Source organism: Bacteroidales bacterium (assembly GCA_014860585.1).
Lineage (GTDB): Bacteria > Bacteroidota > Bacteroidia > Bacteroidales > 4484-276 > RZYY01.
Genome location: JACZJL010000053.1, coordinates 1 through 57,671, shown reverse-complemented (window position 1 = coordinate 57,671; position 57,671 = coordinate 1). Strand labels below are relative to the sequence as shown.

At 43.1% G+C, this 57,671-nt stretch carries 44 protein-coding genes and 2 tRNA genes (1 of these 46 running past the window's edge); 25 read left to right on the top strand and 21 right to left on the bottom strand.

The window, feature by feature from the left end; translation table 11 throughout:
• The 4 genes from IH598_06255 to IH598_06240 all read left to right on the top strand — a co-directional run.
• A protein-coding gene (locus IH598_06255) for a sodium-translocating pyrophosphatase (protein ID MBE0638099.1) crosses the window boundary here: on the top strand, nt 1-480 show its end. 1,719 nt of this gene lie to the left of the window's left edge; only the last 480 of its 2,199 coding nucleotides appear in the window; its start codon lies beyond the left edge, outside the window; its stop codon occupies nt 478-480.
• A gap of 231 nt (nt 481-711) precedes the next feature.
• Entirely contained in the window at nt 712-2,637 is a 1,926-nt protein-coding gene (locus IH598_06250; protein ID MBE0638098.1) for a hypothetical protein, read from the top strand.
• Nucleotides 2,638-2,650: 13 nt separating this feature from the next.
• Nucleotides 2,651-4,192 (top strand): T9SS type A sorting domain-containing protein, encoded by a 1,542-nt coding sequence (locus IH598_06245; protein MBE0638097.1) that lies wholly within the window; start codon nt 2,651-2,653, stop codon nt 4,190-4,192.
• A 238-nt stretch (nt 4,193-4,430) separates the two neighbouring features.
• Complete coding sequence (locus IH598_06240; GenBank protein MBE0638096.1) at nt 4,431-7,631, top strand: DUF2723 domain-containing protein; 3,201 nt, start codon at nt 4,431-4,433, stop codon at nt 7,629-7,631.
• A 131-nt stretch (nt 7,632-7,762) separates the two neighbouring features.
• On the opposite strand, the gene IH598_06235 is transcribed toward IH598_06240, so the two are convergent.
• The 4 genes from IH598_06235 to IH598_06220 form a co-directional block, all read right to left on the bottom strand.
• Nucleotides 7,763-8,671, bottom strand: coding sequence for an Omp28-related outer membrane protein (locus tag IH598_06235; protein ID MBE0638095.1), 909 nt, complete (start codon nt 8,669-8,671; stop codon nt 7,763-7,765).
• A 19-nt stretch (nt 8,672-8,690) separates the two neighbouring features.
• Nucleotides 8,691-10,445, bottom strand: coding sequence for a hypothetical protein (locus IH598_06230; GenBank protein ID MBE0638094.1), 1,755 nt, complete (start codon nt 10,443-10,445; stop codon nt 8,691-8,693).
• Between the two features lie 31 nt (nt 10,446-10,476).
• Nucleotides 10,477-10,998: a TlpA family protein disulfide reductase gene (locus IH598_06225; protein MBE0638093.1), complete on the bottom strand. Its 522-nt coding sequence runs from the start codon at nt 10,996-10,998 to the stop codon at nt 10,477-10,479.
• Between the two features lie 66 nt (nt 10,999-11,064).
• Entirely contained in the window at nt 11,065-12,045 is a 981-nt protein-coding gene (locus tag IH598_06220) for a class I mannose-6-phosphate isomerase (protein MBE0638092.1), read from the bottom strand.
• Nucleotides 12,046-12,071: 26 nt separating this feature from the next.
• On the opposite strand from IH598_06220, the gene IH598_06215 reads away from it, so the two are divergent.
• Nucleotides 12,072-13,226: an amidohydrolase gene (locus tag IH598_06215; GenBank protein ID MBE0638091.1), complete on the top strand. Its 1,155-nt coding sequence runs from the start codon at nt 12,072-12,074 to the stop codon at nt 13,224-13,226.
• A 12-nt stretch (nt 13,227-13,238) separates the two neighbouring features.
• On the opposite strand, the gene IH598_06210 is transcribed toward IH598_06215, so the two are convergent.
• Together IH598_06210 and IH598_06205 are read right to left on the bottom strand one after the other, a co-directional pair.
• Nucleotides 13,239-15,698 carry a polysaccharide biosynthesis tyrosine autokinase gene (locus tag IH598_06210; protein ID MBE0638090.1) on the bottom strand — a complete coding sequence of 820 codons (2,460 nt, stop codon included), beginning with the start codon at nt 15,696-15,698 and terminating at the stop codon, nt 13,239-13,241.
• Between the two features lie 12 nt (nt 15,699-15,710).
• Nucleotides 15,711-16,508, bottom strand: coding sequence for a polysaccharide biosynthesis/export family protein (locus IH598_06205; GenBank protein ID MBE0638089.1), 798 nt, complete (start codon nt 16,506-16,508; stop codon nt 15,711-15,713).
• Nucleotides 16,509-16,652: 144 nt separating this feature from the next.
• Here IH598_06205 and IH598_06200 point away from each other — a divergent pair, with 144 nt between their 5' ends.
• Nucleotides 16,653-17,588 (top strand): J domain-containing protein, encoded by a 936-nt coding sequence (locus IH598_06200; protein MBE0638088.1) that lies wholly within the window; start codon nt 16,653-16,655, stop codon nt 17,586-17,588.
• Between the two features lie 106 nt (nt 17,589-17,694).
• On the top strand, nt 17,695-20,010 hold the full coding sequence (locus IH598_06195) for a carboxypeptidase-like regulatory domain-containing protein (GenBank protein MBE0638087.1): 2,316 nt from the start codon (nt 17,695-17,697) through the stop codon (nt 20,008-20,010).
• Between the two features lie 17 nt (nt 20,011-20,027).
• Here IH598_06195 and IH598_06190 read toward each other — a convergent pair whose 3' ends face one another.
• Nucleotides 20,028-20,432 (bottom strand): rhodanese-like domain-containing protein, encoded by a 405-nt coding sequence (locus IH598_06190; GenBank protein ID MBE0638086.1) that lies wholly within the window; start codon nt 20,430-20,432, stop codon nt 20,028-20,030.
• A gap of 267 nt (nt 20,433-20,699) precedes the next feature.
• Between IH598_06190 and IH598_06185 the strand changes: the two genes are divergently transcribed.
• Nucleotides 20,700-23,933: an FAD-dependent oxidoreductase gene (locus IH598_06185; protein MBE0638085.1), complete on the top strand. Its 3,234-nt coding sequence runs from the start codon at nt 20,700-20,702 to the stop codon at nt 23,931-23,933.
• A 105-nt stretch (nt 23,934-24,038) separates the two neighbouring features.
• Nucleotides 24,039-26,762 carry a T9SS type A sorting domain-containing protein gene (locus IH598_06180; GenBank protein ID MBE0638084.1) on the top strand — a complete coding sequence of 908 codons (2,724 nt, stop codon included), beginning with the start codon at nt 24,039-24,041 and terminating at the stop codon, nt 26,760-26,762.
• Nucleotides 26,763-26,850: 88 nt separating this feature from the next.
• Here IH598_06180 and IH598_06175 read toward each other — a convergent pair whose 3' ends face one another.
• Complete coding sequence (locus IH598_06175) at nt 26,851-27,885, bottom strand: flippase-like domain-containing protein (protein MBE0638083.1); 1,035 nt, start codon at nt 27,883-27,885, stop codon at nt 26,851-26,853.
• A 339-nt stretch (nt 27,886-28,224) separates the two neighbouring features.
• On the opposite strand from IH598_06175, the gene IH598_06170 reads away from it, so the two are divergent.
• From IH598_06170 to IH598_06155, 4 genes are all read left to right on the top strand, one after another.
• Entirely contained in the window at nt 28,225-28,647 is a 423-nt protein-coding gene (locus IH598_06170) for an Hsp20/alpha crystallin family protein (protein ID MBE0638082.1), read from the top strand.
• Nucleotides 28,648-28,812: 165 nt separating this feature from the next.
• Nucleotides 28,813-31,176 (top strand): BamA/TamA family outer membrane protein, encoded by a 2,364-nt coding sequence (locus IH598_06165; GenBank protein ID MBE0638081.1) that lies wholly within the window; start codon nt 28,813-28,815, stop codon nt 31,174-31,176.
• A gap of 110 nt (nt 31,177-31,286) precedes the next feature.
• A complete protein-coding gene (gene lgt, locus IH598_06160) occupies nt 31,287-32,096 on the top strand; it encodes a prolipoprotein diacylglyceryl transferase (protein MBE0638080.1) in 810 nt (269 codons plus the stop codon).
• A 41-nt stretch (nt 32,097-32,137) separates the two neighbouring features.
• A tRNA-Ala gene (locus IH598_06155) sits at nt 32,138-32,211 on the top strand.
• Nucleotides 32,212-32,436: 225 nt separating this feature from the next.
• On the opposite strand, the gene IH598_06150 is transcribed toward IH598_06155, so the two are convergent.
• On the bottom strand, nt 32,437-33,912 hold the full coding sequence (locus tag IH598_06150) for a cysteine--tRNA ligase (GenBank protein ID MBE0638079.1): 1,476 nt from the start codon (nt 33,910-33,912) through the stop codon (nt 32,437-32,439).
• A gap of 186 nt (nt 33,913-34,098) precedes the next feature.
• Here IH598_06150 and IH598_06145 point away from each other — a divergent pair, with 186 nt between their 5' ends.
• The 5 genes from IH598_06145 to IH598_06125 all read left to right on the top strand — a co-directional run bounded on the left by IH598_06145 (nt 34,099) and on the right by IH598_06125 (nt 37,546).
• Complete coding sequence (locus IH598_06145) at nt 34,099-35,079, top strand: hypothetical protein (protein MBE0638078.1); 981 nt, start codon at nt 34,099-34,101, stop codon at nt 35,077-35,079.
• The gene (locus IH598_06140; GenBank protein ID MBE0638077.1) at nt 35,060-35,455 is read left to right on the top strand and encodes a hypothetical protein; all 396 of its coding nucleotides are present in this window, start codon (nt 35,060-35,062) and stop codon (nt 35,453-35,455) included. Before IH598_06145 ends, IH598_06140 begins: the two co-directional genes overlap by 20 nt.
• A gap of 56 nt (nt 35,456-35,511) precedes the next feature.
• The gene (locus IH598_06135; GenBank protein ID MBE0638076.1) at nt 35,512-36,396 is read left to right on the top strand and encodes a hypothetical protein; all 885 of its coding nucleotides are present in this window, start codon (nt 35,512-35,514) and stop codon (nt 36,394-36,396) included.
• A gap of 135 nt (nt 36,397-36,531) precedes the next feature.
• The gene (locus IH598_06130) at nt 36,532-36,966 is read left to right on the top strand and encodes a hypothetical protein (GenBank protein MBE0638075.1); all 435 of its coding nucleotides are present in this window, start codon (nt 36,532-36,534) and stop codon (nt 36,964-36,966) included.
• Between the two features lie 31 nt (nt 36,967-36,997).
• Nucleotides 36,998-37,546: a YceI family protein gene (locus IH598_06125; GenBank protein MBE0638074.1), complete on the top strand. Its 549-nt coding sequence runs from the start codon at nt 36,998-37,000 to the stop codon at nt 37,544-37,546.
• A gap of 83 nt (nt 37,547-37,629) precedes the next feature.
• On the opposite strand, the gene IH598_06120 is transcribed toward IH598_06125, so the two are convergent.
• Nucleotides 37,630-37,701: transfer RNA gene (locus IH598_06120), tRNA-Arg, on the bottom strand.
• A gap of 116 nt (nt 37,702-37,817) precedes the next feature.
• Between IH598_06120 and IH598_06115 the strand changes: the two genes are divergently transcribed.
• The 4 genes from IH598_06115 to recJ all read left to right on the top strand — a co-directional run bounded on the left by IH598_06115 (nt 37,818) and on the right by recJ (nt 42,154).
• On the top strand, nt 37,818-39,344 hold the full coding sequence (locus IH598_06115) for a glutamate--tRNA ligase (protein ID MBE0638073.1): 1,527 nt from the start codon (nt 37,818-37,820) through the stop codon (nt 39,342-39,344).
• A gap of 4 nt (nt 39,345-39,348) precedes the next feature.
• A complete protein-coding gene (gene folB / locus IH598_06110) occupies nt 39,349-39,699 on the top strand; it encodes a dihydroneopterin aldolase (GenBank protein MBE0638072.1) in 351 nt (116 codons plus the stop codon).
• Between the two features lie 4 nt (nt 39,700-39,703).
• On the top strand, nt 39,704-39,904 hold the full coding sequence (locus IH598_06105) for a cysteine-rich CWC family protein (GenBank protein ID MBE0638071.1): 201 nt from the start codon (nt 39,704-39,706) through the stop codon (nt 39,902-39,904).
• Nucleotides 39,905-40,378: 474 nt separating this feature from the next.
• A complete protein-coding gene (recJ, locus tag IH598_06100) occupies nt 40,379-42,154 on the top strand; it encodes a single-stranded-DNA-specific exonuclease RecJ (protein ID MBE0638070.1) in 1,776 nt (591 codons plus the stop codon).
• Between the two features lie 3 nt (nt 42,155-42,157).
• Here the strand turns inward: recJ and IH598_06095 are convergent, their stop codons facing one another.
• Both IH598_06095 and IH598_06090 read right to left on the bottom strand, forming a co-directional pair.
• Nucleotides 42,158-42,793 carry a LysE family transporter gene (locus tag IH598_06095; protein ID MBE0638069.1) on the bottom strand — a complete coding sequence of 212 codons (636 nt, stop codon included), beginning with the start codon at nt 42,791-42,793 and terminating at the stop codon, nt 42,158-42,160.
• A gap of 33 nt (nt 42,794-42,826) precedes the next feature.
• Nucleotides 42,827-44,371, bottom strand: coding sequence for a GH3 auxin-responsive promoter family protein (locus tag IH598_06090; protein ID MBE0638068.1), 1,545 nt, complete (start codon nt 44,369-44,371; stop codon nt 42,827-42,829).
• A gap of 142 nt (nt 44,372-44,513) precedes the next feature.
• Between IH598_06090 and IH598_06085 the strand changes: the two genes are divergently transcribed.
• The 3 genes from IH598_06085 to IH598_06075 all read left to right on the top strand — a co-directional run bounded on the left by IH598_06085 (nt 44,514) and on the right by IH598_06075 (nt 47,044).
• Nucleotides 44,514-45,329, top strand: coding sequence for a hypothetical protein (locus IH598_06085; GenBank protein MBE0638067.1), 816 nt, complete (start codon nt 44,514-44,516; stop codon nt 45,327-45,329).
• A 130-nt stretch (nt 45,330-45,459) separates the two neighbouring features.
• Nucleotides 45,460-46,005 (top strand): dTDP-4-dehydrorhamnose 3,5-epimerase, encoded by a 546-nt coding sequence (rfbC, locus tag IH598_06080; GenBank protein ID MBE0638066.1) that lies wholly within the window; start codon nt 45,460-45,462, stop codon nt 46,003-46,005.
• Between the two features lie 79 nt (nt 46,006-46,084).
• Complete coding sequence (locus IH598_06075) at nt 46,085-47,044, top strand: lytic transglycosylase domain-containing protein (GenBank protein MBE0638065.1); 960 nt, start codon at nt 46,085-46,087, stop codon at nt 47,042-47,044.
• A 12-nt stretch (nt 47,045-47,056) separates the two neighbouring features.
• Here the strand turns inward: IH598_06075 and IH598_06070 are convergent, their stop codons facing one another.
• From IH598_06070 to IH598_06030, 9 genes are all read right to left on the bottom strand, one after another.
• Nucleotides 47,057-49,597: a glycoside hydrolase family 2 protein gene (locus IH598_06070; GenBank protein MBE0638064.1), complete on the bottom strand. Its 2,541-nt coding sequence runs from the start codon at nt 49,595-49,597 to the stop codon at nt 47,057-47,059.
• 22 nt (nt 49,598-49,619) lie between these two features.
• A complete protein-coding gene (locus IH598_06065) occupies nt 49,620-50,798 on the bottom strand; it encodes an MFS transporter (protein MBE0638063.1) in 1,179 nt (392 codons plus the stop codon).
• Between the two features lie 125 nt (nt 50,799-50,923).
• Nucleotides 50,924-51,691 (bottom strand): DUF1080 domain-containing protein, encoded by a 768-nt coding sequence (locus IH598_06060; GenBank protein ID MBE0638062.1) that lies wholly within the window; start codon nt 51,689-51,691, stop codon nt 50,924-50,926.
• A gap of 52 nt (nt 51,692-51,743) precedes the next feature.
• Nucleotides 51,744-53,228, bottom strand: coding sequence for a Gfo/Idh/MocA family oxidoreductase (locus IH598_06055; GenBank protein MBE0638061.1), 1,485 nt, complete (start codon nt 53,226-53,228; stop codon nt 51,744-51,746).
• A gap of 16 nt (nt 53,229-53,244) precedes the next feature.
• Nucleotides 53,245-54,126 carry a sugar phosphate isomerase/epimerase gene (locus IH598_06050; GenBank protein ID MBE0638060.1) on the bottom strand — a complete coding sequence of 294 codons (882 nt, stop codon included), beginning with the start codon at nt 54,124-54,126 and terminating at the stop codon, nt 53,245-53,247.
• A gap of 10 nt (nt 54,127-54,136) precedes the next feature.
• Complete coding sequence (locus tag IH598_06045) at nt 54,137-55,198, bottom strand: Gfo/Idh/MocA family oxidoreductase (GenBank protein MBE0638059.1); 1,062 nt, start codon at nt 55,196-55,198, stop codon at nt 54,137-54,139.
• A gap of 20 nt (nt 55,199-55,218) precedes the next feature.
• Nucleotides 55,219-56,787 (bottom strand): Gfo/Idh/MocA family oxidoreductase, encoded by a 1,569-nt coding sequence (locus tag IH598_06040; GenBank protein MBE0638058.1) that lies wholly within the window; start codon nt 56,785-56,787, stop codon nt 55,219-55,221.
• Nucleotide 56,788: 1 nt separating this feature from the next.
• Nucleotides 56,789-57,265 (bottom strand): DoxX family membrane protein, encoded by a 477-nt coding sequence (locus tag IH598_06035; GenBank protein MBE0638057.1) that lies wholly within the window; start codon nt 57,263-57,265, stop codon nt 56,789-56,791.
• Between the two features lie 147 nt (nt 57,266-57,412).
• Nucleotides 57,413-57,671: ATP-binding protein (locus IH598_06030; protein MBE0638056.1), on the bottom strand; the 259-nt coding region annotated here is incomplete at its 5' end.

The following is a 57,671-nucleotide window of genomic DNA, read 5'->3' as shown; positions in this document are numbered from 1 at the left end:
GTTGGCCGTGCTGCGCAGAAAATGGTGGATGAAGTTCGTCGCCAGTTCCGCGAAATCAAAGGCATCATGGAAGGCACTACTGAGCCTGATTATGCCCGTTGCGTTGCGATTTCGACCAAAGGCGCCCAGCAGGAAATGATGCTTCCTTCGCTGATGGCTCTGTTGATCCCCATCTTAGTTGGGTTGGTATTTGGTGTTGCCGGGGTTACCGGTCTGCTGATCGGCACAACTACAAGCGGCTTTGCACTCGCCATCTTTATGGCTAATGCAGGAGGCGCCTGGGATAATGCCAAGAAATACATCGAAGAAGGACACCATGGCGGAAAGGGTTCCGAAAACCACAAAGCTGCCGTTATCGGCGACACCGTGGGCGACCCGTTCAAAGATACTTCCGGTCCAAGCCTTAACATCCTCATCAAACTCATGGCCATGGCTGCCGTTGTTACTGTGGGTGTGGCTGTTTCTTATCACCTGCTTTAGTAAGCGATTTATCCAAAACTTTTAAAGGCCGACCTGCATCAATGTGATGCAGGTCGGCTTTTTTATTTTACCTTAGGCAACTCCATGGAATCTGGCGGCAAGTCAAGAAATAATCCACAAATTCATTAAAAAATTGAAAAAAGCCTTGCAAAATTGCTTGATTTTGTATTAATTTTGCTCAGTTCAATAAAAATTACAATTCATCTATTATTAACCAAAACCCAATTTCTTATGAAAAATGAGCATTACAAAAAAATGGCATTGCTGGTGTTTGCATTTTCCCTGGTTTTGAGTTCTTACGGCCAGGGGAAAGGCGAAATCAACAATGTGCAGGCGCAACAGCGCGTTGATGGATCAGACACCATTGACGTTTTCTTCGATTTGGCCGGATACTACGACAGTTACATTATCCAGGCCGTCCTCTATTCCAACAACTACAACATGGGGCTGATCCCGTTTGAATACTGCAGCGGCGATTATGGTCCGGGAATACCGCCCGGCAATAACAAACACTTTGCCTTCGATGTTAACCGACATGACCCAAACCAAGAGCGAAAAAATGCTAAAATTGAAGTGAGAGCGTATTACCCGCTGGGAAATCCTTGCCCGGGACAATCAACAATAAATTTTATGGGTGAGGAATATCCAACCATCCAGATTGGCGGCCAATGCTGGTTGAAAAAAAATTTGAATGCCGGCGTTATGATTGATTATCAATTTCTGCCGTGGCTCGATGATGAAATTGAAAAATATTGCTATGACAATGACCCTTCAAATTGCCAGAATTACGGCGCACTTTACCATTGGTGGGAAGCCATGTTTTATGGTGAGGCTATACCCGGAAAACAAGGCATCTGCCCCCCCGGATACCACATACCCACGCAGGAGGAATTTTCGATTCTCATAGATCTTTTTGGTGGGCATGATGGCGCCGGAGGAGCTTTAAAAGATATCAATTTCTGGAACAATCCCAATACCGGCGCCACCAATTTGAGTTACTTTACAGCCAGAGGTGCTGGGTCAGGATACAATTACCAGGGTTTAACAGGACCGTCAGATTGTTTCGGATTAGATAACCTCAGCTATATCTGGACTTCAAGTATGAACAACCCGCCCCACAAACCGGCGCTCTATCTGACCAGCATTGGCGCCGGCGCCTACTTCACCGATATTCCGGCAGAACCCTATCCCTTTGGCAGCGTGAGATGCATGAAAGATTGTGATGATATTCCAGGACAGGCTAATGCGGGCCCGGATCAAATCATAGCCAATTCCAATTATACGGTTCTTGCCGCCACCCCTGGCATTGACGGCACTGGGAAATGGAAAATCGTAAGCAACCACTCCGAGGGTAAAAAAGGTATATTTGAATATGAATACAAACCAAATTCAGAGTTCTACGGATATCCAGGCGAAACTTATGCGCTTGCCTGGACCGTATCCAATGAGTGTACAGCAACTTATGATGAATGCATAATTGAATTCTCACCGTTTAATTGTGGAGAGTTGTTAACCGACCATCGCAACGGGAAAACCTACAACACAAAATTGATCGGCGACTATTGCTGGCTGGCCGACAATATGGATATCGGTGAACAAATCCCTTTGAGTGAAGCTGTCAATGGTTATGATGGGAAGATTCAAAAATATTGCTACGATGACGATCCTGCAAATTGCGATATTTACGGCGGTTTATATATTTACCTTGAAGCCATTCAATACCAGATCGGGCAATACCGCAAACAGGGCATTTGCCCTATGGGATGGTTTATACCACAAGATGAAGACTGGTGTAATCTCACCACATTCCTTGACGGGTCTGTTGACTGTTATGCCACCGACTGGACAGGAACTGATGCAGGTGGAAAAATGAAAAAAGACGGCACAGATTATTGGCTTACCCCGAATACCGGGGCTACAAATTCCAGCGGATTCCGCGCTGTCGGAGCCGGTTATGGCTACCGTTATGACAACAGTAATTATGAGTATCGGGAGTTCAAACAGTCGGCAAGGTTCTGGTCGTCAACCGTTGCTCCGGGAGGGAATTTTTTTTACATCTGGAGTCTGGGTCATGATGAGGCAAGAGTGAAACGAACTTCGGCCTACTCGACATATAATGCTAACAGTGTAAGATGTGTTCATTATCCAAATTATTAACATGGAGGCAGATATGAAAAAATTAATGCTTTATTCAATAGTTATTTTTTGCGCATTTATCGCAGATAATGCAGCGGCACAGTTTTTCTCAGCCACGTCCGACCTGTTCGAATACGATTCCAGGGTTCCTAATATTAGCAACTGGTGTCCTGAGGCAGGAACGATTTATCTCCCGGGTCAGGAAGTGTATCTGGATTACTCTTTATTCGAAGGAAATCTCACATCATTGCAATTGGGTTTCAGTTCTGAAATAAACGGTGAAATTACAATCCTCGGAAACCTACCCCCTGAGGGGCAAGCCTTCATAACAATTCCTGATGTAGTTACTTCATTTGGAAGGCTTTACATCATTGCATCCGACAGTTTTGGTCATATAAATAATTATGAAGTGCCATCTGACGGATACCTCACAATCGGAACGGGAATTCAGCCGGTTAGTCTGATTCCGGGATGGAGCGGTATTTCAACCTATTATGTGCCAGTGGATAATCAGATCGCGAACATCTTTAGCGATCATATTGAGGATATTGTCATCATTCAGGATCTCCAGGATGTGTTTTGGCCGGGGGGAAATCTTTTTTCATTGAATGAATGGGATGTCATGCAGGGATATGTGATTAAAACCCTCAATCCGTTCACTGTAAATTTTCAGGGCAGCACACCCCAATGCAACGAATGGGCAAATATTGATGAAGGATGGGACATCATACCCATTATTGCCGATTGCGATATTGAAGCCCAAAGTTTTATGAGCTGGTATTTATGGTCGAGCGTGATCATAAAAGAGGTGGCCGGTTGGAGGGTTTTATGGCCGACATATAATATCAACTCCCTGCAGGTATTGGAGAGAGGCAAATCATATTTCGTTTATTCCTGGATGGCCAATAATGATTTTTGGTTTGGGCCATGTTGGGAAGGTGAAAAAATGTCGTTTGACAGTAAGCCTGCCATTCCCAAAAAGTGGAATCAACCTATATCAACAGCTGTATCCCACGTTTTTGCAATTCCGGAGGAGGTGCTACTAGCATCAGATATAGAATCAGATTTCACTATCGGAGCTTTTACACCTGAGGGATTATGCATTGGAACCGCTCCGGCAGGCGCTTTCCATATCACTGTTTTTGCCGACGATCCTACAACTCAGGAGATTGATGGAATCGCTACAGGAGAAACAGTACATTTTCGTGCATGGAGTAAATCAAAAACACGGGAGTTCATTTTGTTCCCCACTTTCGACCATCCGGACGAAGGAATATTTTCACCCAATGGATTATCAGTGATCAGATCATTAACCGCCAGTGCAACCTCCATTGATGAACTCACCGGCCATATTCCAGCTTTTTTCCCAAATCCTGCCGATGACTTTTTCTCCATAAAAACCTCTTTTACTGGAGAGTACCTTGTGTCAGTTTCCGATGTCAGGGGATCATTATTGTTAACCCAAAACGCGAATGGAGATGCTACAGTAAAAATTTCTAATCTGCCGCAAGGCGTCTATTTTGTCAACCTTTCAAACGCTGACATTTCCATTACACGAAAACTGATAAAACGTTGACAGGATAAAGTATTGCCTTTTAATGAACCCCGGTCGGACTGATCGGGGTTCTTAATTGAACAACTCATTATGTTATAGGTCGCACATTTCAATTAAAATAGTTGAATTACTTTTAGACATAGTATTGATGACTTGTGAAACATCCCGCATTAAATAATCGCAAAATGATTTTCGGACGTTATTTTCTAAAATGCGTATTTTCGCACCGCGTTTAAAGCAAAAAATTAAAAGTAGTTCAATGGAAAATTACAAAAAGCTCAACAACCTGATCGGGTGGGCTGTGTTTTTGATTGCCACAGCCGTTTACTTCCTGACCATCGAACCTACCGCCAGTTGGTGGGATTGCGGTGAATACATTGCCACCTCCTACAAACTGCAGGTGGGTCACCCTCCGGGAGCGCCATTTTTCCAGCTTGTTGCCAGAATATTTTCTTTGTTCTCTTTTGGTGACACCTCACAGGTAGCTTTGATGATCAACGGGATGTCGGCACTGTCGAGCAGCTTCACTATCCTGTTTTTATTCTGGAGCATCACCATTCTTGCACGCAAGGCAGTTTTACTTGGTGGTGAAATGACCAGCGCCAAAATGATCGCCATTTTCGGAAGCGGCGTTGTTGGAGCGTTGGCTTACACCTTCAGCGATTCATTCTGGTTTTCAGCCATCGAGGGTGAAGTATATGCCATGTCGTCGTTATTTACTGCAGTTGTTTTCTGGGCTATTCTCCGTTGGGAAGAGGAAGAGGGGCAGCCTCATTCGGCCCGCTGGCTGCTGCTGATTGCTTACCTTGTAGGGCTTTCCATTGGCGTTCACATGCTCAATCTGCTGGCTATCCCGGCGATCGTGTTTGTTTATTATTTCAAAAAATATCAGCCTACCATCAAGGGGATGATGGTTGCCGGTGTCATCTCCATCTTAATCCTGTCGGCCATCATGTATGTAATTATCCCGGAAATTGCCAACCTGTTTGCCAACACCGAGATTCTGTTCGTCAATACTTTTGGGATGCCTTTTAATTCAGGAACGATCTTTTTCGTCATCCTGCTGATTGCCAATGTTTTCTTTTTTATAAAAGCAACTTCAACCAACAACCCGATGCTTGTTAAAGTAGCAATAGGTCTGGCCGGGTTGCTTTTTATACTGATACTTAGCGAAAGTACTTCTGCAGGAAGTTTCTTTATGCGATTAATTGTAGGAAGTCTTTTAGGTGGAGGTGTTTACCTGATTAGAAATCAACGTGTCCATTTGAACACCATTGCCCTAAGTTTTGCTTTTGTTCTTATCGGCTATTCCAGTTTTATCCTTATTATTATCAGGGCAAATGCTAACACCCCTGTTAACGAGAATAATCCTGACGATGCCATTGGTCTTTTTTCTTACTTAAACCGTGAGCAATACGGCACCTGGCCTATTTTCCACGGGCCTTATTACAACTCTCCGGTAGTTGATTATGAAGATGGCAATCCTGTCTTTATTCGCGATGTGGCCAAAGGAAAATATGTGATTGCCGATGCGCGCAAAAGTACAAACCCAGTGTATGATCCGGCATTTACTACCATTTTTCCGCGTATGTGGAGCAACCAAAAACCCATTCATATTAGCGAATACAAGCGATGGGGGAAGGTGAAAGGTATTCCAATGCGCTATACGAACGAAAATGGAGAAGCTGAGGTAATTCAAAAGCCAACCTTCGGTGAAAATTTGACCTACTTCTTCCGCTACCAACTCGGGTTCATGTACTGGCGGTATTTTATGTGGAATTTCGCCGGAAGGCAAAACGATATCCAGGGGCATGGGGAAATTGAAAACGGCAACTGGATCACCGGGTTCGATAGCCTGGACGCCAATCGGCTCGGGAATCAGAAAAACCTCCCTCCGAGTATGCAGAACTGGGGTAATAACAAGTTTTACCTGCTTCCTCTGATACTTGGATTAATCGGACTTTTCTTCCATTTCAACAGGGATTACAAAAACGGTCTGGTGGTAACACTCCTGTTTATCATGACAGGAATTGCCATTATCGTCTTCCTCAATCAATACCCATATCAGCCAAGGGAGCGGGATTACGCGTATGCAGGCTCTTTTTATGCCTTCGCCATCTGGATCGGGTTTGGTGTACTGGGGATTTTCAACTTCCTGAAAAAATTTATGGGTCAAAGCTTGTCGGCCATTGCAGCCACAGTCGTGCCCCTGGTGCTTGTGCCTGGAATTATGGCCAGCGAAGGATGGGACGACCACAACCGGTCGGGAAAGTATGCCGCACTTGATTTTGCGATCAATTACCTCGAATCGTGCGAACCAAACGCCATCATTTTTACCAATGGCGATAATGATACTTTCCCCCTTTGGTATGCTCAGGAAGTGGAAGGAATCCGCACCGACATCCGTGTTGTGAACTATATGCTTGCATCCGGCGAGTGGTATATTCATCAGAAAATGCGGAAGGTTTATGATTCTCCACCGCTGCCATTTACCATTTCAAGAAAAGATTACGACAAAGGAAACAATAACTATGTCCCCTTCTTTGAAAGGGTCAGTGGATCATGGGAATTGAAAGAGATCATTGACTTTATTGCAAAGGATAATCCAAGAACAAAAGTGCAACTGCAGGATGGAACCTTTATCAATTTCATTCCAACCAAAGACCTCAAAATGACCATCAACCGTGATGAACTGGTTGCGAAAGGGTACGTAAATAAAAAGTTCTATGATAGAATCCCAGATGAAATCTCCTGGCGTGTTAAACAAAACTTTCTTTACAAAAACGACCTGATGCTGCTCGATTTTATTGCGACCAATAGCTGGGAACGCCCGATTTACTTCACCAGCCCGTCTGCCGTTGAAGGCGTTATGGATATTGCAAAATATTGTCATCTCGAAGGCATTGCTTACCGGTTTATGCCGGTGGAGGCCGACCATTACCTGGAAGGATTAGGTGGAATTAACGTGGACAGAGCTTATGATTTGCTGGTGAACAAAGCCCGCTGGGGAAGACTCAACGAACCGGAAGTGTACGTTGACCCTGAAAGCCGGCGAAACTCTGTGATGCCAAGGCAAAATTACTTCCGTCTGGCTGCAGCCCTGATCGAACTGAATCAGATGGATTCGGCCGTGATGACGCTCGACGCCTGCCAGAAATATTTCCCCAACGAAAAAATGTACTACGACATGTACTCCCTGCCAATGGTAGAATATTACTACGATGCCGCCGCCACAGAAAAGGGGAATGCTGTTTCAGACATTCTTTTGACCAACTATGAAGCCGACCTGGAGTACTACGCTACACTCGATCAGTATTTCCAGGATTACTATCAAAAGGAAATTGAGCGGGCTTTCAGTATCATGCAACATCTTGCATCCCTCTCCCGCCGCTACCAGCAAACTGATCAGGCAGATAAGATCGAAACAAGGCTCAATCTACTGCTTGATAAGTTCATGTAAAGGTTGTTCTGATTTTTTGTTCCTTCATATCAAAAGTTGAGGCTGCCTCAAAGTCGTTCATTTGGATTTTAAACATTTCGTGAGAAATCCTGACTTTTGCGACAGCCCCTTTTAATAAGTTGTGACTGGTTTTATTCTTCAGTCTTAATTCCCAGTTCAGCCACCTGGATGATGTCAATCAGGTTGAGGGCATCATCTGATTTGCCAATGTAGGCAATGATCCTGCAATTTTCAGTAACCCAGTCAGGATTGATCTGATAAGTATACCTTTTAGTGAAAGTTTGCCCTGAAACAATATTACCAGACAGGTTGATCGGATCCCCATATGCTGCATTCACAGCACCGCGAAGTACATTGTGGTGCACAAAATTCATCAATGTGTCGGGGCCAATGGTCGGGTCATTATTCAATTGTGGCGAAACAATACCATCTTCGACAAGATAAACCACCAGATTGTATTGGCCTTCGAGTGCAGAGAGGAATTCAACATCAACATCGATGACGACGATATCCAGCTTTGGAAAATAGATGTTCTTGAGTTTCAGGTTTGCAGTGTTCGGTGTTTGCAATTGCTGGGTTACAACAGTGTTCCAGCTGGTCGTAAATACCTGCCTGAGACCATTGTATTCCACACGATCAATCATGGCAATAGGGTTGGCAAAAATCCCAAATTCGGTGAACAACCGCTCGCTAAGCGGCGAGCGCAAATCGGTAGAAAACACAGTACCCGGAGAGGGTACAGCAAAGTTCCCGGCGTGAACGGTGTAGGACACCAGGCTCGGATGGAGTTCTTCCATCATTTCGTGCAATTCTTTTGCAGCTTTTGGGCAATTGACACATTTGTGACCTGTAAAGTCTTCGAGCAATACCTGCTTGTTCTGCACCAGCACTGAATCAACAAAAAACAAGGTATCATCCGGGTTCAAAGGGTAATCTTTCTGGTCAGTGATCTTGAGGGGGTCTTCAATTTTATCACAGGCTGTCCAAAGGATGAACGAAAAAACAGTAGTTAAAAAAACGAGTGATATTTTTAATTTCATCTTTATCCAGTTTTAAGTGTTAAAAAGAGCTTGTGATGGTTAATGTTAAACCGGTTGAGGCAGGTACATAACGACAAACGCCTCCGATACACACCAATCCTTCTCTTTGCCTTCCATAGCGAACAGCAAACCGTGTTGTGTTTTGTGTATACCCGAATGCCAGGTTGAAATAATGGACCTGCAAATCCTCATTGGGATTTCCGTAGTTAAACTCATCCTGCACGGAGAAAAACCAGGATGGCGAGACATTGTATTCAAAAAGCAGCGCGGCCCAATCGCCTTTATCTTCTTCTGTCCATAACCCCTGCGCCTCCATTCTTAATGAGTTGCGGCGTGTAATCCGATAGGTAAGGTCAAGCACTGCAATGTTGGCATCTACCATGTGCTTATCGTTGTATATATTATCCTCAATCACATTTTTGTTATAAGACTGGTTGTAATAACCCAATATCGTTTTCCATTTACCCGAAAGTCGTCTTTCAATGATCAGGTTCAGGTCTCTGTAATAGGTTAAATCGCCAATGGAAAAGAACTTTGTTTCGTAACCATCGGTGCCGGCAAGCGAGCCTGTCACCGGTGAATTAGGAAGGGTGTCTTTTTCAATTGATTTCGCCAGCGAATAATTCAAAGTGACCGATGTTCCGTATTTCCCGCCAAGTTTAGTTTCTTTTGGAATCTTATAGTCTACCTGTCCCTGAAAGCCAAACTCACCGTTTGGCTGTGTTGCATAGGGGTAAAGCGCAGCCATACTGTAAGCATGTTCTTTACTGATAGCTGGCAGATAGTTGATGTCAAGCATCGGGGGGTTGCCGGTCTCAGTAAGCTTTGACTTGTAACTCATGTTATCAATCCATTTGGTTGACAGGAAAATTCCCAATCCTTTTGTTGACACAGATAAAGATGAATAAATGGCACTTCCTTTCCTGAAAATGTAACTGTTTGTGGCATTGGGATCGTTGGCTTTCTCGGCATATTCGACGAAAAAGTCCAGGCCTCCGTGAGAAATGCTCGTCCTCGCAGCCCATGATCCCACGTTGTAAGGCAAATTCATCTCATAAACAGTTTGTTGATTCCATTCCACCGAGTCCACAAAATATGTTGAGTCCGTTACATAGGTTAAAGTGGGGACTTTTTCGTATTTACTCACAAAACTTCCGCCGAGGTTGATCCTGGTTTTCGACTCAACCATACCATCAAATAATTCGTTAAGATAAAAATCTCCATCGATACCTTTAACAATCCCGCGGTTGGACTCCTGGTAGGGCTGCCAGAAATAGCGCTGAACACCAACCAGCCCCTTGAGTTTTACCCCCTGAACAGGCGAGAAATTGGCATTGAAACCGTAAATGCTGTTGTCGTAGCCAAGCGTCCAGTTTTCCCAGCTTCGCAAAATGAGACCACTGCCAAACTGCTCATAAAAATGGCCTGCAGTCATTTCAAATGTTCCGGTTTTATACCTGGCAAACCAGTAGGGAATACCAACACCTTCATAGCGCTGATCGAATCCGAGCATAGGATTCAGATAAGCCTCCATGCGCAATCCGGCCGAGAAATCACCGGCAGTGTAGAGCAGGTTCGCATATCCATTCATTCCGAATTTTCGGTAGTTAAGTGTCGAGTCCGTAATTCCCAGTTTGTCGTCTTCTGCATAATATTGGGCGTCAATCTGCGTATTTCCTGTCACCTTAGCGCCATCAAGAAAGCCCTGCGAAAAAACAACAGTCGGGAATAGGACAGAAAGCACCAAAAACCTGAGATAAAATTTTGTTTTCAAACCATTTAAGTTTTAAGCATAAGGAATAGAATTATTCAATGGGTTCTCCGGCTAAAAGCTTTTCGACCACCTCAATGTATTTTAATTCGTCACCATCGAGGTAACCTACATGTTGCCAGACCACTTCCTTATTCCCGTTCAGGACAAAAACGTGGGGGGGTATATTCACATTCATCAACCGTTTCAAATCGCCGTTGGGATCGAGAAGCACCTCAAATTCCCATCCTTTACCATTAACCGTTGGCATGACCCGTTTTGTTGAACGGGCGTCATCAATCGAAATGGCATACACTTTTAACCCGGTCTCTTCGACCCATTCACCGTACATTTCATTAATGGCGTCATGCTCGCGCATGCACGGTTTACACCAGGTTGCCCAAAAAGTGAGAAGGATTGGTTTACCGTCATTTTGCATATCCTTCGTTTCAAAAGGTTTTCCTTCAAGGGTCTGAATGGATGTTTCCGGCAACCGGAATAAAGTTTTGGCTTCATTTTGAGCCAGCAGAACTGTTGTTGAACTGATTAGAATAACAAGAAAAAGCAATTTTTTCATAGAAACATATTTAAAGATGTGAATAAATAATTTTTTACAAAACTAAAACTTTCTGCAATTCGCTGACTACAAAATGAACGTTTCCAAAATTTTCGACTCGATCAGGGGTAGGATCCGAATCTCATTGATTTCATTTGGAATGAGCAAACATTCACCCAATTTCAGGCCAATTTTTCCCTCAGGATAAATAATCTCAACCTCTCCATGCACGCAGGTGCAGATGACAAACGAGTCGAGTGCTGAATAATCCCTTGAAACGGGTTGGTCGAGGTGGATGATATGGGTAGTGAAAAATGGCTGATTGACCACTTCCACGCTTTTATTTTTGATGCTGGGATAATGACTCCTGTAACTGTCATAAAATTCAAAATCAATGGCATCAAGAGCTTCTTCGGTGTGCAGATCGCGCCGTTTACCGGAACTGTCCGTCCGGTCATAATCATAAATCCTGTAAGTGATGTCGGAGGTTTGCTGGATTTCGGCCATCAAAATCCCGGGGCCAAGCGCGTGCACCCTGCCCGCCGGCATAAAAAACACATCCCCTGCTTTTACCTTTTCAACATTAAGAATTTCTTGCAGGGTATTATTTTTCAGGTGATGCAAATAAGTTTTTTTATCCATTATACGGTTGAAACCGCTGATCAGCTCAGCGCCTTCCTCTGCACTGATGATGTACCACATTTCAGTTTTTCCGTTACCCAATCCACGTTGCTGTGCCAGTGCATCATCCGGATGTACCTGGATGGAGAGGTAATCGTTGGCATCGATAAATTTGACCAGGATGGGAAATTCGTTCTGGTATTTTTTGTACACCTTTTCTCCCACCAGGTCGTCCATATAAATTTCGACGAGTTCGTTCAACTCATTACCTTCGAGGAATCCTTCCGAAACGATGGTTTCATTTCTGTTCACTCCTGACAACACCCATGCTTCACCACAATTAAAAAGATTCCCATAATTTAATCCCAGCAGATTTTTAATTTTGCTGCCACCCCAGATTTTATCTTTGAAGACAGGCCTGAACTTAAGTGGGTATAACTTGTTCATTTTTTACCTATAAAGCATTTAAACGAATGAAAATCCCAAACGATCAGCTCAATCAAATCATTGCATTAAGGAAAGATCTTCACAAAAATCCCGAACTTTCGGGCGTTGAAATTGAAACTGCAAAGAAAATAAAAGCTTTCCTAAAATTATGCTCTGCTGATGAAATTATTGAGGATGTTGGTGGGCATGGTCTAATCGCTATTTATGAAAGTCGAATTCCCGGAAAATCTATCCTGCTTCGCGCTGATATGGATGCACTTCCAATCCCGGAAATAAATGACTTTGAACATCATTCGGTAAATGCATTTGTCAGTCACAAATGCGGCCACGACGGGCACCTTGTTATCCTTGCCGGAGTAGCTCAACAACTTAGATCCAATCCTCCAGAGAAAGGTCGTGTAATCCTGCTTTTTCAGCCTGCCGAAGAAACCGGTGAAGGCGCTGTAACAGTGATAAATGACTCAAAATTTAAAGATTTACAGATTGACTTTGTATTCGCATTGCATAATTTGCCGGGGTTCAGGAAAAACTCCATCATCATCCGAAAACAACATTTTGCTGCAGCTTCGAAAGGAATGATCATCAAACTTTCCGGTAAAACATCACATGCAGCGAATCCAGAACAGGGAATCAGTCCGGCACTTGCAATCTCTGAGATCATCAGCAAATTTTCAGGTTTATCGAATGCCAGGGAAGGTTTTGACGCTTTCAAACTGATCACAATAATTCATGCCAGGCTCGGCGAGAGGGCTTTTGGTACTTCTCCCGGTTATGCAGAGGTAATGGCTACCTTACGCAGCTATAGTAATGATGATATGGAGTTGTTGACAAACAAAGCCATCAACATAGTCGAACAAATTGCCGACAAATACGGACTTCACGAAAAAATCGAATGGACAGAGCAGTTTCCGGCTTCGGTAAATGACGATGAATGCGTTGATTTGGTCAGAACAGTAGCTGTTGAAAATAAATTCCCAGTCAGGGAGATGGCAGAGCCATTTCGGTGGTCAGAAGATTTTGGGCAATTTTTATCAAGACATCCCGGGGCTCTGTTCGGTGTTGGCGCCGGTAAGAATCATCCTTCATTACACAATCCGGATTATGATTTCCCGGATGAGATCATCAAAACCGGAATCGCCATGTTTTATGGAATTATCAAAAAGGTCGGGGAAATGGAATAATACAAGATATGGTTACGCTTTCCCGAAAATTTTTCTGAGCAATGATTTTTTCGATGCTTCATCATCATCGGAGTAGTAACCATACCCATAACCGTAACCATACCCATAGCCGTAACCATAGCCGTAACCATAACCATAGCCGTAACCATAGCCGTAACCGTACCCGTAGGATCCTTTACCCAGTTTGACGTCATTGATACAGATATAGATGTTGGGCAGCTTGCGTTGCTCAATATCCTTGATGATGGATTCAAATACTTTCTTGTTGGTGTAGTTCTGCCGAACCATAAAGAGATTAGCATCGGTGTATTTCATCAGGAGGAAAGCATCGGTGACAAGGCCTACGGGAGGTGTGTCAATGATGATATAATCATACATTTCCTGCAACTTCGCCATCAGCTCATCAGTTTTTTCTGACGAGATCAACTCTGCCGGATTGGGTGGCACCGGTCCAGCCATGATGATATCGAGATTCTTAACGGGTGAAACCTGGATAATATCTTCCAGTTTACTTTTGTTGATCAGGTAAGAGCTGATTCCCTCTGTATTTGTTAAACCGAAATCCTGATAAATTTTCGGTTTGCGAAGGTCAAAACCCATTAACAGGGTTTTCTTGTCGTACATGGCAAAAATAGAAGCCAGGTTGATCGAAACAAATGTTTTTCCGGCGCCAACCATATCAGAAGTAACCAGGATTGTTTGTTTGTTTTTGCCTTTGGTGAGGTACTGGAGATTTGTCCTGATCGACCTGAAGGATTCGGAGATGGATGATTTTGGTGATTCCGGCACAACCAGCTGAGTTTCTTTATTGTTATGGATAAGGTGCCCAATAATAGGAATGTTCGTAATTTTCTCCACATCCTGCCTCTCAATAATCTTGTCGTTCATGTAATCTTTCCCCAGGATGTAAACTACCGGAATAACCAGGCCAAGCACTAAGGCAATCAGGTAATTGAGACTCTTTTTCGGGTAAACCTGTTCGCCGGTTCGTGCAATGTCAATCACTTCGTTATCAGGCAATGTTGATGCTTTGGCAATCTGTGCTTCAGATCGTTTTTGCAGAAGGAAGGTATAAATTGCATCGTTCAATTTAAATTTACGTTCTATTCCGAAAAGTTGTCGTTGAGTGAGTGGCAGACGGCTTATTTCCGATTCAAGACGTTCAATGCGTTCATCAATGTCTTTTATTGAAATAGTTGATGTGTTCACAATATTATGAATGTTCTCCAGGATGGTTTTCTTTGTCGTTTCAATTTGTTGTTCAACTGCAGCAACGGCTGGATTTTTCTCAGACGATCTCCAAAGTAAATCGGCACGGTCGGCATAGAGTTTGGCAAGACCACTGATCAACTGGGTAAGTAAAGGGTCTTCAATACCCATAGCCGAAGGGATTACAATATCATCAATGCTTTCTTTCTGTTGAATGAGATAATCCTGCAGATTTTTGTAATATTTTGCCTTGACAATCAACTGAGCTTTTTGCTCTTCAAGTTGTTTCATGGCGGTAAACACCTGGTTGGCTTTGAAATCAAGATTCATCACCTCGTTTGAAATCCTGAAATCCTGCAGTTTTGTTTCTACATAATTAAGTGAGTCAGTGATGTCAACCAACTCGGAGTCAATAAAACGGATGGTATTAACAGCGATCTGATTTTTCTTTTCAATACCCCTGTAAAGGTACTGCTGGGTTAATTCATTCATGTAATCCTGCATCTTTTGCGAGTTGCCTCCTTCGATCGAAATTTCGACAATAGATGCCTCACGGTTGATTGGCTCCACCTTGATTCCCCTGAATTGGGCAATCAGGCTCTGGTAATCGTTGAATGTAAAGATGAGGTTTTTGTTCAAAAATTCTGATGTAAAGTTTTCAGTCAGAAAAATTCTGAACTTTCCGAATTCGCCTTCTATCAATTCGCCAAATTCATAATCCTTTGTGAAGTTTAATCCTGTCACCTTCCCAACATCCTGCCGATCTGAAAAACTGTACAGAATGGCTTCCTCTATTTGGATTCCCAGCTTAAACCGGGTGTTGGATAGCATAAAAAGGTTGATTTTCACATTTTTTATTTGAGGGAAAGAAGTGTCCATTTCCACTTTGAAGGGCGATTTATCGTAGAGTTCGGTTGTAATAAAATTATCTTCAAGAAGGTAGGAAATTTCAAAATTCAGGTTATTGATTGTCCTTTCAGCAAGGGTGTATGATCTGATAAGCCCCATTTCGTTTTGCAGGTTCTGCAAATTATTGATTCCAATTCCCAACAAGTCTTTACTCGAACGGTCGTCTTTAATCAGCACGGTGGTTTTCACTTCATAAACCGGTTTGGTGTATTTGTTGAACAAAAAGGCAATCACAAGTGCTACAAAAACGGTGAGTGCAAAGAAATACCAGTACCTGAAGAATTTCAAAAAAAGTGCTTTGAGGTCGATCGATTCCTCTTGTTTTATAGTTGGAATGTTGTAATTCGTATCCACAGTTACAGGCTGTTAGTTGGTTTTAAAAAAGTTAATTAACAAAAGCGTAGTGGTGATTGTGGTGAAGATCAGCGCATAAGGGAAATTGCTGAAAGCAAAATTCTTTCCTTTAACAGGCGGGATGTAGATAATATCTTTGGGCATTAAAGTGTAATACTCTGATTCAAGTATACTAACGTCATTAAGGTTTAAATGGATTACTTTAGTGCCTGTTTTGGTCTCCCTGATCATATATACATCATCTCGTTTTGCAAATGTGGTCATATCTCCGGCGTAAGCAATAGCATCGAAAATATTTAGCTTGTTCTGATAAACACTATACTCTCCCGGCCGGTTGATCTCTCCAAGAATGGTAACTTTAAAATTGGCAAGCCTTACAATAACCGTTGTCCCTTTGAGGTAATCGTCTACAATGGCTTGTATTGTATCTTTGGCTTGTTCAATCGATAAACCCTTAAGATAAATTTTCCCAACAAAAGGAAAGTCAACGTGACCGGAATCACTTACAGGGTAGCTGTTCAGATAAATTCCAATATCATTATAATAATTGGACGACTGATTGGCTTCATTCAGGAATAAGTTATCAGTTGTGGAAATGGCACTGTTAACCTTGATGTAAAGGTTGTCTCCCGGCTGAATCCTGTAGTCAGCAAGTTTTTTATTTTCAAAATGCGTTCTGAGTGAATCTCCTTTAGCCACCTCCTGCTGAAGGTACTTAATCCGCTTCATGGGAACACAGGAGGAAAAAAAGATGGCAAGAAGTGCCATAAAAAAGACTGACCGTAAGAAAAAGTTGTGATAAATTTTCATTTACAAACTGTTTGGATTTAAAACCAGACTTGACTGACAGAATTGACCGGCAAAAATAGATAAATATTCAATTCATTGTTCAATTTGTCAAAAATCCCCCTTTTGCATCAATTTTGATCAGTCAGATTTACAAAAAAATTATAAATGGAATACAAAGACTACTATAAAATTCTTGGAGTTGATAAGAAAGCAACAAAAGCCGAAATCAAAAAGCAATACCGCAAGATGGCTCAGATGTATCATCCCGATCGAAATCCTGATAATAAATCTGCTGAAGAGAAATTCAAAGACATTTCGGAAGCATATGAAGTACTTGGTGATGATCAGAAGCGGGAAAAATATGACCAGCTGGGGGCAAACTGGAACCAGTTTCAACATGGCGGGACAGGTTTCGATTTTTCACAATGGGCGCAAAAGAGCGGTGGTTCTTACCGCAGTTCATTTGGTGATGTGTTTGGTGAATCTGATTTTAGCGATTTTTTTAACAGCTTCTTTGGGGGAGGTTCCGGTCAGACAGGTTTTGGAGGCCGTCGCAGTTTCCACCAGCGAACAAGGCAGTTTAAAGGGGAGGATTACACAGCACAGCTGAACATTTCTCTTAGTGACGCTTATCATGGCACTTCAACAATTCTGAATGTGGATGGAAACAAAATAAAAGTAAACCTCAGACCGGGAGTGAAAAACGGACAAACCTTAAGAGTCAGGGGGAAAGGCGCTGTATCGCATACCGGTGGCGACTCTGGTGATTTGCTGCTCAAAATTAATGTTGTGAATAATACTGTTTTTGAGCTGAAAGAAATTGATCTCTACCTGGATGTGAAGGTTGATTTGTACACAGCGATACTTGGTGGTAAAACAACGATCAATACCATGAATAAGCCGATGAATGTTGAAATTCCAAAGGAAACACCAAATGGAAAAATTCTGCGGTTGAAAGGGATGGGTATGCCGGTTTATGGTAAATCCAACGAATTTGGCGACCTTTACGCGAGAATCCAGGTGGTTTTACCGCAGAATTTGAACGATCAGGAGATCAATCTTTTTAAACAGCTTAGCATGATTCGTAAAAAAGAAGGCTAATTTTTCAAAATTACGCAAATCCATTATCCGATAATATTTGTGATAGGTAGCCGTTAAGATGTTTTCTAAAACGAAACCTATCGAGAATTCTATCACTTCTTAACTTATGCCACATAGCTTACTTCGTCCTGCCCACCTGTTATTACTTGTATTTCTTCTTGCCGCTAAACTGGTTTTTGCTCAGTCAGCTGTCATCAGGGGTTTTATTTACGAAAAAGAATCCGGCGAACCGATCATTTTTACGAATGCCTACCTTTTAGGTACCAACTATGGTTCAACCACTGACGTAAACGGCTATTTTGCGATCACTCAAATCCCACCCGGAGATTACACGCTGCTGGTTACTTATCTTGGATACGATACCCTCAAGATGGAAGTTTCGCTGAAGCCAAATGATTTGTTACAAAAAAACCTATTCCTGGTTAAATCATCGGTTTTGCTTGACGCAGTAAATGTTTCCGCTGAGCGGCAGGCTGTGCGCACTGAAACAAGAACATCGGTTGTAAAAGTAACACCCCTTGACATAAAGCAAATTCCAACAGTTGGTGGTCAGCCAGATCTGGCGCAATACCTGCAGGTGTTACCTGGTGTAATTTTTACCGGCGACCAGGGGGGGCAATTATACATACGTGGGGGCTCGCCCATACAAAATAAAGTCCTGCTTGACGGAATGGTTATTTACAATCCGTTTCATTCCATAGGCCTGTTCTCGGTTTTCGACACCGAAATCATCCGAATTGCCGATGTTTACACGGGTGGCTTCAATGCAGAGCATGGCGGACGTATCTCATCCGTAATGGATATCACCACGCGCGACGGTAACAAAAAGCGGTATTCGGGAATTGTTGGGATGTCTACCTTTGGCGCACGTGCAATGATTGAAGGACCCATCAAAAAGCAGTCGGAAAATGGCGGTGGCAGTTCGTCTTTTATTCTTTCGGCAAAAAACTCCTACCTTGAACAAAGTTCCAAGATTTTTTATGAGTATGTGAATGAGGACGGACTACCGTTCAATTTTCTCGATCTATATGGAAAAATTTCCCTAAACGCCCAAAACGGCAGTAAACTAAACCTTTTCGGATTTAACTTTGCTGATCAGGTTAACTATAAGGAAATCTCGGAATATTCCTGGAATGCTGCTGGTGGCGGCGCCAATTTCGTGGTGATCCCGGGTTCAACTCCCGTTTTGATGGAAGGGATTTTTGCTTATTCCTCCTACGATATGCAACTTGATGAATTGGGTAAAGATCCCCGTACCAGTGCAATTAACGGGTTCAATGCCGGATTTGATTTTACCTATTTCATGGGCAAGAACGAGGCAAAATATGGTATTGAAATGAATGGTTTTAAAACGGAGTTCGAGTATTTCAACGACTTAGGACAACGCATTCAGCAAGAGCAGAATACAACTGAGCTGGCCGGATATTTCAAATACAAACTGACAACCGGCAAATTTCTGATTGAACCAGGACTTCGTCTACAATGGTATGCTTCCCTTTCCGATATCTCAATAGAACCGCGATTTGCACTGAAGTATAATTACTCAAACAACACCCGCTTTAAACTGGCGGCTGGATTATATTCACAAAACCTCATAAGCGCCCGCTCCGACAGGGATGTTGTGAACCTCTTTTATGGTTTTCTTTCAGGCCCCGATCAAAGTCTGACCGATTTTGACGGTAACGAAACCGAACATAAATTGCAAAAATCACAACATGTCATTATTGGTATAGAACAGGATTTGTCGCGGGAACTCACCATAAACCTTGAAGGTTATTACAAAGGATTTCCTCAACTTACCAACCTGAACCGCTACAAAATTTACGACGAAGCCACTGCGCCAGCAGGAACTCCGGATATCGAGAAAAAGGATTTTATTGTAGAAAAGGGCGACGCTATGGGTATTGATCTTTCGGTGAAATACAGCAAGAACCGGTTTTATTTCTGGACAGCTTACTCTTATGCCTTTGTCAACAGGTATGATGGAATTCAATGGTATTATCCCCATTTCGACCGCAGGCACAATCTCAACCTGCTTTCATCTTATTCGATGGGTCCGCTCAAGGAATGGGAGTTTAGTGTACGTTGGAACTTTGGTACAGGATTTCCTTTCACGCAGTCACAGGGTTACTATGAAAAAATCTTATTTCCAGATGGTATAAATTCTGATTACCTCTCCGAGAACGGGATTCTCGGTATCGAATATGGCCCGCTGAACCAGGGCAGGCTTCCCACCTATCACCGTTTTGACGTAAACCTGAAGCGAACTTTTCACTTTTCAGAAACCACCACATTTCAGGCTGACCTGAGCGTGACCAATGTTTACGACCGCCCCAATGTTTTTTATGTGAATCGCGTGACAGGAGACGTTGTGCGCCAGCTTCCTATCATGCCAAGTTTAGGACTGACTTTGGCTTTTTAGTGTTAAAAAAGCAATGATTAGCCGCCACAGTTGCATCCGCAACCGCAACTACGGGAATTACTGCTTTCCATCGGCAGACCAAAACTTTTCCACATGTTTATCCCCCCGTCAAGATTTAATGCATTGGGAAATCCCTGGTAGTTAAGAAGGTTTGCAATTTTTGCACTTCGGATTCCTGCCCTGCATACAACAATCAATGTTTTGTCATGAGGTAGTTTATCCAAACTTAAAATAACTTCAGCAAGGGGAATATACAATGTCTTAGCATCTGCAATGCGCTCAAAGCTAACCTCCTCCGCTTCTCTTACGTCAAGAATTACTGCAGTTCCATTTTTTAGCAATTCGAATGATTCTTCAGGGGTGATGTGTTTTACCCCATTAATATGGAAATCCTGAAGCTTGGGAACAATGGTCGTTGTCATTTTTCAAAATGAAATTGATAAAATAAATTCAGTAAAATATTGTGGCAAAATTAGTCGAATTTCGATTGGAGGAACATATGAATTCTGTGAGTTCCTGCTTTTCGGCGCTGTGCTGGGATTACAATTTCCAACAAACTATTTATAAAGGGTAAAAATTGAGCCTGATTTACAATAGGATTAGAATATTGAAATACTTTTGCTGTTAATTATTTAACACATTTTTCAAAATTATTGATAAGTACTTAACTTACTATATAACTGCACATTATGCATAAAATTGATAGTCATCCCATTCTTGAGGTACCGAAGGTAGAGAAGGTTGTTTTTTCATACAACGGTCAGCAAGTTGAAGGTGAAAAAGGATTTTCCATTGCTGCAGCTTTGCATCAGGCGGGTTTCCCGGTTCATAGTCATAGCCTTCGCAACCGCAACCGTTCACTCGAATGTGGTATTGGCAAGTGCGGCGCCTGCGAAATGTTGGTTGATGGGAGAATAAAGCGGATTTGTATTACAAAGGTGGATGGTGTCCACGAAGTAAGCGAAATACCGAAAGATTACACCCCTGTTATTGAGCACGTCAATGAATTGGAACCGGTAAAAGTTTTTAAAACGAGGGTAACTATTGTCGGCGCCGGACCAGCAGGGCTAGCCTGCCGCGAAATGCTTAACAAGCATGATATCAGTAACATTGTGATAGATAACAATGACAAGATTGGCGGGCAGTTCCTCATGCAGACACACCAATTTTTCTTTTTTGAAAAGGAAAAAAAATTCGGGGGTATGCGCGGTTTTGACATTGCACAAACCCTTGCCGGTGATGATCACAGCGGGATATTTCTTAACTCGACCGTATGGGATATTCTTGAGGGAAAACGCCTGGCGGTGAAAAACATACTCACCGAAGAGGTTTATTATATCGAAAGTGATTTCCTGGTAGTGGCCTCCGGCGCAGTTCCTTTTCTTCCAGCTTTCGAAAACGATGATTTACCTGGTGTTTTCACCGCCGCTGTTGTCCAGAAAATGATGAACAGTGAGTTTACGCTTCTTGGTAAGAATGTTCTAACCGTCGGTGCTGGCAATATCGGCTACCTGACTTCTTACCAGTTGATGCAGGCTGGAGCGAACGTGAAGGCGATCATCGAAGCGCAGTCGCGCGAAGGTGGTTTTCCGGTGCAGGCCAACCGCATCAGGAGGCTGGGAATACCTGTGATGACTTCAAAAATTTTGCTTAAAGCCATCCCAAATGAGGACAATACAGGGATCATCGGCGCTGTAGTTGCCGACTGCGAAAATTTCAAACCCGTTCAGGGTACTGAGAAAATGATCGATGGAATTGATGCCATTAACATTTGTACCGGCCTTGTGCCTGACGATCAATTACTGATTAAAGGAAAAGAAATTTTTGGCCGAAATGTTTATGGCGCCGGCGATACAATAAGAATTGGCGAAGGAACCAGCGCCGTTTTGCGGGGCAAGCAGGTAGCTTACGAAATCCTCGACGACATGGGGGAACGCTTCAATTATGATGATTACTTAGCTGTTTCGAAAGAGTACATCGATTCCCAACAGCATCCGGTACGGGTTATCGAAAAACCCTTTGAGCCTGAACCGGAAAGGATGACTGCCAAACCTTTTGTTATTATTGACTGCCTGTACGGTTTTGCATGCAACCCATGTGAGTTTGCCTGCCCGCACGATGCCATTCATAAAACATCAACCAGCACGGTACCAAAAATCAATTTCGACAAGTGCATCGGTTGTATGCAGTGTGTTTATCAGTGCCCTGGCCTGGCTATCTTTGGCTATAATGTGAACAAGGACTGGCTGTTTTTACCCATCGAATATGAGGTAGACGAACAAACCGGAGTTTTTCTGGTTGACAATAACGGAAAGATTTTAGGAGAAGGGATCATAGAAAAGATTTTGCGTAAACCAAATAAAACCAATATTGCCCGCGTAAAATCAATGGACATACACAAAGAAGCATTGATGTCAGTTCGCGGATTTGTGGTAAAGGCCTCTTACCCTGATCCGTTAGAATTAAAGGAAAATATGAATGATGTCTCCACCGAACAATACATCTGCCATTGCGATGATGTGAAGCTGAATGAGATACTTGATGTCATCGGTGACCGGAAATTTATCTCGGTAGATGAGGTAAAACATACAACACGTCTTGGTATGGGCGCCTGTCGTGGAAAACGTTGCATCAAACGATTAAAGCAAACACTTGCAGGAACGGGAATTTCCATCGTTGGCGAACCTACACCCCGCGGCCCGCTATCAAACCAGGTTTCACTCGGTGACCTTTATCCAAAAAAAGTAAAAGAACAAATCATCACGCATGGCAATGGAAACAAACCGAAAAAAATAAAAGTAAACACGCTGGTTGCCGGCGGGGGCATCGGGGGCAGCGCCTTATTCCGTTACCTGGCTGAAGCAGGTATGAAGCCAGTACTGGCCAACTATGGCCGTGGCGCTTCATGGCGCAATATCGCCGGTGGCCGCCCAAATTTCAGTCTGCCTGAACTGTCGGATATAGCCGTGAAAAACCTCGAAATATTCAAGGAACTACAGGAAATTGGCAACATCGATTTTCGTCCGATCGATTACGTAACTTTTGCTCACAACGAACAGCTTCTGAAAGCTCTTGAAGCGTCGATGGCCTGGTCGGATGCCTACATGATTGAGCCAAAAGACTTCCGGAAAGAAGTCTCTCCTCATTTTAATCCAAACCTGAAAACCTACCTGGCTGCACTGATCACTAAAAATTGCTGGCAGGCAACACCAGGCAAAGTGGTTGACCTGATCCGCCAGATCGGGATCAAACATGGTGGGGAGATACAAGAAGACTGCGAAATGATAGACATACACAAAACGGGAAATACTTACACCGTACTTGTTAAAACACACGACCGCGAATACATCGAGTATGAAACCGATTGTTTTATCAACGCGATGGGACCCCAGGGGGATCGATTTGCTAAAAAGCTCGGTATAGAAACCGGTATTTACCCTGTTAAACACCAGGCATTTATCACCCGTCGCCTCCCTATGATGGGAAAAAATGGCATTCCACTACCCATGATGATTGACCGTCGGCAATACAAAGGTTTCACTGCTGTTTATGGTCAGCAATTGGGCGAAACAGGACAGATTATCGGATGTGCGTCACCGCATATCGAACCCTATGAAACTGACAAAAATCTTAAAATCAACTCGAAAGATTTCCTTGAAATTGTATCGGAAATTTTTGTGGATTGGATTCCGGAACTGTCATCGGTCGGCTTCCAGGCAGTCTGGGCAGGCTACTATGTTGAGCCGCGCATGATCGTTGATCCTAACGCAGGATTATTCATCGGTCTGCGCGGCCAGGGCTTCATGCTCGGACAGTACCTTGCACAACTTTATGTGGATAAACTCACAGGAAAAGTGGTACCGGCATATTTCGACCGCCTTACATTAAAAGGCGACGGGCTGCTTGAAAAAGCGTTTAAGTAATCTTTGAGACAACCTCCTGATCGTTTTGAGTGAGATACGGTTTATCCATCAGAAAGCAAACTTTTGTAATTTTGTGACTTATTAATTCATAAAAAAGAATTTGAAATGATTTCCTTTACCCGACTTTCCCTCACTAACAAACTTTGGTTGGCCGCAGTGGTTATTGCTGTTGGTTCCTTCATTGTTTCCAAACTTTTAAACAACGAAAATGACTACCGGGAAATTTATGAACGGCAGCTCAGCGAAAGAATGTCGAAAATTCCTGACTACGTTGCCAGAGACATAAAAAATCTGCCAAAGCCTGCACAACCCGATAAAGCTGCAATCCAGGACTTTTTCATGACTTTTGATCCAAAATCAGGAATTGTTCCAAAAGAACGGTTGATGCGAGTGTATCAGGAACTTGAAAAAAATCCCAAAGCCAGGCTGACAAATCCGTTGCAATGGAATGGAACTTCAGCCAATATGGGAGGTCGCACCAGGGCTATCATGTGGGACCCGAATGATCCTGCCGGCAGGAAAGTCTGGGCGGGAGGCGTGACCGGCGGCCTCTGGTACCGCACCGATATTACCAACGATATGGTGGAATGGGAACCCGTCAACGATTTCTGGAGTTCCCTTAACATCAGTTGCATTACTTATGACCCAAACAATCCAACAACATTTTACGTAGGAACGGGTGAGGCAGAAACCGCACTGATTATTTATCGGGAATCATCCGGCATTGGTGACGGGATCTGGCGTTCGACCGACGGAGGACAAACCTGGTCGCTGATGGAATCAACTCTCGACTTTGAATATGTTACAGATATTGTTGTCAGAAATGAAGAGGGGCAAAGTGTTATCTATGCTGGTGTGGTTTCGGGCGTTTACAAGGGGAGCGTTCACTACAGCTATCCTTCCGATGGCCTTTTCCGCTCGGAAGATAACGGCCTGACGTGGGAACAGGTACTTCCAGACATCCCGGGATACGGAGCTCCATATGCCGTATCTGATATTGAACTGGGTACCGATGGAAGGATTTATGTAGGAACCATGCAAAACGTGGATATTGAAGGAGGTGCGGTTATTCTTTACTCTGACGATGGTTTTAGCGGAACATGGACAGTAATTGATCAATATGCTGAATACATTAAAAACCATGCACAATACAATATTCCGGCCCGCGTGATGGTTGCGGCTGCACCATCGGATGCCAATGTGGTTTATGCCCAGATTGCTGCCGGATACAATAACTATTTCAATTATTACCGCGGTCGCTATATCCTGAAATCGACGAACAAAGGTGAAACATGGTCTACACTTCCCCTGCCTGCTTCCGACTGGTCAACATTAGCATGGCATGCATTCGTTTTAAAGGTTGATCCTAATAATGCCAACCGCATTTTCACCGGTGGGCTCGATATGTGGAAATCAGTGAACAGCGGTACCTCATGGACAAAGATTTCCGATTGGTCACTGATGTATTCAGGTGGTGGGGATCAATACCTCCATGCCGACCAGCATGATATTCAGTTCAAACCGGGAAGTTCGACAACCTTTATAACCTGCAATGACGGAGGTGTTTTTTATACCGAAACAGCCACAGCCGGATATCCTGCTTTTTTGGAAAAAAACCAGGGCTACAACACCCTGCAGTTATACACTGGAGCCATAACCCCCCAGACAGGTTCGACCAATTACGTTGGCGGATTGCAGGACAACGGCACCCTGCTCTACACCGGTCAGCCCCTTACCATCAACAATATGATCAGTGGTGGCGATGGCGCTGCCTGTTTCTTCGACGATGCAGACCCGTTGATGCTGACTTCCATCTATTATAACAGGTATTATGTTTTTATGAATTTTAATTATCTTACCAGTCTCGATTACGAAAGTGGTGTTTTTATTAACCCTGCCGATTTTGATGTTAAAACCAATACATTGTTTGCCAATGCAGTCAGTTTTTCTGGGGAAAATCCCAACTCCCTGCTTCGGATCAGCGGAATTCCCTATAACACAAATGGTGATTTTATTGGTTTAACCACGAATACCAATGTTTATTATTCACACATCAAAGCCTCTCCTCATGCCCCTGCCGGAACTTCAAACCTTTATATCGGAACGCAGGCCGGAAGGGTTTACAAGTCAACGAATGCTCATGCAAATCCTCAAACCGTTGAAATTACCGGAAACGAATTCCCAACCGCTTATGTTTCATGTATTGCGGTGGGATCAACTGAGGACATTTTACTGGTCACATTTTCCAATTATGGTGTTGAGGCTTTATGGCAAACCATAGATGGTGGACAAACATGGCAAAACGTTTCCGGGGATATGCCCGACATTCCCGTCCGCTGGGCAATATATCATCCTGAAAATGACAACCAGGTGATGCTTGCCACCGAACTTGGAATCTGGACCACCAACTGGGTCAATGCTCCAAATGTGTCCTGGGTTCAGGATGCCCAGGGAATGGCCAATGTGAGGGTGGATATGCTAACACTCAGAGATTCCGACAACACTGTTTTGGCTGCAACCCATGGGCGTGGGTTTTATACGGCTGAATTCCTGCTCGATCCGGGCGTGGCTGTTCAGGAACAATCGAACCCAACATTGAGTATTTATCCTAATCCATCAAACGGTCTGATCCATGTTGATCTCACTTTTATTGAGCAAAAAGAAATCAACCTCAGGATTTCTGATATTTCAGGGAAACTGATTTTTGAGAAAAAATCAATGGCAGGCGAAATTGAAGTTATTGATCTTGCCTGGCTACAAAAGGGAACCTACCTGGTGTCTGTTCACGAAGGCCAGCATTCATTTACAGAAAAGATTGTGCTCAAATAATTCATCAATATCGCTTTGAAAAACCGGTTTTCAAAAAATAATCAAAGGCAAGCCTGGCTTTAATTTGCCCGATGATCCCGGATAAGTCTTATGATTTGGGAGCTTGAGAGGCATCCTGGTTTTGTTTGGTAAGATAGACCCGCTTAATCCAGTTGGGCAAAACGATTGCTCCAATAATAATGTAAGGATAGTAACTGAGAAGCCTCCACAATAAAGCAACAGCCGCAGTTAAACCGACCGGGATAAAATCGCCAAGGAAATCAGAAAACAAAAACTCAGCAACGCCACTGCTTCCGGGTGTCGGGCTAATGAGCATAATAACCCACATCACCAGTTGTCGGGCATAAATCAGAAAATGCTGACCAACCGGTGTGATGGAAAGTATAAGGAAATTGACCACCCAAAAACGCGCAGTCCATGAAAAAAAAGTAGCCATAAACGCCCTGATCCAGAAAATTATCGGTTTACCGCGCATTTCAGCAGATGTGGTGATAATGTCATCTCCTGCCTGTCCTGCCTGAGTGCGCCACTTGCGCAAAAAGGGGATCTTGAATAAGCGCAGCAAAATCCATTTGAATCCCCTGGGTTTGATGAAAACCCCATATGAAATAATAAAGGTCAATACCAAAATAAAAAGATATCCTAGGATAAAAATTCCCTGCATCCCAATTTTTGTATTCACAAAAAGATAGCTCGTATCACTCTTGAATAGAAGGCTTGTTCCAGCAATTAGTATTACCAGGGGAACCATGACAATATAAAATAACTCATCAAGCAGTGCAGTGATCATGACAATGGCAGTAGCTCTTCCCGGTCGGATTCCTTCTTTTGAAACTATGTACAGTGCTGCTGCCGATCCACCAACAACACTTGGTGTTACTGAGGAAGCGAATTCCCAAAGCATAATTACATCGAACGAATGCCGCCAGGAGAGTTGCTTGTCTGTTAGCAATCGGATACGATACATGTAAGCTACATCACGCGTAACAACCATCAGCAGGGCTATAAAAATCCAAAGTGCCGTGTAGGTTGTCCATTGGATTTTATAAAATGGCTCAGGATCGAAATCCTTAAATACCAGATAAGCTACCACACCCAAACCGAGTATTACAGGGATGATCACCCTTTTAAATTTAAAGATACTCAGGATTCTAATGTGCTTATCGGTCATGGAAAATTGATCATTAATGGTGCTGCAAAAATGGATAAAGTTTTTAAACCTGACCATTTAACACGAAAAAAGAAAAGGTGTTCTATTGGTTTTAAGTTTAAAATCATACAATCTACAAATACCCGCATCAAAATTATCCGACAAAGTGTCGGCTTTCATTGGTCTTTCCGACAAATTGACTTGATTTTTTTTTAAATCAAGGATTTTTTGGTGGTGGTATAAAAATTGAAAATCCGCTCGGAAAATTTAATCAACTACATAACTTAACCAGAAAGGAGTAATATTATGACAATGATGAGATGGAATCCTGAATCCCCGCTATCTGACCTGTTTGATAACCTGTTCAGAGACAGCGCAAATGAGAAGATGGAGAGAAGGTCTTACGATTGCACACCATCGACCAATATTTTGGAGAAAAATGAGAGTTTTGAGCTACACCTTGCTTTGCCTGGAGTAAAGAAAGAGGACATTCAGATCGATCTTGAAAAAAACATCCTGAATATCCAATCGAAAAAGAAAGCAAACGAGCAACCTGAAAATGGGATTAAGTACAACAGAAGGGAATTTGTTTACGGAACTTTTTGCCGCACGTTCACTTTGCCCGACACCATTGATAAAGAGAAAATTAAGGCTGATATGACTGATGGAATCCTAAAGGTGGTTTTACCTAAAAAACAAGAGGCAAAAGTTACCAAAGAAATAAAGATTTCGTAAAATCCGTTTGGATGAATTCTTAGAAACCGGCCTTCCTGAGATGGAACGCCGGTTTTTTTATTCCAGCCTGGAACAAAACCGCTCTTTATTACAGTCTGTCTTCAAAATTCAACTATGAGGAAATTTTTCCTTTACTTTTGTGTTTGAAATACCAAAACTGTATTCTTGAAAAAATATCGTCCTCATCTGTTACTCATCGCGCTGATGCTGCTGGTTTTCAGTAGTTGCAGAGTCACCAAACAGCTTAAGGAGGGCGATTATATGCTGGTGCGGAACGAGATAAAACTCGATAAAACAAAGTCCGGTCTTCGTAAACTAAATTTTGAAGAAGAAGACCTCCCGGCACTGATTCAACAAAAACCAAACAAGCGATTTGTTGGGATTTTCCGGTTAGGTGAGATGTTTTATTCTGATACCACATTAGGTAAGGACACAAAATTTAAACGGTGGATCAACAAAAATTTCGGAAAAGAGCCAGCTCTTTTAGACCTTTATTCGATCGACCGCTCGGTGTATCAATTACGTCTCTACCTTAACAATTATGGTTTCTTCAACTCAGTCATTGATACAGCCGTGACTATTAAGCGAAAAAAAGCGACAGTAACTTACTCCATCAGTCTTGCAAGGCCTTACATTATTAATGATATAGAGCATTTCATACAGGATACGGCGATAGATCGCATTTTTTCACAGCAACTTGATAAGTCCTTAATTAAAAAAAACCAGATTTATAACGCATCGCTAATGGATGATGAGAGATTTCGCATCACAAGCCTTTTAAGAAATCACGGTTATTACTTCTTCTCCCCTGAATTCGTTTTTTATGAGGTCGATAGTGCTTTTGGAAATCATACATTAAAAATTTATACCAGCATCCAGCAAGCACAATCAGTGAGCGAAACTGATGACTCAAAGGTTGTTGAAACCAATCATCGGAAATATTATCTAAACAAGATTTCGATCAACACCGAATTTAATCCCATCAAAAGCGATACCTCTAAAATGCGCTTTTTTCTTGATACAATTTCTGAAAACGGTATCAGCAGGTATCTGTTTTATTACAGCGACCAACTCAGGATACGCCCCTCATTAATCCGTAATTCAATATTCCTTGAACCACTGAAACTCTATTCCGAGAAACAGGAAGAGAATACATACCGTCAGTTGTCCAGCCTTGCACTTTACGGTTATACTTCCCTTCAGTTCAGGGAGATCAATAACCCGGATAAGATACCTGATAATGATCATTATTACCTAAATGCATTAATCAACCTAACCCGACGACCTGTGCAATCATTTTCTGTTGAAACTGAAGGCACAACATCAGGCGGTAAACTTGGAATGGCCGGCAATTTTGTTTACCAGAATCTCAATATTTTCAGAGGAGGTGAAGTGCTTACCCTTAAACTGACCGGAGGTGTTGAATGGCAGCAAGGTGGAACTTCTCGTGATGATGTACTGCTGTTTTTCAACACCATTCAAACCGGAGCTGAGGCCAGTTTAGATTTTCCCAAGTTTGTTCTGCCCGTTTCTCTCGAAAAGATGCCAAATGTAATCAGACCCAGAACGACGGTTACACTGGGTATAAATTATCAAAACAGACCTGACTACAAAAACTATGTCACCAATATTTCCTATGGTTACAACTGGAGGATCGGACGTTTTAAAAGCCACAATCTGACCCTTGTGGATTTAAATTCTGTGTCCATTTTCCCCGACTCCAGTTTTGTGCGGCGTCTTGAAGAATTGAATGACCCGCGATTGACCAATCAATACACCGATCATTTTATTATGTCGGCTAAATACATCTACATTTTCAATAACCAGGAGCGGGGAAAAGTTCAAAATTTTAAATATTTGCGCTGGAGCATAGAAACAGCAGGTAACTTTCTGCAAATGATTAACAGGCTAAGTGGTTCTGATACCAATGAATCAGGTGAATCAGTGATCTGGAATATCCCTTTTGCCCAGTTTGTGCGTACTGATGCAGACTTCAGATACTACTTTGCCTTAGGAGAAGATAACACTCTGGTTTACCGCACTATGGCCGGAATAGGTATTGCTTACAACAATTCAGAAGTGTTGCCATTTGAAAAAGGGTTTTACATGGGTGGGGCGAACGATATGAGAGGATGGAAATACCGCTCACTCGGACCGGGTTCTTTCGTGGATACCACAGGTGTTTATTTTGAAAAAATGGGCGACCTGGCCATTGAAACCAACCTCGAATACCGCTTTCCGGTTTACAGTTATTTTAAAGGCGCATTGTTTGCCGATGTAGGCAATATCTGGCTGCTGAATAACAGCGAAAGTTACCCCGGAGGTAAATTTGAAATGAATGAATTCCTCAGTGAGTTGGCGGTTAATGCAGGAATAGGATTTCGTCTTGATTTCTCTTTTTTCATATTCAGGGTTGATGCCGCTGCACCGTTGAAAGACCCTTCCTATCCCAAAGGTGAGAGATGGCGTGCAAATAACCTGAAAATGAGGGACGTCATCTGGAGCTTTGGAATCGGATATCCCTTCTGATCTTTAATACACTTTGCTCCCTTGTGTATGCATAAAATTCCGAAAATTATCTTCTGAAATTTGACGCATTCCAAATCTCTTCTAAAGTTTATCTTTGCCAAAAATTAATTATTATGCTGCTCACTTATATCCATTGGAGTGTAAACCCGGAAATTTTCCCGGGGTTGCTTCCTGTCAGGTGGTACGGACTGCTCTTTGCCTCAGCGTTCTTTTTTGGTTACATTGTCCTGATACGGATTTTTAAACACGAAAAACTACCGGTCACTTTATTGGATCAACTGGCTATGTATGTTTTTATCGCCACCATCGTTGGGGCAAGATTCGGTCATGTTCTATTTTACGAGCCTTCCTATTTCCTTCGTGATCCTGTTTCCATATTCAAGGTTTGGGAAGGAGGACTCGCCTCACACGGCGCAGCAATTGGAATTTTGATAGCCATTTGGCTTTTTTCGCGAAAAAATAAAAAACCATATTTCTGGGTACTCGATCGCCTGGTAATTGTAGTTGCCCTTGCTGGTTTCTTTATCCGGATGGGCAACCTGATGAACTCTGAAATTTATGGTGAAGTAACAACAATGCCCTGGGGATTCATTTTCACCTCCGAAGACAATTTGCCAAGACATCCGACCCAAATCTATGAAGGGTTAAGCTACCTGGCCATTTTTGGATATCTGTTGTGGTATTATTGGAAAACAGACGGAAAACCCAGATTAGGATTCATTTTCGGAATGTTTCTTATCTTGCTTTTTACAGTAAGGTTTTTAATCGAATTTGTAAAAGAACCTCAGGTAGCTTTTGAGACCAACATGATCCTGAATATGGGACAATGGCTTAGCATTCCTTTCATCATTGCCGGATTGGTCATCATATTCAGTAAACCGGGTAGTGGAAATTTTCCCAAGAAAAAAATCACTGCCTGATCAGAAAAATTCTATTTTTGCAACCTGATTTTTGAAATCCTGGGGCGTTAGCTCAGTTGGCTAGAGCGTTAGACTGGCAGTCTAAAGGTCATGGGTTCGATTCCCATACGCTCCACATCAAAAAACAAAAAGGCTTGTAACCATAGTAGTTGCAAGCCTTTTTCATTCAACCAAAGCAGGGAGTATTTTTCGTTTACATTTTATACCAATTGTAATTATAAAATGGTTTGGACCATTTTATAATTTTATCCCGAATATTCGGGAGTAAATGCCGATGCTACTTGAAAATAGTACAATGAGACGAAGTCGAAATTGGACTATATTGAAAGTGCAATCGGTATTACCCTTTCACTCCCCAGGTTACCCCATCTTTTGTGTCTTTCACTTCGATGCTTAATTCGTTGAGGTGATCGCGGATTTTATCGGCTGTTGGCCAGTCTTTCTTCAATTTGGCTTCTTTGCGGATGTCGAGAATGGTCTGCATCAGCCCTTCGATAAGTTCTTCATTGGCTGATGAATGCTGTTCATCAGATTTTAACCCAAGAATCTCGAACAAAAAAACATGGAAGGTCATTCTTAGCAGTTCCATGTCTTGTAAAGTGATGGTATCCTTACCGTCATTGATCGAATTGATCATACGCACGGCATCAAAAAGATGAGCTATGGTGATCGGGCTGTTAAAGTCGTCATTCATTGCCTCGTAACACTTCGTCCGCCATGAATCTATTTCGACTGTGGATTTGTCGGTGGGTTTGAGTTTTTCCAACGTTTCGGAGGCGGCCAAAAGTCGCTTTAATCCCTTTTTAGCAGCTTTTAAGGCATCATTTGAGAAATCGAGTGTACTGCGGTAGTGTGCCTGCAAAATAAAGAACCTGATGGTCATTGGGTCATAAGCCTGTTCGAGGAGTTCATGCTCACCATTGAAAAATTGATTCAGGGTGATGAAGTTATTGAGCGACTTGCCCATTTTCTGTCCGTCAATAGTTATCATGTTGTTGTGCATCCAATAGTGAACGTGATCATGACCATTAGCAGCAACAGCCTGGGCAATTTCTGACTCATGATGCGGGAAAATCAGGTCCATTCCTCCGCCATGAATATCGAACCTTTCTCCCAAATATTTGCAGCCCATAGCAGTGCATTCAAGATGCCAACCCGGGAATCCGTCGCTCCAGGGCGAAGGCCAGCGCATGATGTGCTCAGGGGAAGCTTTTTTCCAGATGGCAAAATCCACCTGGCTCTGCTTTTCTTCCTGGCCAGCCAGTTCACGGGTGTTTTCGAGTGTCTCTTCTATTGATCTTCCGGACAATTTCCCGTAATTGTTTTTGGTATTGTATTTCACCACATCAAAATATACTGAGCCATTCTTTTCGTAGGCAAAACCCGAATCGAGGATTTTTTTCACCATTTCAATTTGTTCAATAATATGACCGGAAGCATGTGGCTCAATGCTGGGGGGCTGTACATTGAGCTGCTCCATGTTTTTGTGGTATCTCAAGGTGAAATACTGTACGATCTCCATGGGCTCAAGTTGCTCGATGCGGGCTTTTTTTGCAACTTTATCTTCACCCTGATCGGCATCATTTTCAAGATGGCCAACATCGGTAATATTGCGCACATACCTGACCTTATAACCAAGGTGAAGCAGGTAGCGAAAAACCAGGTCGAAGGTGACCGCAGGCCTTGCATGACCCAGGTGCGCATCACCATACACAGTAGGCCCGCAAACATATAATCCGACATGTGGAGGGTTCAAAGGCTCGAGAACCTCTTTCCTGCGGCTTAATGTATTGTAAAGTAAAATTTTATGTTCCATTTTTAATCTCTCTTTTCGCGACAAAAGTATGGATTTTTGGTATAATCCGGCACTCAATCACTTTCAAACACTTAATTGAATTTTGGGAGAAAACCATAACTGGATAATGCTTTAACCCCATTATTACATTTTTATTTGTAATATTGCATCTGATTACTTATTATGCTTATCCTAAAACTCAGGAAAATGAAAAGTCCTTTTTTTCTATTTGTTTTAGCCATGACGTCTGCCGGGCTCTTGTTTATTGGCTCCTGCAAACATGAACCTGAGGCCGGGCCAATCCTACCGCCAGAAGTTTGTGACACAGCCAATGTAACCTATCCCGGGAGTGTGTATCCTGTTTTAGATCAGAATTGCATCAGTTGTCACAGTGGTGCAAGCCCTTCTGGAGGAATGGATTTCACGGATTTTAATACAGTTGCAATCATTGCCGAAAACGGCACTTTACTGGGAGCTATCAGGCATGAGGCAGGGTTTTCACCCATGCCGCCCACAGGGGTCAAATTATCGGAATGCGATATTGCCAAATTTGAAATCTGGATTCGGGATACAACTTTTATTTTCCCTCCGGGAGGTATTCCCTGCGATCCGGATACGGTCTATTTTCAAAATACCATTCTCCCGTTATTGCAGTCCTCCTGCGCCATTTCCGGTTGTCATGATGAAGCTTCAGCATCGGATGGTGTTATCCTGACCGATTATGCCAGAATCATGAGCACAGCAAATGTCAGACCTTTCAATGCAGATGGCAGCGATTTGTACGAAGTGATGGTTGAAGATGATCCTGATAAAAGAATGCCACCACCACCAAGAAATCCATTAACAACAGAGCAAACCAATGCTGTTTACAAATGGATCATGCAGGGTGCGCTGAACAATTATTGTGATGATATTGAATGTGATTCGGTCAATGTTACTTTTTCGGCTACAATATGGCCGATCATACAAAACCGTTGCTATGGATGCCACAGTGGCGGCTCGCCATCGGGCGGAATCAGCCTTACCAACCACACAGACCTTGTTGCAGTTGCAAACAACGGGTCGTTAATGGGCGCTATCCGGCACGAACAAGGCTACTCGCCGATGCCAAAAAACGGAGCTAAGCTTTCGGACTGCAATATTTCTCAAATTCAAAAATGGATAAACGATGGAACGCCAAATAATTAAATTTAAGTCACTTTTACCAATAACAATCATCATGATTGTGGTGATTATCATCACCAATTCATGTTATTATGACAGCGAAGAATACCTTTATCCAAACCCTACCAGCTGCGACACGACGAGCGTTACCTACTCATTAACTGTTGCGCCGATTTTGGCAAACAATTGCAATGCCTGTCATAATTCAAGCGCACCAACCGCAGGTATTATCACAGACTCTTATGATGGATTGCAGCCTATCATAGCCAATGGAAGTTTCAGAGGGGCAATCAATCATGTATCGCCGTGGTCACCAATGCCTAAAGGTGGTAACAAACTAAATTCGTGTGACCTTGCAAAAATTGATGCATGGCTCAATGCCGGGGCGCCAAATAACTAATCCATCAAAACTCATTAATCGATATGAAGATGAAAACAGTAAAATATTTCACCCTGATGTTGTCATTCGTTTTTATTTGCCTGGCAACAAGTAAACTAAATGCCCAGACCGACCTGATGGACCTGTTTGGTGATGAACCTGAAACCGTGGAATTCGAGACGGCAACGTTCAAAACAACGCGCCTTGTATTGGGGCACTCAATCGAAAATCCTGCTCCCGGGGTGCTGATGTTCCTGATCCAGCACCACTTTGGAAAGATAAATTCCGGGGCTTACGAATTCTGGGGCTTAGATCAGGCCAACATTCGACTTGGTTTCGAGTACGGGATCAATGACCGGCTCGCTGTTGGTATTGGCCGAAGTTCTTATAAAAAAACTTTCGATGGCTTTATTAAAGGGAAGATTCTCAGGCAAAGCACCGGTGCGAAAGTAATGCCCATTGCAGTCACCTATTTCGGCAGCATTTCATTGAACTCCCTGAAGTGGGCTGAACCTGACCGGGAAAACTATTTCTCATCAAGGTTGGCTTTTACGCATCAACTGCTTATTGCCCGCAAATTTAGTCCTGGTCTTTCATTTCAAATTACACCAACACTTGTGCATAAAAATTTAGTACTTACCGAAGAGGATAAAAACGACATCTTTGCCACAGGGTTTGGCGGACGTGTAAAATTGTCCAGCCGTGCATCACTGAATGCAGAGTACTGGTATGTTTTCCCCGACCAGATTATCTCAACACCCACTGATAATTCCTTTTCCATTGGTTTTGATCTTGAAACCGGCGGCCATGTATTCCAGCTGTTTTGCACCAATTCCGATCCAATTTTTGAGAGTGGTTTCATCACCGAAACTGCTGGTAAATGGAACAAAGGCGACGTTTATTTCGGATTTAACATTTCAAGAGTATTTACAATCGTAAAACCAAAGGCTTTCAAAATGTAGATGATAGGTAACAAGTTAAAAAATCATAATCCAACAACTTATTACCTTAATACCTGTTTATTTCCCACCTTTTCTGATCATTTACTGAATGACCATGTTTTATATTCATTCACTAAAAATCAAAATACAACGCCCATGAAAACATGGATTAAAGTAATCGGAACACTTGTAATTGTAGGACTCATCGCACTTTTCGTTGTTTATAAATTTTTTTACAACAAACCTCACCCTGACTTTGAGAATCAAAAGGCTGACTTTAGTGTTGTTGCAAGCGATCTTTTTCAATCTTACAAAGATGACAATATCACTGCAGTTGAAAGATTTAACGGGAAGTTATTGGAAGTTACCGGAGTGCTTACCAAGATCGATACCCCCGACGATCTAACGGTGGCCGTTTTTGAGTTTGACGAAGGGATGTTTGGCCCCGAAGGAGTTCGGATTACTATGTTACCGGAGTACGCTCAGCCGCTGATTAACCTTGGAATCGGTAAAGAAATCACTATAAAAGGCTTTTGCACAGGCTATAACGAAACCGACGTGATTCTTGAAAAAGGATCTATAGTAAATTAGTTCAATATCAATCATTTAATTCTTTATAAGTATGAAAACAATTTTCATTTCAATTTTGGCACTTCTGTTATCAACCAACGTTGCTTACTCGCAGAAATACATGACCAAAAATGGTCATATCCGCTTCTTTTCATCAACACCAGTTGAGGATATTGAAGCCCACAACCGCCAGGTGAATGCTGCCCTTGATTTACAAACGGGTGATTTTGTTTTCAGGGTTCTTATCAAATCCTTTGAATTTGAAAAGGCGCTGATGCAGGAGCATTTTAACGAAAACTATTTGGAATCCCATAATTTTCCAAATGCTTCCTTCCAGGGAAAAGTTACCAATCTTGCTGATTTGGATTTTTCTAAAGATGGAACCTACGATGCCAATGTTGAGGGAAAACTGACTATTCATGGCGTAACCAAAGACATTGCCGAAAAAGGAACTTTCACTGTCAAGGGTGGTGTGATTCAGGGTTTTTCAAAATTCAACGTCAAAGTGGCCGATTACGAAATTAAAATTCCCGGCGCTGTTGTCAACAATATTGCCGAATCTATCGAAGTGACAGTGGATGTGAAGTTGGAAGCGATATAACAAAAGGTTTAAAACCATAAAAAACCACCAAGCTGGATACCCAATGGCTTGGTGGTTTTTTGTTTTTAAAAACCGGACAGTTGTGACCCCAGCGGGATTCGAACCCACATCGTCAGAACCGGAATCTGAAATTCTATCCATTGAACTATGGGGCCAAACTAAAAATCAACAGCAAAAGTATATTTTTTCGCGAAAGAGGCTGTTTTAACCTGAAAATCCGGAAATCATCAGATCCGAAATCAACCATTATCTTTGCCGAAAATTTTCACAGATGAATAATGATAAACCCGTAAGGGTGCGCTTTGCGCCAAGTCCTACCGGACCGCTGCACATCGGTGGTGTAAGAACTGCTTTATACAATTACCTCTTTGCCAAAAGGTATAACGGAACTTTTCTGCTCCGTATCGAAGACACCGACCAGCTGCGTTATGTACCGGGTGCAGAGGAGTACATCATCGAATCGCTGAAATGGTGCGGTATCCTTTATGATGAAGGGCCTGATAACGGAGGGAAATATGCACCCTACAGGCAGTCGGAACGCAAAGCACTGTATGCTCAATATGCCAATCAGTTGGTGGCCTCAGGCAACGCTTACTATGCTTTCGATACACCGGAAGAGTTGGATACAATGCGTGATCGTTTGAAGACTGAAAAATCTTCCAGTCAGCAATACGACGTGACCACACGCGATACAATGAAAAACTCGCTAACAATGGGTGAAGCTGAAATCCAACGGCGATTAGGTTCTGGAGAACCCTATGTAATCAGGATTAAGATACCGGCCCATGAGACCATTGTTGTTAACGACTTGATTCGTGGCAGGGTGGAAGTAAAGTCAGAAATGCTCGACGATAAGGTCTTGTTCAAATCCGATGGGATGCCCACGTATCACCTTGCCAATATCGTTGATGACCACCTGATGGAAATCAGCCATGTGATAAGAGGTGAAGAATGGCTGCCTTCAGCTCCTCTTCATATATTCCTTTACCGTTGTTTTGGATGGGAAGCACCACAGTTTGCACATCTTCCTTTACTTCTCAAGCCTGACGGCAACGGCAAATTGAGTAAACGGGACGGCGACAGGCTTGGATTCCCGGTCTTTCCACTGCAATGGAAAGACCCGTCAACCGGCGAATTTTCGAGTGGTTACAGAGAATCAGGGTATTTTCCGGATGCTTTCATTAATATGTTGGCCTTCCTTGGCTGGAACCCTGGTACAGAACAGGAAATATTTTCAATGGATGAACTGGCCAAAGAATTTTCACTGGAGCGTGTTGGAAAATCGGGTTCAAAATTCGATCCTGAAAAAGCCAAATGGTTTAATCATAAATATTTGGTGGGGAAAAGTGATGCTGAACTTGCCCGTCTTTATTTACCCAAACTTCGTGAAAAAGGGGTTGAAGCTAAGCCGGAATATGTGGAAAAAGTAGTAGGAATCATTAAAGAACGGGCAAATTTCATCTCAGATTTCTGGGAACAGTCTTCATTCTTTTTTCAGTCGCCGAAAAGTTACGATGAACAAGTAGTTAAAAAGCGTTGGAAAGCTGATTTACCTGCAATAATGATTGAGTTGAAAGACAGGATGATTGACATTGATGACTTCAAAGCGGATAAAATCAAAGAAATAATTCATCATTTTGTAGAGGAAAAATCGCTTGGGATGGGTATCGTTATGAATGCACTCAGGTTGCTTTTAGTGGGTGGCGGATTTGGCCCCGACCTGATGCTGATCGCCGAAATGATTGGAAAAGCGGAATTCGTCGATAGGATTGAGTCAGGAATCAAAAAAATTGGGTAAAAATATGGCACAAATTGCGCTTGAAAATATGGAGTTCTTTGCTTATCATGGTTGTTTCAGCGAAGAACAGATCATCGGAACACGTTTTATTGTTGACCTGTGGATAGAAACTGACACTACAGAGGCCGAGAATTTGGACAAGCTTTCGAAAACAATCAATTATCAGGAGGTTTTTCTTGTGGTAAAAGAACAAATGGCTGTAAAATCGAAACTGCTCGAGCATGTCGGAAGAAGAATTTTAAATGCGTTGAGAAATAGTTTTCCCGAAATCGTCTCTGCCAAAATCAAAGTATCAAAAATGAACCCCCCCCTTGGTGGTAAGATTGGCAGTGTGAGTCTCACGCTTACTGATTGAAACCATGAAATCGACAAATAAACCCAAAATTTCAATCTGCCCAAAATGCCAGGCACAATTTACCTGCAATCCAACCGGAAATTGTTGGTGTAGTAAACTATACATACCACCCAAAAACTTGGAATTCCTTAATAAAACTTACGCCGGTTGCCTTTGCCCAAAGTGCCTGGATGATTATAAAAAGAACGATTTGCTTCTCCTTTAATACCAAATAAAAAGTTAGAGGCATGAAATACCGAACTAACTGATTTTGTTTGATGCCCCCTGATTAAGAAAATATTTTATGCTGTTCCTGACAGAAAACGCTTAATGTTGATCCCAACTCCTCCTAAAGTATCGGGATAAAATCCGGGAGCAATGATTTTCAACGATTTATTGTGTTTAGTGCTGAAAGTCCCGACTTTTCTGGCTTGAAAATCCCGACCCTTTAGGGTTGATGGATAATGATGTTTGCCCCAATCGATATTACTTTTTTATTGATTTGTCTATTCTTTTACATAATTGGGGATTAACAACGAATGGAACCCTGTTAATGTCAAAAGCAAACAAATTTTGTATTGAATGCATGTATTTGAATTTAAGTATTTTAGAAAAATACTCATCTTAAAATCCAATTTTAAAAAATATTTTTTCCTCAAGTGTTGACTGATTATTCCTATTTTTACGAAAAAATTATTTAATGGATAAGCGATGGGTAATCAAAGAAAGAGGTGATCCGGAATTAGTACAGCAGCTCTCTCGTGAATTGAATATCAATACACTGCTCACAACTTTACTTGTGCAAAGGGGTGTAACTACATTCGAGGAAGCCAGATCTTTTTTCCGGCCAAAACTTCTGCAACTTCATGATCCTTTTCTGATGAAGGACATGGACAGGGCTGTTTACCGCATCGAAAATGCCATTCGTCATCACGAAAAGATACTTGTCTATGGCGATTATGATGTTGATGGAACAACGGCTGTAGCGCTGGTTTACACTTTTCTTAAATCCATTTACCGGGAGGTCGATTTTTACATTCCTGACCGCTACTCGGAGGGTTATGGCGTTTCAAAAGCAGGAATTGAATTTGCCCACGAAAACAATTTTACACTCATCATAGCATTGGATTGCGGTATTAAAGCAATTGACAACATAAATTATGCATCCAGCCTGGGAATAGATTTTATCGTTTGCGACCATCACCGACCGGGAGAAGAGTTGCCTGAAGCTTATGCCATTCTTGATCCAAAACAACCAGACTGCAATTACCCTTATGATGAGTTATCGGGATGTGGGCTTGGCTTTAAACTAGTCCAGGCTTTTTCCAAAAAAAATCATATGCCATTCAAGCGGCTGGAGAAATACCTCGACCTTGTGGTAGTTAGTATTGCCGCTGACATTGTACCAATCACAGGCGAAAACAGGATATTGGCCTACTACGGTCTGAAACTTTTAAACTCCAACCCCCGTCCTGCCTTCACAGCAATCTTGCACTACAGCAATATAAAGAAGAAAAACGAATTCCAATATGTTGAAGAAGAGTTTGCTTTTAACCGTAAACTTTCGATCAGCGACCTGGTATTTCTTATCGGTCCGCGCATAAATGCTGCAGGGCGCATGGAAAGCGGCAGAAACTCGGTGGAGTTGCTGATCAGCAATACCATCGAAACAGCCATTGAAAAAGCCGAGCAGATCAACCAATTTAATACCGAACGACGAAACCTTGACACACAAATTACCCAGCAGGCTTTGGAGGTGATCACTAAAGACGGCGAATTTGCCGAAAAAAGAGCCACGATTGTTTACAATCCTGATTGGCATAAAGGTGTTCTTGGAATTGTTGCATCACGTCTTACCGAACAATATTACCGTCCGACCATCATCCTTACAAAAGCAAACGGACTGATAACCGGCTCGGCACGCTCGGTAAAGGACTTTGATATTTACAATGCGATCGACCAGTGTTACAGCTTGCTTGAGCATTTCGGCGGACATAAATATGCTGCAGGACTCTCTATAAAACCTGAAAACTTTGATGCATTCAAAGAAAAGTTTGAAAGCATTGTGGCCAGCACTATTGAAGAGAGAATGAGAATTCCTGAGATCGAAATTGACGCGATGGTCAGGTTGAGCAGCATATCCACCAAATTTTACAAGGTGCTCAAGCAGTTTGCGCCGTTTGGCCCCGAAAACATGGCTCCAATCTTCATGACAGAAGGGGTTGTGGACACCGGCTTTGCCTGTGTTGTTGGCAAAAATCATCTTAAACTTAGTGTAATCCATCCCGATATCTCAGGATTTCCATTGGCTGCAATTGCCTTTCAGCAAGGCAATAAATTGCAGATCGTTCAAAGTGGTCAACCTTTTTCGATTTGTTATCACATCGAGGAAAACGAATGGAACGGTCATGTATCATTGCAACTGAATATCAAGGATATCAAACCGCTGGATGCCGATTGGGAGCGATACGACTAAGAATTAGTTGACCATGTATTGATTCATTACTGTCCTGACAATCAAAACAACTCCAAAGCCTATCAGTAATGCCCCTACAAGTTGATTAAGGTGACGGATATTTGCAGGGTTTAATAAACTTTTGATGGACTTGGCAACGTAAACTTTGAGCAGGTCGGTTAAAATGATGGTTGATAATGTCCCCGAAAAAAACATAGTTGCCTGACCGGTGTCTTCACCATAATTTGAAGTGACTCCAACAGTCAGCCCCATCCAGAAAATCCACACGAAAGGGTTGGTGATATTTAGAAAAAAACCTTTGAAAATATATTTAAAGCGATTTGACTCATTTTCGATAACAAGGTCACCGTTTTCGGAAGTTTTCATTTTTCGTGTCAACGCAACAATCCCATAACTAATTAATATCATCCCGCTGATAAATCCAAAAAGAAAGCGGTTGTTATCATCCGAGAGAATTTGGATGGCGCCCATAAAACAAAGGAAAACCAGCGTCAGGTCGCTCAGGAAAATTCCTGCTGCAAGCATAGCTCCTGATCTGAATCCACGATGAATACTTGTTTGTATCAGGCTGAACATTGCCGGTCCCAGCAAAACTGCCAAAGTTAAACCAACAATTGCACCTTCAAGGAACGGATTCATGTTTTTCTTTTCCTTTGATTAAACAATAATTGATTAATGGGGAAATTGATGAATATAGGCCTCCCACTCTTCAAGCAGCTTGGCTTTGATTACACGCGGGAACTTGTTTTGAGCCCCCTCTTTTCCATGATCTCGCATCCATTGATAAAATATCCTTGTTGGCAGCACCTCCACAATGACATCCTTGATGGCTTCGATGCGTTCTACGCGATAATCGTCATTGAGAGTTTTAAGATTATTGTCTATCATTTCCCTTGCAACATCTGCCTGCAGGTTATCATCTGTGCCCAGAAACCATTTATGAGCAAACATAGATCCATGTTTAATTCCTGCAACGGTAAACTCTTTCACCGTGATATTCATGGATTGGCACATCATTTCCACAGCACGATTCATATTTTCCTGTGAAAGGTGCTCCCCGCAAAGGCTCAGGTAATGTTTTGTGCGGCCTGTTATCCGGATTTCATTTAGTTTTTTCGAAGTAAATTTTATCGTATCCCCGATCAGGTACCGCCAGGCGCCTGCATTTGAGCTGATCAGCAAAGCATATTCTCTATCCTCTTCCACCTGGCTGAGCGTCAGCGCCTCGGGATTACTCTTTATGTTTCCTTCGTCATCGAAATTTGAATTATTGAAAGGAACAAACTCAAAGAAAAGACCGGTATCAAGCGACATTTGCATCGAATCAACCCCAGGTCGTTTTTGGTAAGCAATAAAGCCTTCGGAGGCAAGATATGTTTCCATGTAAATCAGCGGTTTACCCAATAAACGTTCGAAGCCTTTGTGATAAGGAGCAAACGAAACCCCGCCATGTACATAAATACTGAGGTTTGGCCAGATCTCATGGATATTTTTGAGGTTGTACTTTTCGATTATCTTTTCAAGCAAAATCTGAAGCCACGCCGGTACACCGACAATTACACCAATATCCCAGTCTTTAGCTCTCCTTACAATTTCTTCCAACTTTACTGTCCAGTCCCTCTCTTTTGAAATACGCCTGCCGGGTTTGTAAAAAAACTGGAACCAAAACGGAATATTCCCTGTAGTAATTCCTGAAAGGTCGCCTGCATAGTAGCTGCCATTAAATTGTAAATGGGTACTTCCCCCAAGCATCAAAATACCCTTCCCTTTTTCAAAAAACTCAGGAGGAAAATTATATTGAGCAAGTGAGAGTAATTGCCTTACACTGGTTCTTTTAATCGACTTCAGCACGTCATTGGTTACCGGGATATACTTACTGGAAGCTTCTGATGTTCCCGAACTAAGGGCAAAATACTTTACCTTGCCTGGCCAGGTCACGTAGGGTTCTCCATTGAGCGAACGATACCACCAATTTTTAAATATAGAATTATAATCATGAACCGGCACCTGCCGCTGGAAAGCTTCCACAACGTTATCAGAACGAATAATTTCAGAAAAATGGCAGGCCTCGCCAAAATGTGTAAACTCCGCTTTTCGGAGCAGCCTGTTAAGCACAGCCTGCTGAGCTTTCCAACCGTCAAATCCTTTCAGGTTTTCTTTGACACTCATGCTCCGAAGTTCGATGGCACGTTTGATTATCGATCCAATGATTGGCAATGTTGTCTGGTTTTAGTTATTTTATTCTGCAAACTTAAACAAAAACCTGAAATTTAACCCTTACAATATTTAAAAACTCATTACTTTAATTCACAATCTGGCACATTAATTGAAAACAACCCGGTACAAAATCCCAAATACAATGAATAAGTTCATCTTCATTTCCAGTTTGATACTTTTAGCAATTGTTCCATTCTCACTATTCAGTCAGGATCAAATCATCAAGCGCAATCTCGAAGTTATCAATTGCAAAATAAAAGAAATTGGCTCAAATGAAATTAAATATACAGTAAGTGATTACCCCTCTGATGTTTTCTTTGCTATCGAAAAAGATAAAGTAGTAAAGATAATTTTCGAGGATGGAAGGGAACTGACGATCAGTGATGCCATGTCCGATCCGAAAAACTATGAAGGCCAGAAGAAAAATGCCCTTAAGGTGGATTTCTTCTCTCCACTCACAGGTAATACTACTATCGCGTATGAGCGAAGCCTCAAGCCCGGTCGAAGCATCGAAGGCTCGCTTGGGTTGATTGGTCTGGGCACTGATCCTAACAACAATAACCCATCGGGTGCATTTGTTAAATTTGGCCTGAGATTCATTAAAAATCCGGATTTTTATCTTCAGGGTATGCGTTACGCACACATCCTTAAAGGCAGCTATTTTATGCCTGAAATATCAATATCATCTTACATGCGGGATTTTGAAGAGTATGATCCACGATACCCTCCTGGTTACCAATATTATACCGAAAGGAAAAGCGTGTTCTCCGGCGCTATCAATATGGTGTTTGGTAAGCAATGGGTGTATGACAATGCGTTGCTCATTGACTTTTATGCAGGAATAGGTTACGGCTTTGACAATACCGATGGGGGTTATCATTACGGGCACGTGGTTAGCTCAAATAATTTCCCGGTCAGTTTTTCTGCCGGTCTAAAATTTGGCTTTTTATTTCATTAATCAGTAATAAACACTGGTAAATTCAACACATTTATATTACTCTGCCCAATTATCAGGAAACAAAAAACTCAGCCCTAATTGCCTTACCTGAGTATTTTTATACATTTGACCCCAAATTTTATTTACCGTTATGGACATTCTTAAGACGGAAATTCAGGATTTACTGATCATCAAACCGCGAGTGTTTGAGGATGAAAGGGGTTATTTTTTTGAATCGTACAATAAACAGGTTTTTCTTGAAAACGGAATCAATGCCACATTTGTTCAGGACAATGAATCACGATCGATGAAACATGTTCTGCGTGGATTACATTTTCAGAAACCACCATTCAGCCAGGGAAAACTTGTACGTGTTATGCGTGGTTCGGTGCTTGATGTCGCGGTCGACCTCCGGAAAAAATCTCCGACTTATGGCAAATGGGCCTCTATCGTACTGAGTGATAAAAACAAATGGATGTACTGGATTCCAGAGGGTTTTGCACATGGTTTCCTCACACTCGAAGACAATACAGTTTTCTTTTATAAATGTACTAACGTTTATAATAGCAAGTCGGAGGGAAGTATCCGATGGGATGATCCAACATTAGCCATTGATTGGGGTAAAACTGATCAACTTGTCCTATCAGAAAAAGATAAACTGTCCCCGCTTTTTGAAAATTTTAATAGCCCTTTTTAGCTCAAATCACAAATAATTAAACAGGTTTTTCGTTTTTCGGGGACCTTAATACATCCCATTTTCAAATTCAATTCACCAAATGAATAAAACAATCTGGATACCTTTTGGCCTTCTGGCCTTTTTTCTTTTTAATGTATTTCTTTTTCAGGCGTTCAGCGAAAAGGAAACAACACCCGATGATGCTGCAAAACCATTTGCAAGAGAACAAATTCAACCGGTTTACAATGTCGAAATCCCTGAAACTATTGCTTTCTGCGGCGAAGTTGCTCCTTTAGATATGTTTTTAGTCCGGGAATATTTTGACCGCGAGTTGACCTCCAACACCTATTTTCATTCATCCACCATGATGCTGATTAAGCGCTCATATCGTTGGTTCCCAATCATAGAACCCATTTTGTCACAGCATAAAATCCCGAACGATTTTAAGTACCTGGCGTTAATTGAAAGTGGGTTGGAAAATCCTGTTTCTCCTGCCGGTGCAGCTGGAGTTTGGCAGTTCATGACAACAACAGCCCGTGAGTATGGTCTTGAGGTGAACGATGGGATTGATGAGCGCTATCACCTGGAAAAAGCTACTCATGCTGCATGCAATTATTTAAAAGACGCTTACGCAATTTATGGCAACTGGACGCTTGTAGCTGCTGCCTATAATACGGGTAATAATCGCATTTCAAAATCGCTATCAGAGCAACAGGTTGATAATTATTATGATCTTTTTCTGAACCAGGAAACAGCAAGATACATTTTCAGAATATTGGCCATAAAAACAATTTTCGAGAATCCCGAAAATTATGGGTTTTATATGGATAAAAAGGATCTTTTTCCGCCGATCCCCGTCAGAGTTGTGGAGGTGACCCAAACAATTCCCAGTCTTGTAGATTTTGCCCGGTCTCACCATGTGACATACAAAGTGCTCAAGTACTTCAACCCATGGTTGCGTCAGGAATCGCTACCCAACAGTTCAAAGCGGACCTATCAAATTAAAATCCCGCTCGAGGGTTATACGAATTACTCTAAACTTTGGGAATCGGAACAGTAAATGAATTGATTGTTAATTGGTACCGGCCAGATAGTCTCCCAAACCTTTAACCCTAAGTTGCTTTCTGAATTCATCAGGATTAAGTTTGCATTGGCAGGTCACCCGGTATTTCTCGCCGGGCATGAGATGAATGAAGTTTTTGTTGAAAATGGCATTTCCTTCAGTAAGGTAAAGATGCACGAAAGGCACAAATTCAGTTGCTTTCAGTTCAATCTCAAATTCATCCTCAAGTTGCACGACTTCGAATTTCAACTCTGGTTCAGGCAGCACTAACTGACCATAATTCCTGAAAAATTGGATGCTTTGATACGTATCATTGCCATCCGAAAAGGTGGCTTTCAGAAAACACTTTGTCGCTTCATTTCCGCCTAGGAGCGATTTCATGCTAAAAGAAACGACCTGCGAACTACTATTGGCAGCGATATTTATGCCCCTTTCATAGCTCCAGATCTTGCTACCGTGAAAGTCAAATACCATCAGCTGTAACTTCCCTTCAGTTGCTTCAAGCCGGTCAGAGACCAGGTAAATGGAACTGGTGTCATTATGCATCAGGATAGAAACAAGGATATCCTGATAGTTTTCTTTTACCTTATACTGCAACGCCTTCCGGTTTCCGTTCACGTCCGTTCCCGACCAACTGGTCACCGGCCAGCAGTCGTTCAACTGCCAATAGAGCGACCCCATACAATAAGGCATGGCACGGCGTTGCGCTTCGATGGCCATGCCAATTCCTTTGGCCTGCACAAGCTGACTAAAGTATATGTATTCATCCAAACTTTTTGGGTTAAGATGTTCACGCTCAAGATAAACATCAATCGTAGGATAACCTGTCGGGTGTTTTTGATGGCATTTCAGGGCATCAGAAAAAAGAAAATCATCCTCTTCTGCCTGAAACTGGCGGATTGTTGCTAATGCGGGCATGGCTTGAAATCCGAACTCACTCATAAAGCGCGGAATTTTATCAAGATATTTTTCAAATGGCTCTCTCCCCCACCAAACACCCCAATAATGTGCGCTTCCATGGGTCAAGCTTTCCGCACGACCCCAGCCGTGCATTGGGGAAGTGTGCAGGTAAAAACGTCCGGGATCATTGGCAGCAACGGTTTCCGGCAGCAACTTGTGAAAAATGTTTCGGTAACCCTGCCATATCGTAGCTGAATCATTTGAAAGTATGTTGTGTGTTTTTTGCCATTGCCAATTATGCCAGCCTTCGTCGGCTTCGTTGTTGCCGCACCACATGGCGAGGCTTGTGTGATTTCGCAGTCGCCTGATCTGCCGGACAGCTTCCTGTTTAACATTTTCGATGTAATCAGCATCTCCGGGATACATGGCGCAGGCAAACATAAAATCCTGCCAAACCAGGATGCCATTGCGGCTGCAGTGTTCGTAAAAAATATCCTTTTCATATATACCGCCTCCCCAGACACGCAGCATGTTCATATTGGATTCCACCGCCGTTTGAATAACTTTACGGTAATCGTCATCGCTGACTTCGGTAACAAAACTGTGCTGCGGGATATAATTGGCGCCCTTCATAAAAACAGGCACGCCATTGAGTTTCACATACAACGATTGACCATACTCATCATTTTCATTCACAACCTCGACCTTCCGGATACCATAAGCAATATGCCTTGACCAGGTAAAGCCTGAACCCGTTTTCAGTTCAAAATCCAATTCATACAGATGGGGTTCCCCTAATCCGTTAGTCCACCATAGAATTGGATCATGGATAGAAAAATCCAGGACATACTTCCGCAGATCAGGGCTTAAAAATATTTCTTTCCTGGCCAGTCGTTTTCCGGTTGTGGTTTTGGTTACAGTCAGAGTGGCCTTTTCGCTGATGGCTGAATTGACGAAAATTTCGGTATTGATCTCCGCCTTTTTCCGGGTGATTTCCCCTGTAAAAAGCTGAATTTCCACTGGACGATGATCGTTCCATGTTTCCAGGTAAACCGGTTTCCAGATTCCGGCGGTTACCAATTTTGGCCCCCAGTCCCAACCGAAATGGTAGGCTGCTTTGCGGGCAAACACCCATTTGCCGCCGGGCAAAGGATATCCGAGTGCAAGTGAATCCCTGATAAAGCGATTTTCGGCTGATTCAAAATTAATCTCGAGTAGATTTTCACCTTCAATTAAAAAACTTTTACAATCCACCTCCCATTTTCGAAACATATTATTTGCTGAGAGGATTTTTTGTCCATTTAAAAATACTTCAGCATAGGTGTCAAGGCCTTCAAAAATGAGAAGCATGTTTGGTCTCGAAATGAATTCGTTATCCATTTGAAAGGTTTTCCGGTAAGTCCAGTCCGTCTCTCCGATCCATTGCAATTCCTTTTCATTACAGCCATAAAAAGGATTGTTAATCAAGCCATTTTTTAGCAAATCCGTATGTATAGTACCGGGGATGATTGCCGGATACCAGGTTGGTTGATCTGGATTCAATTGATGAAATTCCCACCCATCATTTAAAAACACTTTTTCAATCAATGGTTTTTCTTCCGTTGAGCAGGAAATCAGAAAGACCAGAACAATGCAGATCAGATTTCTCATAAAAATGACTTTAGCCGTAGGGTTATTTTTTCAGCGATTTCATGGCTACCAGAAGGATGTAGAAAATACAAACGGCCGGCGCCACAAACCCCAGCATCACGCTGATATCCGCTACAGCACCTGTAATTGGAGGGATTACTGCCCCTCCAACAATGGCCATGACCATCAGTCCCGAGAGTTCGTTGGCACGCCCGGGCATAGTATCCACTGTGATTGAAAATATGAGCGGGAAGATATTGGCAAAGCCGAGGCCAACCATAAAAATTCCGGCAAAAGCAAAATACTGGCTCCCAAAAAACAACATCAACATCCCGAAAATCGAAAGCAATACACTGATGATCAAAAATTTTCCAGCTTTCATTGACCTGAGGATGATTGCCCCGGACAATCTTCCGATAAAAATTGGCAGGAAGAAAAGTGCCCACGCCAGCCATAAACCAAAATCACTGATGCCATAACCATTTGCCATCAAGATGGGAATTTGCGCACTCATCGATACCTCTGCACCGACGTAAAGGAATATGGCCGCTACCATTGACAACACAAAAGGGTTCCTCAACAACGACACACTCGACATAAAAGTCGCCGGAATGGCATCCAGAGATTTCATTTCTTTAATGTTGATGGTTCTGACCCAAACGAATGTGATGAGAAGGATGATGGCAAATAGTGGGAATAGTACTGTCCAGTCCAGCCCGAACCAAACAGCAACTGCCGGAGGAATTAAAAATCCCATGGACGAGCCGATGGCTTTGATGGATTGGCCAAGTGAAAGGTTACTGGAGTATTTTCCTTCATCCGAAACATCGCGCATGATAGGATTTCCGGCAACCTGGAGAGTTGTAGCTCCGGCGCCAAGCAGGAAGATGGAGGCAAAAAGGGCGTAAAGTTTTATATTGGAGCCGGTTTCAAGTTCAACTGCCGGTCCGTACATTCCAAAGGCAATGGGAATCAGCAATCCAAAGAGTGCGATAAGTAAACCCATCGAAAGCACAAACTTTTTTCCCCTGGTATCCTGAAAAACACCCAACGGAATCGAAAGCACACCAAACATAATGAATCCACTGGTGGTCATCAACGAAGCCACGAAATTGGAAACCTGGAAAGAATCCTTGACAAGTGAGACCAGAGGACCAACTACATCGCCAAAACCCATCGCCAGAAAAGCGAGAAAAATCGGGAACGTTTTGTTTTTTGACATAAATATTGATTAATTTGATTAAAAAAACACTGTCAGGTACTTCGTCCCCTGACAGGTTTCGAGAACAATCATTTTCCCAAACCTGAAAGAGTCTTTCAGACCTGTCAGGGTTTTGAGACTCTATCCTACAACCTCTTCAGCTTGATATTTTTGTACCACACATCGTCGCCGTGATCCTGCAAACCGATAAAACCTTCCTGAGCAACTTCAGCCCAGTCGGGATTATATTGCGGAAATTTACTTTTGGCCACCATGTCGTACCATTCGGGAGTCCAAAGGTGGTATTTCACGACCAGTTCACCGTTCAGCCAGTGTTCGACCAGCCCTTTGAAAACAAGGATTTTCACCTGGTTCCACTCACCTACCGGTTTTACTTTGTCCTGCGAAACGCCGATCATATCATACAGAGCTCCTGCGCTGTGCACACCCTCGCGACCATCGGGATGCGTGGTGTTGTCGAGCACCTGCATTTCGGGTGATGTTTGCCAGATGGTTTTGTCGGGCAATTCCTGAGCGAGGTAAAAGATACCGCTGTTTCCGCCAGGTGAAATCTTCCACTCGAGGGACAACTCAAAGTTTTGAAATTTCTCATCGTAAATGATGTCGCCACCTACCAAAGAGCCGGCTTCACCGCGACCTGAACCGATACACCGCAACATGCCATCGGCCACTTCCCAGCCATTAGGAAAAAAATCTTTGTTGTAACCACGCCATTTGCCGGGTTCATTACCGTCAAATAACAACATCCAGCCGTCGGCAATTTCGGCTTCGGTGAGTGCATTGTCCACAGCTACTTCTTCCGCAGCGGCTTGCTCATCTGTAGCTTTTGGTTGCTGGCCTCCACAGGCTGCAAAAGCAAAAGCAACAATCACTAAATAAATCAGATTCTTCATTTTGTTTTCCTTTTAAAATGATTAAGAAATAATGAGATAAGAAATTTCAATTCTAAATACTCCACCCCTGCCGGTAAGTATGTTTAATGTATTCATCGGCTGCCTGTTTGGCATTGATGGTTTCATGTTTTGTGTCGAAATGGGGATGCCCGTCAATGATCTCAAATTTGTCGCTCAGTACTACCCTGATCTCGTCCGAATTGTTGATGTTAGTGAATTGCATTTTTTCGCCGTCCCACAATAATTCGCGTTTAAGGTCCTGCAACCTTACAGCCACTACACCCATCACCACCATTTCGTTCATAGGGCCGGAATAGCTGAAGTTGGATGTTGCCTCCACCCTGCTTTCCGGGCTTTCCTTGCAGGCGCGTACCCAGTCCATCTCGTGACCGGCTTCAATTCTGCGCATTTCCGGTGCGGGGCGCTTGTAATCCTTGTCATAATCAAGCGGAAGGAGAAATGGATTTCGCCCGTAACAACCGGTCATAATCGTCCCTTTTGTGCCAATGAGCATGCATCCTCCGTTGGGGTCGCGGCCCATAAGTTCTCCATCGGGAAGTCCTTCGGGGCGGGGGGGGAGTAGTCCTCCATCCCACCAGTTTACCGTAACTTCGGGCATGTTGAGGTTTCTGAACTTTTCGCGGGAGGGGAAAACGTATTTCACCACCTCGGAAAGGGGTGGAGATTCGGTATTAAAAAGAGAGGAGCTTCCCTGCACTTTCGTTGGATATTTCAATTTAAGCGACATAAAAATCGGGTCCATGATGTGGCAGGCCATGTCGCCCAGGGCGCCAGTGCCAAAGTCCCACCAGCCGCGCCAGTTCCATGGCGTGTAAAGTGGATGGTAAGGGCGTTCCCGCGCCGGGCCGAGGAAAAGATCCCATTTCAGTGTGTCGGGTACCGTCATTACTTCTGTCGGACGTTCGAGCCCCTGAGGCCAGATAGGACGGTTAGTCCAGGCATGGGCTTCTTTCACTTCGCCGATGGCGCCATCCCAAACCCATTCGCAAACCTGCCGGATTCCTTCACCGGAATTGCCCTGGTTGCCCATTTGTGTTGCAACTTTATATTCCCTTGCAACTTCTGCCATTTGCCGCGATTCCCAAACTGAATGGGTCAATGGCTTTTCACAGTAAACATGCTTTCCGAGTTTCATGGCATTCAGGCTGATGATTGCATGGGTATGATCGGGTGTGCCCACCACCACTGCATCAATCGAATCTCCCAGCTCATCGAACAGTACCCGCCAGTCGTAAAACTTCTTTGCATCGGGAAATTCACCGAAAATTTTGGCCGCATATTTCCAGTCAACATCGCACAACGCCAAAATGTTTTCACTTTTACAAGCCCTGATCACACCGCCTCCGCGACCGCCAACCCCAATTCCTACGATATTCAGCTTGTCGCTTGGCATTTTATAACCAAGTCCCGAAATAACCTTGCTTGGCAAAATTATAAACCCGGCTGATGCCACGGCTGCGTTGCGAAGAAATGCCCGGCGATCGATTCCGCTTTTCAAGTTGTCAGTTTCTTCCATAGCTCTAATTTTTTGGTTAAAGTAAATGTGAATGAATGTATTGTAAACTTTGCTCTGCACAGTGGATCGGAGAGCCCTCGGAACAGTGTTCCTGCTCGTAAATCATCAATTCAAGACCAGCTTTGGCAGACGAATTCAGGATGTTCTTGAAATCAATCCTTCCGTTGCCAATGATGCAGCTGTCGCCGTCATTGTTCCGGTCCTTGATGTGCCAGGTTAGAAAACGCCCGGGATAGCGATGAATGAAATCCGGCAGGTTGTATCCTGCTTTTGCAAAAAAGTAGGTGTCGGGCTGGAAAAAAACCAAATCAGGATCTGTTTCCTTGAGAAGAATCTCGTAAAGAAGTACATCGTCAATCATCCGAAATTCAAAATCGTGGTTATGATATCCAAAGCGGAGGTTGTATTGTTTGCAGGTTTCACCGATCCGGTTCATCTCTTCAGCAAGGTTCTGAAAATCGGCAGCAGTTTTGTCTGGACGTCCTGCAAATGACGGTAATACAAGGTATTGCATGCCCACATCCACTGCTTTTTCGGAATAAAAATCTGCATTGTCGGCAGTAATTCCGGTGTGTGTGCTATAAATTTCCAGTTTCAGATCTGAGCAGATTTTCCTGAATTCCTTTGCTTCAACACCGTAAAATTTCCCATCAAAACCATACGGCTCAATCCCTGTAAAGCCCAGCCGGCTGATTTGCGCCAACACACCCTGCAAATCATCTTTCAGTATGTCGCGAAGGCTCCAAAGCTGGATGGCTATTTTCTTGTCACCGGGAACCAGGGCAGCAGAGGCATCTTTAAGTGCTAAAGGCAGGAAAGCTCCAGCTGAAAAAACCGGTAGGGATTTAAGAAATGTCCTTCGTGTGGTTAAAATTCCATTTTTCTTTTTCGATTCCATATTTTAAAGATTAAATGTCTATAATTCTTCTTTCTACATAGCTCCGGAATGCCGCTTCAATAATCTGAAGATTCAGCAGAGCATCTTCAGCAGTTACTTCTGGTGATTTTTGCCCGTTGATTGCCGCATAAACATCTTCATAAAAACCCATGTAAAATCCTGGCATTGTAGCATATTTTAACCGTAGCGATTTATCATTGGCCACAGAATTTAAAATGCCGTAGTTCTTTGCCAGGTCAACACCAAAGTTCTTGCTTCCCGGCATTTTACCTGCTTTCAAAGCGGCTTCCTGGGTGTCGAGACCATATTTATTGAAAGAACCCAGCGTTCCATGAACCTGGAAACGCGGGCCGGTTTCTTTTACAAAAACACTGGCGCGGAGGGTCGCTGTAAGTTTTGGGTAAATGAGTTTCAAATCGAAGCTGTCGTTCACTTTACTCCCTTCACGCTGGTTGTGCAAAAGACACCAAACCGATTGCGGTTTTCCGAAGAGGGCTATCGCCTGGTCAATCAGATGTGGACCAAGGTCGAACAAAGTTCCTCCACCGTCCGGATTGTTGTAGCGCCATTCAGCCCTCAGCACTTCCGGACTGTAGCGATCGAAATGGGATTCAAAATCGAGCACCTCTCCCAAATAACCTTCCTTTATCAAATGCCGGATCGTCATTAAATCGCCATCCCAGCGGCGGTTGTGGTAGGGAAAAACCATTTTACCATATTTTTCGGAGGTTGCGATGATTTGTTCAATTTCACCGCTGGTCATAGCTACCGGCTTTTCGATTACGACATGCTTGCCCCGCTCAAGCGCCATACATGCCTGTTCGGTGTGCAGATGATGCGGGGTACAAATCACGACAAGCCCGATGGCCGGATTTTCGATAATTGATTTGAAATTCCTTACGATTTTTACATCGGGATAATTTTTCTTTGCTTCATCACCCGAAGTCACGATGGAATGCAGTTGGAATTTTGAATTCGTGTTTACAAATGGGGCGTGAAAGACCCTGCCCGACAGTCCGAAACCGGCAATTGCCGTTTTGATCCTTCGCCGGGTACTGTTTGTTTTGTTCATTTCTTTGTTCTTTTAAAAAGCTAAACGATCTTTTCGTTCACGGCATCCCAATAGGTGCGGCGGCCTTCGAGGTAGGAAATTGTCCCCATGTGGGCAGTGATGGCTTCTTCGAACCCCTGGTCAATGTCGCAGCTTGGCTGTGCACCATTGTTGAGCCGGATGCAATTGAGCCACTCGCGCAGATGCAGGTGCGACGTGTCGAAAGTTTTCCCGTCGCGATAAGTATAAAGCAGTCCGCGACCGGCAAAGTATTTTTCAGTCGGGGTGGTGATGGCATCTACCTTATCCTGGCCGGGAACATAGGAAAAGATCGGTTTGTGTGGTTCGATGATCCCTTGCTCAATTTTCTCCTTGTACCGGGTGGATTTTGGATCGGCCACAACCAGCAGGGTTTCATCCAGTTCGATGTTGGCGTCGTGCCCCATGATCACTTTTCCCCGATTTCGTTCACTGGCAAGTGTTGCGCTGTAGAGCAGGGTCAGGTCGCGGTCGGGATATTCAAAGGCCATATTCAGCACATCAGGGACGGTGCGGCCATCCTTGTAAAAATAAATCCCACCTGAAGCCATTGCTGAATGAGGAATTCCAAGATCGAGGATTTGATTGAGTGCATCATACTCGTGGGTAAAGAGATCGCCGCTTAAGCCCGTGCTGTAGTCCCACCAGCAGCGCCACCTGAAAAACCTTTCGAGGCTGAAATCATGCCAGGGCGCCGGCCCGATGAATTGCTTCCAGTCAATGGTTTTCTCACTGGCTTCCGGGTCAATGTCATAAACCCAGGCGCCATTGGGATCATTGCGGTTGGTACACACCTCAATAAGCGAAATTTTTCCTATCACCTCTTTTTTTATCAGCGACTTTGCTATTTGATAGCTTTCTGTCTGCCTGCCCTGGTGCCCCAACTGAAACACAATTCCAGCGTCTTTCACAGCCCGGCGGATTTCGAAAGTTTCCGGCACTGTCCATGACAGTGGTTTTTCGCAGTAAACATGTTTTCCGTATTTCACCGCTTCCAGTGCCACCGGTACGTGCAGGTGGTCGGGAGTGGCAATAATGACCGCATCCACATCGGGCGCAGCCACCAGTTCCTGGTAGGTAAGATAACGTTTGGGAACTTCTGCCATTTGTCCGCCGGTTCCGTTGCGATAAAGATTGGCGGCGGTTTCAGCGCCTCTGCGTGCATTTTTTTCAAATACATCACAAATGGCCGTAATCTTTACATTGAGGTCGTCCTGCGCATTAAATTCTTCGAGATACTCTTTCCAGTACTTGTCATTTCCCGCCCACTCTTTGAACTGGTCAATCCGGTCAGGATGCAGGAAACCCATTGCTTTCATAAGATAGCGACCACGTCCGCCGCAGCCTACAATGCCGATTCTGATGGTTTCTCCCTGGACAATCGGAGGAACTCCTTTAGGGATAATTGAGTCAATATCATCCAGCAGTTGAACGTTTTTCCTTTTCCGCTCGGTAAAATGTTTTACCAGGCCATAGCCAAGAAATCCAAAAACCGGTATTGAGGCCAGCCCTGCCAGTACATCGCGACGGCTGAATTTCCCTCCATTTTGAGTCATATTTTCTGATTCCATCTTAGTTCTTTTTCCGGGGTTTGCAGATCAGTCTTTCGAGTCCGATAATGTGTGCGGTGGGGAACGCAAAAATGACCAGCATTGCTGCCAGTTCGATCAGGGTTTTGTTGATGACAAAATAGCTTCCGTCAGATGGAAATAAATATTCGATCCCGGGCCATGCAGGATGCGACAGGTAATATAGCCCGAGGAGAATCATTCCGGCCAGGGCAGCCGGGCGAACCTTGAATCCCAGCAACAGAAAGAACCCGACGAGCGAGAGCACCCAGGCATTCACAACATCATTGATTGAAAGTAGGGTCGGATTTTGAGCAATCCATTCGAAGAAGGGTTTTGCAAAACCGCCCGAATCGAGCAGGTAAGCTTTTGAAGTCCACGAAGGTGTGAGCACCTTCACCATCCCTTCGTAAAAAAAGTGCCAGCCTATCGCCAGCCTGAGCAGCACAAGTGCAGTGAGTTTCCCATTAGAGTAGTCCATCGCCCGGTAATTTTTAGCCGGACAAATGTATTGGTTTTTTTGATATGAAAAGCGACTACATCAAATGAGTAGTAAAACTAAATCTGTTTTTATTAACGTGGAAAACATTTTTGACACAATCCGGAAATCAATTTCATCATGGCGATCTCACACGATTTCCCACGGCTTGATGTGTTTAATCCCGCGGTAATCAGAAAAATCCATTTCATCAAGCGATACCACAAACTTTTCGTAATTGTCGTTGATAGCCAATAAATTCCCAAATTCCCTTTCGATGGTTGCGGGGTCTTGTAAAAGATAGGCCACCTGGTAATAAACCGTTTTATCGGCCTTTTGCGCCACAAAATCAACTTCATTGCCATTCATCACCCCAACAGAAACTTTGTATCCCAATCGCCTAAGCTGA

Excerpts from the sequence above, each read along its gene's own strand:
- IH598_06250 (MBE0638098.1), top strand. The coding sequence starts at position 712 with ATGAAAAATGAGCATTACAAAAAAATGGCATTGCTGGTGTTTGCATTT.
- IH598_06245 (MBE0638097.1), top strand. The coding sequence starts at position 2,651 with ATGAAAAAATTAATGCTTTATTCAATAGTTATTTTTTGCGCATTTATC.
- IH598_06240 (MBE0638096.1), top strand. The coding sequence starts at position 4,431 with ATGGAAAATTACAAAAAGCTCAACAACCTGATCGGGTGGGCTGTGTTT.
- IH598_06235 (MBE0638095.1), bottom strand. The coding sequence starts at position 8,671 with ATGAAATTAAAAATATCACTCGTTTTTTTAACTACTGTTTTTTCGTTC.
- IH598_06225 (MBE0638093.1), bottom strand. The coding sequence starts at position 10,998 with ATGAAAAAATTGCTTTTTCTTGTTATTCTAATCAGTTCAACAACAGTT.
- IH598_06220 (MBE0638092.1), bottom strand. The coding sequence starts at position 12,045 with ATGAACAAGTTATACCCACTTAAGTTCAGGCCTGTCTTCAAAGATAAA.
- IH598_06215 (MBE0638091.1), top strand. The coding sequence starts at position 12,072 with ATGAAAATCCCAAACGATCAGCTCAATCAAATCATTGCATTAAGGAAA.
- IH598_06205 (MBE0638089.1), bottom strand. The coding sequence starts at position 16,508 with ATGAAAATTTATCACAACTTTTTCTTACGGTCAGTCTTTTTTATGGCA.
- IH598_06200 (MBE0638088.1), top strand. The coding sequence starts at position 16,653 with ATGGAATACAAAGACTACTATAAAATTCTTGGAGTTGATAAGAAAGCA.
- IH598_06195 (MBE0638087.1), top strand. The coding sequence starts at position 17,695 with ATGCCACATAGCTTACTTCGTCCTGCCCACCTGTTATTACTTGTATTT.
- IH598_06190 (MBE0638086.1), bottom strand. The coding sequence starts at position 20,432 with ATGACAACGACCATTGTTCCCAAGCTTCAGGATTTCCATATTAATGGG.
- IH598_06185 (MBE0638085.1), top strand. The coding sequence starts at position 20,700 with ATGCATAAAATTGATAGTCATCCCATTCTTGAGGTACCGAAGGTAGAG.
- IH598_06180 (MBE0638084.1), top strand. The coding sequence starts at position 24,039 with ATGATTTCCTTTACCCGACTTTCCCTCACTAACAAACTTTGGTTGGCC.
- IH598_06170 (MBE0638082.1), top strand. The coding sequence starts at position 28,225 with ATGATGAGATGGAATCCTGAATCCCCGCTATCTGACCTGTTTGATAAC.
- IH598_06150 (MBE0638079.1), bottom strand. The coding sequence starts at position 33,912 with ATGGAACATAAAATTTTACTTTACAATACATTAAGCCGCAGGAAAGAG.
- IH598_06145 (MBE0638078.1), top strand. The coding sequence starts at position 34,099 with ATGAAAAGTCCTTTTTTTCTATTTGTTTTAGCCATGACGTCTGCCGGG.
- IH598_06140 (MBE0638077.1), top strand. The coding sequence starts at position 35,060 with ATGGAACGCCAAATAATTAAATTTAAGTCACTTTTACCAATAACAATC.
- IH598_06135 (MBE0638076.1), top strand. The coding sequence starts at position 35,512 with ATGTTGTCATTCGTTTTTATTTGCCTGGCAACAAGTAAACTAAATGCC.
- IH598_06130 (MBE0638075.1), top strand. The coding sequence starts at position 36,532 with ATGAAAACATGGATTAAAGTAATCGGAACACTTGTAATTGTAGGACTC.
- IH598_06125 (MBE0638074.1), top strand. The coding sequence starts at position 36,998 with ATGAAAACAATTTTCATTTCAATTTTGGCACTTCTGTTATCAACCAAC.
- IH598_06115 (MBE0638073.1), top strand. The coding sequence starts at position 37,818 with ATGAATAATGATAAACCCGTAAGGGTGCGCTTTGCGCCAAGTCCTACC.
- folB (MBE0638072.1), top strand. The coding sequence starts at position 39,349 with ATGGCACAAATTGCGCTTGAAAATATGGAGTTCTTTGCTTATCATGGT.
- IH598_06105 (MBE0638071.1), top strand. The coding sequence starts at position 39,704 with ATGAAATCGACAAATAAACCCAAAATTTCAATCTGCCCAAAATGCCAG.
- recJ (MBE0638070.1), top strand. The coding sequence starts at position 40,379 with ATGGATAAGCGATGGGTAATCAAAGAAAGAGGTGATCCGGAATTAGTA.
- IH598_06095 (MBE0638069.1), bottom strand. The coding sequence starts at position 42,793 with ATGAATCCGTTCCTTGAAGGTGCAATTGTTGGTTTAACTTTGGCAGTT.
- IH598_06085 (MBE0638067.1), top strand. The coding sequence starts at position 44,514 with ATGAATAAGTTCATCTTCATTTCCAGTTTGATACTTTTAGCAATTGTT.
- rfbC (MBE0638066.1), top strand. The coding sequence starts at position 45,460 with ATGGACATTCTTAAGACGGAAATTCAGGATTTACTGATCATCAAACCG.
- IH598_06075 (MBE0638065.1), top strand. The coding sequence starts at position 46,085 with ATGAATAAAACAATCTGGATACCTTTTGGCCTTCTGGCCTTTTTTCTT.
- IH598_06070 (MBE0638064.1), bottom strand. The coding sequence starts at position 49,597 with ATGAGAAATCTGATCTGCATTGTTCTGGTCTTTCTGATTTCCTGCTCA.
- IH598_06065 (MBE0638063.1), bottom strand. The coding sequence starts at position 50,798 with ATGTCAAAAAACAAAACGTTCCCGATTTTTCTCGCTTTTCTGGCGATG.
- IH598_06060 (MBE0638062.1), bottom strand. The coding sequence starts at position 51,691 with ATGAAGAATCTGATTTATTTAGTGATTGTTGCTTTTGCTTTTGCAGCC.
- IH598_06055 (MBE0638061.1), bottom strand. The coding sequence starts at position 53,228 with ATGGAAGAAACTGACAACTTGAAAAGCGGAATCGATCGCCGGGCATTT.
- IH598_06050 (MBE0638060.1), bottom strand. The coding sequence starts at position 54,126 with ATGGAATCGAAAAAGAAAAATGGAATTTTAACCACACGAAGGACATTT.
- IH598_06045 (MBE0638059.1), bottom strand. The coding sequence starts at position 55,198 with ATGAACAAAACAAACAGTACCCGGCGAAGGATCAAAACGGCAATTGCC.
- IH598_06040 (MBE0638058.1), bottom strand. The coding sequence starts at position 56,787 with ATGGAATCAGAAAATATGACTCAAAATGGAGGGAAATTCAGCCGTCGC.
- IH598_06035 (MBE0638057.1), bottom strand. The coding sequence starts at position 57,265 with ATGGACTACTCTAATGGGAAACTCACTGCACTTGTGCTGCTCAGGCTG.